The 55,815-nt window shown below is 62.7% G+C and carries 57 protein-coding genes and 1 pseudogene; 32 read left to right on the top strand and 26 right to left on the bottom strand.

All coding sequences use genetic code 11. From position 1 onward, the window contains the following. Positions 1–116 precede the first annotated feature (116 nt). The 3 genes from JQ624_RS24970 to JQ624_RS24960 all read left to right on the top strand — a co-directional run bounded on the left by JQ624_RS24970 (position 117) and on the right by JQ624_RS24960 (position 2,576). On the top strand, positions 117–437 hold the full coding sequence (locus JQ624_RS24970; RefSeq protein WP_212421564.1) for a septal ring lytic transglycosylase RlpA family protein: 321 nt from the start codon (positions 117–119) through the stop codon (positions 435–437). An 857-nt stretch (positions 438–1,294) separates the two neighbouring features. Beyond that, positions 1,295–1,969 (top strand): DUF2270 domain-containing protein, encoded by a 675-nt coding sequence (locus JQ624_RS24965; RefSeq protein WP_212421563.1) that lies wholly within the window; start codon positions 1,295–1,297, stop codon positions 1,967–1,969. A gap of 382 nt (positions 1,970–2,351) precedes the next feature. Further along, positions 2,352–2,576: a hypothetical protein gene (locus JQ624_RS24960; RefSeq protein WP_212421562.1), complete on the top strand. Its 225-nt coding sequence runs from the start codon at positions 2,352–2,354 to the stop codon at positions 2,574–2,576. Positions 2,577–3,250: 674 nt separating this feature from the next. Here JQ624_RS24960 and JQ624_RS24955 read toward each other — a convergent pair. The 5 genes and pseudogenes from JQ624_RS24955 to JQ624_RS24935 form a co-directional block, all read right to left on the bottom strand. Continuing rightward, positions 3,251–3,538: a DUF3303 domain-containing protein gene (locus JQ624_RS24955; protein ID WP_212421561.1), complete on the bottom strand. Its 288-nt coding sequence runs from the start codon at positions 3,536–3,538 to the stop codon at positions 3,251–3,253. A 31-nt stretch (positions 3,539–3,569) separates the two neighbouring features. Continuing rightward, positions 3,570–4,088, bottom strand: a complete 519-nt coding sequence (locus JQ624_RS24950) for a DUF3455 domain-containing protein (RefSeq protein ID WP_409334370.1) — start codon at positions 4,086–4,088, stop codon at positions 3,570–3,572. 92 nt (positions 4,089–4,180) lie between these two features. Continuing rightward, positions 4,181–4,655, bottom strand: a pseudogene (locus tag JQ624_RS24945) (DUF3455 domain-containing protein). Between the two features lie 219 nt (positions 4,656–4,874). Next, on the bottom strand, positions 4,875–6,086 hold the full coding sequence (locus JQ624_RS24940) for an NADP-dependent isocitrate dehydrogenase (RefSeq protein ID WP_212421560.1): 1,212 nt from the start codon (positions 6,084–6,086) through the stop codon (positions 4,875–4,877). 143 nt (positions 6,087–6,229) lie between these two features. Further along, positions 6,230–7,957 carry a S9 family peptidase gene (locus JQ624_RS24935; protein WP_212421559.1) on the bottom strand — a complete coding sequence of 576 codons (1,728 nt, stop codon included), beginning with the start codon at positions 7,955–7,957 and terminating at the stop codon, positions 6,230–6,232. A 314-nt stretch (positions 7,958–8,271) separates the two neighbouring features. On the opposite strand from JQ624_RS24935, the gene JQ624_RS24930 reads away from it, so the two are divergent. From JQ624_RS24930 to JQ624_RS24920, 3 genes are all read left to right on the top strand, one after another. Continuing rightward, positions 8,272–9,477, top strand: a complete 1,206-nt coding sequence (locus JQ624_RS24930) for a TrmJ/YjtD family RNA methyltransferase (RefSeq protein WP_212421558.1) — start codon at positions 8,272–8,274, stop codon at positions 9,475–9,477. A 221-nt stretch (positions 9,478–9,698) separates the two neighbouring features. Next, complete coding sequence (locus JQ624_RS24925; protein ID WP_212421557.1) at positions 9,699–10,331, top strand: DUF1326 domain-containing protein; 633 nt, start codon at positions 9,699–9,701, stop codon at positions 10,329–10,331. 48 nt (positions 10,332–10,379) lie between these two features. Further along, positions 10,380–11,174 carry a DUF2182 domain-containing protein gene (locus tag JQ624_RS24920; protein ID WP_212421556.1) on the top strand — a complete coding sequence of 265 codons (795 nt, stop codon included), beginning with the start codon at positions 10,380–10,382 and terminating at the stop codon, positions 11,172–11,174. A gap of 6 nt (positions 11,175–11,180) precedes the next feature. Here JQ624_RS24920 and JQ624_RS24915 read toward each other — a convergent pair whose 3' ends face one another. Next, positions 11,181–11,840 (bottom strand): TetR/AcrR family transcriptional regulator, encoded by a 660-nt coding sequence (locus tag JQ624_RS24915; RefSeq protein ID WP_212421555.1) that lies wholly within the window; start codon positions 11,838–11,840, stop codon positions 11,181–11,183. Positions 11,841–12,070: 230 nt separating this feature from the next. Between JQ624_RS24915 and JQ624_RS24910 the strand changes: the two genes are divergently transcribed. The 4 genes from JQ624_RS24910 to JQ624_RS24895 all read left to right on the top strand — a co-directional run bounded on the left by JQ624_RS24910 (position 12,071) and on the right by JQ624_RS24895 (position 15,483). Continuing rightward, positions 12,071–12,613, top strand: a complete 543-nt coding sequence (locus tag JQ624_RS24910) for an OsmC family protein (RefSeq protein WP_212421554.1) — start codon at positions 12,071–12,073, stop codon at positions 12,611–12,613. A gap of 32 nt (positions 12,614–12,645) precedes the next feature. Continuing rightward, the gene (locus JQ624_RS24905) at positions 12,646–13,770 is read left to right on the top strand and encodes an acyl-CoA dehydrogenase family protein (RefSeq protein ID WP_212421553.1); all 1,125 of its coding nucleotides are present in this window, start codon (positions 12,646–12,648) and stop codon (positions 13,768–13,770) included. A 52-nt stretch (positions 13,771–13,822) separates the two neighbouring features. Further along, positions 13,823–14,701: a sulfurtransferase gene (locus JQ624_RS24900; protein ID WP_212421552.1), complete on the top strand. Its 879-nt coding sequence runs from the start codon at positions 13,823–13,825 to the stop codon at positions 14,699–14,701. Positions 14,702–14,865: 164 nt separating this feature from the next. Continuing rightward, complete coding sequence (locus tag JQ624_RS24895) at positions 14,866–15,483, top strand: hypothetical protein (RefSeq protein ID WP_212421551.1); 618 nt, start codon at positions 14,866–14,868, stop codon at positions 15,481–15,483. Between the two features lie 340 nt (positions 15,484–15,823). Here JQ624_RS24895 and JQ624_RS24890 read toward each other — a convergent pair whose 3' ends face one another. Together JQ624_RS24890 and JQ624_RS24885 are read right to left on the bottom strand one after the other, a co-directional pair. Next, positions 15,824–16,225 (bottom strand): hypothetical protein, encoded by a 402-nt coding sequence (locus JQ624_RS24890; RefSeq protein ID WP_212421550.1) that lies wholly within the window; start codon positions 16,223–16,225, stop codon positions 15,824–15,826. Between the two features lie 160 nt (positions 16,226–16,385). Next, complete coding sequence (locus JQ624_RS24885) at positions 16,386–18,308, bottom strand: sigma 54-interacting transcriptional regulator (protein WP_212421659.1); 1,923 nt, start codon at positions 18,306–18,308, stop codon at positions 16,386–16,388. 169 nt (positions 18,309–18,477) lie between these two features. On the opposite strand from JQ624_RS24885, the gene JQ624_RS24880 reads away from it, so the two are divergent. From JQ624_RS24880 to cynS, 4 genes are all read left to right on the top strand, one after another. Continuing rightward, a complete protein-coding gene (locus JQ624_RS24880; RefSeq protein ID WP_212421549.1) occupies positions 18,478–19,863 on the top strand; it encodes a CmpA/NrtA family ABC transporter substrate-binding protein in 1,386 nt (461 codons plus the stop codon). A gap of 166 nt (positions 19,864–20,029) precedes the next feature. Continuing rightward, positions 20,030–20,869: a nitrate ABC transporter permease gene (gene ntrB, locus JQ624_RS24875; RefSeq protein ID WP_212421548.1), complete on the top strand. Its 840-nt coding sequence runs from the start codon at positions 20,030–20,032 to the stop codon at positions 20,867–20,869. 5 nt (positions 20,870–20,874) lie between these two features. Continuing rightward, entirely contained in the window at positions 20,875–21,801 is a 927-nt protein-coding gene (locus JQ624_RS24870; protein ID WP_212421547.1) for an ABC transporter ATP-binding protein, read from the top strand. A gap of 62 nt (positions 21,802–21,863) precedes the next feature. Further along, positions 21,864–22,352, top strand: a complete 489-nt coding sequence (gene cynS, locus JQ624_RS24865; protein ID WP_212421546.1) for a cyanase — start codon at positions 21,864–21,866, stop codon at positions 22,350–22,352. Positions 22,353–22,487: 135 nt separating this feature from the next. On the opposite strand, the gene JQ624_RS24860 is transcribed toward cynS, so the two are convergent. Continuing rightward, on the bottom strand, positions 22,488–23,300 hold the full coding sequence (locus JQ624_RS24860) for an oxaloacetate decarboxylase (protein WP_212421545.1): 813 nt from the start codon (positions 23,298–23,300) through the stop codon (positions 22,488–22,490). A 116-nt stretch (positions 23,301–23,416) separates the two neighbouring features. Here JQ624_RS24860 and JQ624_RS24855 point away from each other — a divergent pair, with 116 nt between their 5' ends. Continuing rightward, a complete protein-coding gene (locus JQ624_RS24855) occupies positions 23,417–24,328 on the top strand; it encodes a LysR family transcriptional regulator (protein WP_212421544.1) in 912 nt (303 codons plus the stop codon). Positions 24,329–24,378: 50 nt separating this feature from the next. On the opposite strand, the gene JQ624_RS24850 is transcribed toward JQ624_RS24855, so the two are convergent. Further along, positions 24,379–24,702, bottom strand: coding sequence for a DUF1476 domain-containing protein (locus JQ624_RS24850; RefSeq protein ID WP_212421543.1), 324 nt, complete (start codon positions 24,700–24,702; stop codon positions 24,379–24,381). A 321-nt stretch (positions 24,703–25,023) separates the two neighbouring features. On the opposite strand from JQ624_RS24850, the gene purC reads away from it, so the two are divergent. The 4 genes from purC to JQ624_RS24830 all read left to right on the top strand — a co-directional run bounded on the left by purC (position 25,024) and on the right by JQ624_RS24830 (position 27,797). Continuing rightward, complete coding sequence (purC, locus tag JQ624_RS24845) at positions 25,024–25,791, top strand: phosphoribosylaminoimidazolesuccinocarboxamide synthase (protein ID WP_171708996.1); 768 nt, start codon at positions 25,024–25,026, stop codon at positions 25,789–25,791. A gap of 29 nt (positions 25,792–25,820) precedes the next feature. Further along, complete coding sequence (gene purS / locus JQ624_RS24840; RefSeq protein ID WP_212421542.1) at positions 25,821–26,060, top strand: phosphoribosylformylglycinamidine synthase subunit PurS; 240 nt, start codon at positions 25,821–25,823, stop codon at positions 26,058–26,060. Between the two features lie 11 nt (positions 26,061–26,071). Then, entirely contained in the window at positions 26,072–26,773 is a 702-nt protein-coding gene (purQ, locus tag JQ624_RS24835; RefSeq protein WP_212421541.1) for a phosphoribosylformylglycinamidine synthase subunit PurQ, read from the top strand. Positions 26,774–26,846: 73 nt separating this feature from the next. Then, positions 26,847–27,797, top strand: coding sequence for a tripartite tricarboxylate transporter substrate-binding protein (locus tag JQ624_RS24830; protein WP_409334372.1), 951 nt, complete (start codon positions 26,847–26,849; stop codon positions 27,795–27,797). Between the two features lie 11 nt (positions 27,798–27,808). Here JQ624_RS24830 and JQ624_RS24825 read toward each other — a convergent pair whose 3' ends face one another. The 3 genes from JQ624_RS24825 to JQ624_RS24815 all read right to left on the bottom strand — a co-directional run bounded on the left by JQ624_RS24825 (position 27,809) and on the right by JQ624_RS24815 (position 29,842). Beyond that, positions 27,809–28,348: a VOC family protein gene (locus JQ624_RS24825; RefSeq protein WP_212421539.1), complete on the bottom strand. Its 540-nt coding sequence runs from the start codon at positions 28,346–28,348 to the stop codon at positions 27,809–27,811. An 83-nt stretch (positions 28,349–28,431) separates the two neighbouring features. Further along, complete coding sequence (locus tag JQ624_RS24820) at positions 28,432–29,364, bottom strand: DMT family transporter (protein WP_212421538.1); 933 nt, start codon at positions 29,362–29,364, stop codon at positions 28,432–28,434. Beyond that, complete coding sequence (locus JQ624_RS24815) at positions 29,354–29,842, bottom strand: PaaI family thioesterase (protein WP_212421537.1); 489 nt, start codon at positions 29,840–29,842, stop codon at positions 29,354–29,356. Before JQ624_RS24815 ends, JQ624_RS24820 begins: the two co-directional genes overlap by 11 nt. Before the next feature lie 163 nt (positions 29,843–30,005). Between JQ624_RS24815 and purL the strand changes: the two genes are divergently transcribed. Further along, entirely contained in the window at positions 30,006–32,213 is a 2,208-nt protein-coding gene (purL, locus tag JQ624_RS24810; protein WP_212421536.1) for a phosphoribosylformylglycinamidine synthase subunit PurL, read from the top strand. Between the two features lie 136 nt (positions 32,214–32,349). Here purL and JQ624_RS24805 read toward each other — a convergent pair whose 3' ends face one another. Then, entirely contained in the window at positions 32,350–33,534 is a 1,185-nt protein-coding gene (locus tag JQ624_RS24805) for an acyltransferase (RefSeq protein ID WP_212421535.1), read from the bottom strand. 191 nt (positions 33,535–33,725) lie between these two features. Between JQ624_RS24805 and JQ624_RS24800 the strand changes: the two genes are divergently transcribed. After that, the gene (locus JQ624_RS24800) at positions 33,726–33,899 is read left to right on the top strand and encodes a DUF1328 domain-containing protein (protein WP_212421534.1); all 174 of its coding nucleotides are present in this window, start codon (positions 33,726–33,728) and stop codon (positions 33,897–33,899) included. Between the two features lie 9 nt (positions 33,900–33,908). Here the strand turns inward: JQ624_RS24800 and JQ624_RS24795 are convergent, their stop codons facing one another. Continuing rightward, positions 33,909–34,268: a DUF427 domain-containing protein gene (locus tag JQ624_RS24795; protein ID WP_212421533.1), complete on the bottom strand. Its 360-nt coding sequence runs from the start codon at positions 34,266–34,268 to the stop codon at positions 33,909–33,911. 185 nt (positions 34,269–34,453) lie between these two features. On the opposite strand from JQ624_RS24795, the gene JQ624_RS24790 reads away from it, so the two are divergent. From JQ624_RS24790 to JQ624_RS24780, 3 genes are all read left to right on the top strand, one after another. Next, positions 34,454–34,702 carry a BolA family protein gene (locus JQ624_RS24790; RefSeq protein WP_212421532.1) on the top strand — a complete coding sequence of 83 codons (249 nt, stop codon included), beginning with the start codon at positions 34,454–34,456 and terminating at the stop codon, positions 34,700–34,702. A 37-nt stretch (positions 34,703–34,739) separates the two neighbouring features. Then, complete coding sequence (locus JQ624_RS24785; protein WP_249130055.1) at positions 34,740–35,918, top strand: low temperature requirement protein A; 1,179 nt, start codon at positions 34,740–34,742, stop codon at positions 35,916–35,918. Between the two features lie 570 nt (positions 35,919–36,488). Next, positions 36,489–36,734, top strand: a complete 246-nt coding sequence (locus JQ624_RS24780) for a hypothetical protein (protein WP_212421531.1) — start codon at positions 36,489–36,491, stop codon at positions 36,732–36,734. A 38-nt stretch (positions 36,735–36,772) separates the two neighbouring features. On the opposite strand, the gene egtD is transcribed toward JQ624_RS24780, so the two are convergent. Further along, entirely contained in the window at positions 36,773–37,744 is a 972-nt protein-coding gene (egtD, locus tag JQ624_RS24775; RefSeq protein WP_212421530.1) for an L-histidine N(alpha)-methyltransferase, read from the bottom strand. A gap of 48 nt (positions 37,745–37,792) precedes the next feature. Then, entirely contained in the window at positions 37,793–39,043 is a 1,251-nt protein-coding gene (egtB, locus tag JQ624_RS24770; RefSeq protein WP_212421529.1) for an ergothioneine biosynthesis protein EgtB, read from the bottom strand. Between the two features lie 301 nt (positions 39,044–39,344). Here egtB and grxD point away from each other — a divergent pair, with 301 nt between their 5' ends. The 4 genes from grxD to JQ624_RS24750 are packed head-to-tail and all read left to right on the top strand — an operon-like array spanning position 39,345 to position 42,846. Continuing rightward, positions 39,345–39,683 carry a Grx4 family monothiol glutaredoxin gene (gene grxD, locus JQ624_RS24765; RefSeq protein ID WP_212421528.1) on the top strand — a complete coding sequence of 113 codons (339 nt, stop codon included), beginning with the start codon at positions 39,345–39,347 and terminating at the stop codon, positions 39,681–39,683. Further along, entirely contained in the window at positions 39,680–40,234 is a 555-nt protein-coding gene (locus JQ624_RS24760; protein WP_212421657.1) for an O-acetyl-ADP-ribose deacetylase, read from the top strand. The genes grxD and JQ624_RS24760 overlap by 4 nt, the downstream gene beginning before the upstream one ends. 43 nt (positions 40,235–40,277) lie before the next feature. Then, positions 40,278–41,561, top strand: a complete 1,284-nt coding sequence (locus JQ624_RS24755; protein WP_212421527.1) for a serine hydrolase — start codon at positions 40,278–40,280, stop codon at positions 41,559–41,561. Then, positions 41,542–42,846, top strand: a complete 1,305-nt coding sequence (locus JQ624_RS24750) for a serine hydrolase (protein ID WP_212421526.1) — start codon at positions 41,542–41,544, stop codon at positions 42,844–42,846. Before JQ624_RS24755 ends, JQ624_RS24750 begins: the two co-directional genes overlap by 20 nt. An 11-nt stretch (positions 42,847–42,857) precedes the next feature. Here JQ624_RS24750 and JQ624_RS24745 read toward each other — a convergent pair whose 3' ends face one another. Continuing rightward, positions 42,858–44,339 carry a GH1 family beta-glucosidase gene (locus JQ624_RS24745; protein WP_212421525.1) on the bottom strand — a complete coding sequence of 494 codons (1,482 nt, stop codon included), beginning with the start codon at positions 44,337–44,339 and terminating at the stop codon, positions 42,858–42,860. A gap of 250 nt (positions 44,340–44,589) precedes the next feature. Here JQ624_RS24745 and JQ624_RS24740 point away from each other — a divergent pair, with 250 nt between their 5' ends. Then, positions 44,590–46,146 (top strand): glycosyl hydrolase family 17 protein, encoded by a 1,557-nt coding sequence (locus JQ624_RS24740; RefSeq protein ID WP_312014487.1) that lies wholly within the window; start codon positions 44,590–44,592, stop codon positions 46,144–46,146. 6 nt (positions 46,147–46,152) lie between these two features. On the opposite strand, the gene JQ624_RS24735 is transcribed toward JQ624_RS24740, so the two are convergent. The 6 genes from JQ624_RS24735 to murI all read right to left on the bottom strand — a co-directional run bounded on the left by JQ624_RS24735 (position 46,153) and on the right by murI (position 51,291). After that, positions 46,153–47,220, bottom strand: a complete 1,068-nt coding sequence (locus tag JQ624_RS24735; RefSeq protein WP_212421524.1) for a low specificity L-threonine aldolase — start codon at positions 47,218–47,220, stop codon at positions 46,153–46,155. Positions 47,221–47,273: 53 nt separating this feature from the next. Continuing rightward, on the bottom strand, positions 47,274–47,615 hold the full coding sequence (locus tag JQ624_RS24730) for a type II toxin-antitoxin system RelE/ParE family toxin (protein WP_249130054.1): 342 nt from the start codon (positions 47,613–47,615) through the stop codon (positions 47,274–47,276). Between the two features lie 195 nt (positions 47,616–47,810). Next, positions 47,811–48,428: a 30S ribosomal protein S4 gene (gene rpsD / locus JQ624_RS24725; RefSeq protein ID WP_212421523.1), complete on the bottom strand. Its 618-nt coding sequence runs from the start codon at positions 48,426–48,428 to the stop codon at positions 47,811–47,813. A 217-nt stretch (positions 48,429–48,645) separates the two neighbouring features. Next, positions 48,646–49,425 (bottom strand): acyltransferase, encoded by a 780-nt coding sequence (locus tag JQ624_RS24720; RefSeq protein ID WP_212421522.1) that lies wholly within the window; start codon positions 49,423–49,425, stop codon positions 48,646–48,648. A gap of 202 nt (positions 49,426–49,627) precedes the next feature. Next, on the bottom strand, positions 49,628–50,407 hold the full coding sequence (locus JQ624_RS24715; protein WP_212421521.1) for an HpcH/HpaI aldolase/citrate lyase family protein: 780 nt from the start codon (positions 50,405–50,407) through the stop codon (positions 49,628–49,630). 95 nt (positions 50,408–50,502) lie between these two features. After that, the gene (gene murI / locus JQ624_RS24710) at positions 50,503–51,291 is read right to left on the bottom strand and encodes a glutamate racemase (protein ID WP_212421520.1); all 789 of its coding nucleotides are present in this window, start codon (positions 51,289–51,291) and stop codon (positions 50,503–50,505) included. A gap of 327 nt (positions 51,292–51,618) precedes the next feature. Between murI and JQ624_RS24705 the strand changes: the two genes are divergently transcribed. Continuing rightward, on the top strand, positions 51,619–51,975 hold the full coding sequence (locus tag JQ624_RS24705) for a cupredoxin domain-containing protein (protein ID WP_249130053.1): 357 nt from the start codon (positions 51,619–51,621) through the stop codon (positions 51,973–51,975). Between the two features lie 9 nt (positions 51,976–51,984). After that, entirely contained in the window at positions 51,985–52,818 is an 834-nt protein-coding gene (locus JQ624_RS24700) for an FTR1 family protein (protein WP_212421519.1), read from the top strand. Here the strand turns inward: JQ624_RS24700 and purB are convergent, their stop codons facing one another. Next, positions 52,819–54,126: an adenylosuccinate lyase gene (gene purB / locus JQ624_RS24695; protein WP_212421518.1), complete on the bottom strand. Its 1,308-nt coding sequence runs from the start codon at positions 54,124–54,126 to the stop codon at positions 52,819–52,821. Between the two features lie 444 nt (positions 54,127–54,570). Here purB and JQ624_RS24690 point away from each other — a divergent pair, with 444 nt between their 5' ends. Further along, entirely contained in the window at positions 54,571–55,167 is a 597-nt protein-coding gene (locus tag JQ624_RS24690; protein ID WP_212421517.1) for a TetR family transcriptional regulator, read from the top strand. A gap of 190 nt (positions 55,168–55,357) precedes the next feature. On the opposite strand, the gene JQ624_RS24685 is transcribed toward JQ624_RS24690, so the two are convergent. Then, positions 55,358–55,815 (bottom strand): TCP-1/cpn60 chaperonin family protein (locus tag JQ624_RS24685; protein WP_283816962.1); only part of this gene is annotated, 458 nt, incomplete at its 5' end.

The raw sequence follows: 55,815 nt of genomic DNA, 5'->3' as shown, positions 1-55,815 counted from the left end.
AGACGATCCTGTTGCGCGTAATGCTGTGCCGCATTCGTCATTCTTACGCGCTCTTACTGGAACTTTGAGGCCGCGAAAAAGTTGGCCGATTGAGCCTCGATCTTGGAAGGGTGAGGATGATCCGCCCGATATGCGCCTTGGCGCTTGCCTGTCTATCTGCACCGGCATTCGCCGAAACCTGTATTGCTTCTCGCTATGGCTACAGTGGCGGCCGAACCGCATCGGGCGAGCGGATGAATCCAAATGCGATGACTGCGGCACATCGCGCCAGACCATTCGGCTCTCATGTCACAGTCACCTCACATTCCACCGGGCGAAGCGTCACGGTTCGGATAAATGATCGTGGTCCGTTCGTGAAGGGACGGTGCATAGACCTATCCACTGGGGCCGCTCGTGCGCTTGGCGTGGCGGGGACTGCGATGGTCTCCCTCCGCTGAGGTAGATGAGCACGAGTGGGAAGCTGCGCCGTGAGGGGCTCAAGCCGCGCCGTTCGGCGGCGCTGACGGCAGCGGCCCGCGGCTGGCACATGCCCACGAACAGATCGTGCGCGGATGAACAGCCCGCGCGCTTGAGTGAACAGCTTGCAAAAATGCAGCGCGATGCCGCGCGCCCACCTTCGGCCGTACCTACCGCAGCCAACACTCTTGGCTCGGACCGCACCGCAAGACACCGCGCCGACAGCTACCGCAGCGCTTCCCGATCACACGCAGTTGTTGCAAACGATGGCGCGTGATCTGGCGAATCTGGAGCGAAGCCTCGAACAGCTCAAAGCGACCCAGCAGCAAATAGCCAGCGACAATTCAAGAGCCATGGGGGAGCTCAAGGCGAGCCAGGAAGAGATAAAACGCGTGCTCGCGAGAGTTTCCGAGCAGAACCCGCCCAGACGTCACCGCCTCCGGCGCAGCCGGCTCCGACCTTACGCGAGCCCGAGCGGACGCCGCAGGCAAGAGCGCGGCCGCGATTCCCAAGGGAGTGGATATACGATGACTGGTAGCCGCTGATGCGGTGATCATCGAAGTCTCGTCCTGCAACAACGCCTTGATCCGAGACAGAACGCCGCGCCCTGTCGGGTTGCGCGATGTCGTCGTTTGTAACCACAAGGCGCGACCCAATGCGGATGCCGGGTCGGGATAGTGCGGTGCACCGTTCCATTGCTCGATCTGCTGCTGGCAATTCGGCCTCAGGGCGAGCATAGTTGCGCCGTCACAATTCCGGATAGGTTCATCGGCGTTGATGATGTGGACTCTCCCGGTCAACGCCGGTGATGCGCGGTTCGGACAACCGGAGTCCCGCCATGTCTGTTACGGCTTCCAGCGAAACACACCGCCAACACACCTTCAATTCTGCTGAAATGGGCGCCATCGCTCATCTGTACCGGGGCGAAGTCTACCGTTCGACGATCTGGAGAACGCGGCTCGACAACACGACCAACTGGGCGATCGTCACAATGGGCATCGCCCTGTCGACGACCTTTTCGAGCCCGGAGGCTTCACCCCTGCCACTTCTCCTCGTCGGCCTGCTCATTGCCGTGTTTCTCGGCATGGAGGCGCGACGTTATCGCTACTTCAATGTCTGGCGCGCCCGAGCTCGGTGGATGGAGACGAATTTCTACGCGCCAATATTGACCGGTGAAGACCGCGACGATAGCTGGCAGGTGATACTCGGGCGCGACTACACGGCGCCCCGCCACCACATTTCGTTTATCCGCGCAGCGGGGCGGCGGCTGCGTCGCAACTACGTCTGGATTCTCGCTATCCAGGTGATTGCCTATTACGGCAAGATAGCGATCCATCCGACGCCGGCGTCAACCCTGGCGGAATTTGTCGATCGCGCCGCAGTCGGACCGATTCCCGGCTGGGTCGTTCTGATGGTTGGCTTTGCCTACAATTTCGGCTGGCTGGCGTTCGCGCTCGGCACGATGTGGCTCGACCAACGCGAGCACGGCGGCGACAAGGTCGCGATGGGTTAGCGGTGGCAGCTTTGAGCATGGGTGACTCGGGCGGCACGAGCAACCGCGCATAGGGCTTGGCGCGGAACCGCGGCGCGCAGCAGGCGTTGCTGTCGCAGCCGCACCAAACGAGATGAAGTGTCCTTGTGCACGGCACTATGTGCAGATGCATCGTTTGTTGGGGGGCGACAGCGCCCTCGCGTCAACAACCAAGCGCATTGGGGCGGGCTATCGAAATAAACGATCTCTGAACTGCCCGTTCCGGCCGCGTTCATATCAACCCGTTAAGGTCTCCACCCAGGAACTGAAAGCTCGTGAACCATAGACGTAGTTCCCAGGCGCGCAACCGATTCCACGCCGCTCAGTGATCTACGCAGGGACACATTCAAAGTGGAGGAGACATATGAAGAAGTTTCTTATTTCGGCTGCGGTCGCAGCAATCATGACCGGCGCTGCCTACGCTCAGACGGAGTTTTATGTAGTGCAAGATACTTCCACGAAGAAATGCACCATCGTGGACAAGAAACCGACCACCACCACCACTGTCGTTGTTGGCGACGGCAAGGTGTTCAAGTCACGCACCGCAGCTGAAACCGGGATGAAGACCATGAAGGTCTGCGCGAACTAAGGGGGCGGTGGCGAGAAGCGATGACGCCTGCTTCGTCCGCTCCCATCGAAAAGTGAGGGGTCGCCGAAGCGGCCTCTCTATTAACCGGCAATGGCAACTGGAGGACCAGAGAATGTCGAAAGCAATGAGCAAATATGCGTTCGGCGCCGCAGCGGCAACTGCGCTTTTCATATTTCCGATCTCCGCCTTCTCCCAATCCATTGAGATTGGACCGGGAGGCGTCCGAGTGGAGGGTCGAGGAGGGCAATGCGAGCAATTGCGGCGTGCCTGTGAAAACAAGGACGCGCTAGGGGAGCGGGGCGAAGGAAATTGCCGCAGATACCGCGAGACCTGCCAAAGACCAGTTCGCAGGGATGTGTGCGCCGAACTGAGACAAGCTTGCCTCAACAAGGACCAGTTGGGCGAACGAGGCGAAGGAAACTGCCGCAGGTATCGCGAGACTTGTCGAGGTCGCTTGTAAAGAATCGCTAGTTTGCGTTGCAGAGTGGTGCGGTATCGTCCCGGACCGCCCCGCACAAAAGTGCGAAGCGCGTCTTCGCGCTAGGTGTCCGAGCCATGATGGAGAAAGCATTCATCCTTTGCGCGCCGGAACACGTAATCGGCGGAGTACACGTTGCGATAATGAAGCTGATCGGGTGCGTCACCGAGATCTAGTCAGTGACCGGAACGGGCAGCTATTTCTTGTCCAGGAACGGCGCGACGACTTCGCGGGTTTCCTTGCTCGGCACGACGGGAACGATCTCGAAGGTCATGCCGAGGTCGCGGTTATTGGCCAGCACCCATTGCTGCAGCAGCCGCAGATCGTCGCATTCCATGAGCTGGAAGCAGCGGTCGAAATTGGGCTCGATCCAGCTCCCGACATAGGTCAGGCCATCAGGGAATGTGATGCCGGGATCGCGAACGCGCTTGTAGACCGGAATCGGGTCCTGGTTCTTGAAGCGCTCGATCACCATGAACAGCATCGGCCCCTCCAGATGGCGCTGTCGCGCGATGTCAGCTCTTGCGCAGAAACACGTAATCCGCCGAGTAGGGCGCGTTGCGATAGCTGCCGGGCTTTTCGCACTCGCCCTCGAGTTTTCCGCCCGCCGTATTGATCCGCTGCACCGTCGTGACGCCGGAGAGGATGCCGGTGCCGCGCCCCGACGTCACGGTCAGCTTCAGCCAGGGAATATCGTTCGCCGTAGCACCAGGCGCGTTGCCGACGGCCTTGCCGACGACCGCGCTGGAGTCGATGTGCTCCCAGTTCGGCCCCGCATAGTGCCGGCCGACGGTTTTGCCGTCGAGCAGCAAGGTTGCGATCGGCTCGCGGAATGCCCAGGCCGGTTTTCCGTCGCTGCCGGCCCTGCATTCGTAGACCTGCGCGCCCTCGGCGTGGAGCGTAAGCACGATCGTTTCGCCGGGCGCTGCGATGGCGTCGGGAAGGGGTGTCTGGGCGGAGGCGCTCAAAACTGACGCCGACGACAAAAGCAGAGCGAGTGCGGCATTCCGGACGATCGGCATCATAAAATCCATGGTGTTGGCCCCGAAAAGACCAACACCATTATCAGCCAATTATGCCATCGCCTTGACGAGGTTGTCCGAAACCTCCGGATGGCAGCGTCGTATCAGCCCTTGCGTAGGAACACGTAATCGGCCGAGTAGGGGACGCTTTCATAGGTGCCTGCCTTGTAGCAGGCGCCATTGAGCTTTCCACCCATCGTGTTGATCCGTTGCACGGTCGTCGCCGGACTGAGAACGCCGCTGCCGCGGCGGGAAGTCACTCCGAGCTTCAGCCAGGGAATGTCCATTGCGACCTGCCCTGGGGCCGTGCCGACGACCTGGCCGACCACCGCGCTGCCGTCGCTGTACTCCCAGTTCGGCCCGGCATAATGCCGGCCGACCGTCTTGCCGTCCGAAAAAAGCGTCGCGATCGGCTCGCGAAACGCCCAGGCGAGTGCGCCGTCCGCGTTGGTCTTGCATTCGTAGACCTTGCGCGCCTTCGGCATGCAGCGTGAGCATTGCGGTTTCACCCGGAGCTGCGATGGCCTCGGGAAGTGCTGTCTGGGCGGTTGCGTTGACGAGCGATCCGGTGAGAAAGATGGCAGTGAGTACGGCGTTCTTAGGGAACGACACGGTAGTGCTCCGTCGTTGGTTTTCTATCACTGCGAGCCAACGGGCGGCGCGAATGCGCCGACGACAGGCTCCGAGCAATCCATCGTGCCCCAAGCTGAGACATGGATTGCTCGTCGCGCTGCCCCCTTGCGCAAACGCTTCGCGTTTGTCGCAGGCAATGATGTGGAGGGAGATGTGAAGGGCGGCTTACGCCATCGCCTTGGCGAGGTTGTCCGAGACCTTGTCGAGGAAGCCGGTGGTGGACAGCCAACGCTGGTCGGCGCCGACCAAAAGCGCGAGGTCCTTGGTCATGTAGCCGTCCTCGACGGTCTGCACACAGACCTTTTCCAGCGTGTCGGCGAACTTCGCCAGTTCCGGGTTGTTGTCGAGCTTGGCGCGGTGGGCGAGGCCCCGGGTCCAGGCGAAGATCGACGCGATCGAATTGGTCGAGGTCTCCTTGCCCTTCTGGTGCTCGCGGTAGTGCCGGGTCACCGTGCCGTGGGCGGCTTCGGCTTCGACGGTCTTGCCGTCGGGCGTCAGCAGCACCGAGGTCATCAGGCCGAGCGAGCCGTAACCCTGCGCAACCGTATCCGACTGCACGTCGCCGTCGTAGTTCTTGCAGGCCCAGACGTAGCCGCCGGACCATTTCAGCGCGGAAGCGACCATGTCGTCGATCAGGCGGTGTTCGTAGGTCAGCCGCTTGGCCTCGAATTCCTTCTTGAATTCGCGGTCGTAGATGTCCTGGAAGATGTCCTTGAAGCGGCCGTCATAGACTTTCAGGATGGTGTTCTTGGTCGAGAGATAGACCGGATAGCCGCGCAGCAGGCCGTAGTTCAGCGAGGCGCGGGCGAAGTCGATGATGGAATCGTCGAGATTGTACATTCCCATCGCGACGCCGGCGGTCGGCGCCTTGAACACTTCCCGCTCGATCACGGTGCCGTCCTCGCCGACGAATTTCATCGTCAGCGTGCCCTTGCCGGGGAACTTGAAATCGGTGGCGCGGTACTGGTCGCCATAGGCGTGGCGGCCGATGATGATCGGCTTGGTCCAGCCGGGGACGAGGCGCGGCACGTTCTTGCAGATGATCGGCTCGCGGAAGATCACGCCGCCGAGGATGTTGCGGATGGTGCCGTTCGGCGACTTCCACATCTCCTTCAGGCCGAATTCCTTCACCCGGGCCTCGTCGGGGGTGATGGTGGCGCATTTGACGCCGACGCCGACCTTCTTGATGGCGTTGGCGGCGTCGATCGTGACCTGGTCGTTGGTCTGGTCGCGGTATTCCATTCCGAGGTCAAAATACAAAAGCTCGACATCCAGGAACGGGGTGATCAGCTTGTCCTTGATGTACTGCCAGATGATCCGGGTCATCTCGTCGCCATCGAGTTCGACGACGGGGTTGGTCACCTTGATTTTTGCCATGACGGAGGGGGCCTTTTCTCGGAAAACCGCGCGTTCGGGCGGGGTGGAGTGATTATACGGGGCCTATAGCACCGCAAACCGGCCGGCGAAAGCCAAGCCGTTATGCACTTTCAGCCCATCCTTTGGGTAAGAACGCCTTAAGGTTAGAACGCCGCCTGGGTCGCCGTCCCCGCCACCACGTACCAGGTCACGAACAGGCCGCAGATCAGGGCGCCCGGCAGGCTGGAGCCGGTCCGCCGCCAGGTGAAGGTCGCGATCACGGCGCAGATGGCCAGGAGTGGCACGAACTGGATGGCGACGATGGTCGAGAGCGGCACGAAGCCCGGATCGGGCAACGGGTTGAACAGTTTTCCAGTCAACCAGAGCGTGCCGTATTGTCCAGCCACGAGCACGATGAAGCCCAGCGTCAGCGCGAAGATGTTGGTCAGGTAGAGCGCCCCGCGGGGCGCGGCCATGGTCGAGAAATTGCGGTGCAGGACATGCAGCGCGATCACGAAAAACGCCGTGAACGGCACGAGATAGATCAGGAAGATCAAAAACTGCTTCGCGCTCATCAGCTTCAGCGCGACGATCCAGAAGCGGAAGTCGATCTTGAAGGCGAGGTCGGCGAGCCATAGCGCGGCATAGCCGATCGCGATGGCGGCGACGGCGATCACCACCGACTGCAGGACAATGCCCGACCTGCTGGCCCGTTTGGGCGCGAACCGCATCAAAGCGAGTGTGATCAGGCCGTTGATGACGGCCCAGACCAGGATCTGGTTGGTGATGCCCTGCGGCAGGAAGGCGGACGGCTTTACGAACGTACCGCCCAGCGCGAACGCCGGATAATAGGTCAGCGCCGGGATGAAGGCGGACAGGATGAACGCCATGGTCCAGCGCCGGCCGCTGGCGGCGGTGTGCTCCGGCATGGTGCCGTCGGCGATTTCGGGCAGCCGCAGCCGGGAATACATCGGCGCTTCCAGCAGCGCATCGAAGGCACCGATCAGCAGCGCCACGAAGCCGATCAGCGCGATCAATGTGCCGATCTCCTTGCGGAACCAGATCTGGTCGTCAACCGGGCGGGGCGTGCCGCCCTGCAGGGTTTTGGCGAACCAGTCGAGGCTGTAGCCGATCGCCTCGTGGGAGATGTGCTCGGCCGGATGGGTGATGGCGGGGGTGTAGAGCACCCGTGCCGTGCCTTGCGCGATGTCGCCATAGACCTTGCCCGGTTCCACCGGGCCTTGCGTGCCGAACACTGCCCACAGTTTCGGGCTCTGGGTGACGTCGCGGGCCTTGTCGACGCCCCACATCAGGGTCGAGAACTCTTCGTATTGGGCAAACACCAGCGCTACGTTGCGCGGCCAGCTTGGGGTACCCTCAGCGGCGAACGGCTTGCCGGTCGAGGAGCCCTCCAGCACCATCGACTTGTAGTCGTTGGGGCTAGCGGTGGCCGCCGCCAGCACGGTCCAGCCGCCCATCGAGTGCCCCTCCAGCCCGATATTGTTCTTGTCGACGAATTCGAGGCTGCGCAGGTAGGCGAGCCCATCGGGGCCGCCGAATCCGCCTGCGAAGGCGGGCGGGTCGCTATAGCCGTGGCCGGTCTGGTCGAGGGCGAGCACGACATAGCCGCGGCGGGCGAATTCGATGGCAAAGCCGTCCTGGGTCTCGCGCGAATTGATATAGCCGTGGACCGCGAGGATGCCGGGGGCCGGGATCTGCGGGGTGGCATTCGCAGGGATATAGAGCAGGGCGCTCATGGTGTTGCCCTGGGCGCCCTTGAACCTGACATCCTCGATCCGGATGCCGCCCCCGGTCTGGGTGAAATGGGCGAGCAGGCCGCCCGCCAGGATCAGAACCACGCCCGCAATAGCCAACGACCACCTGCCGCGCATGGACGCCTCCCCCTTGATTCCCTCGCCGCTGAACCGGCTTTCGGGCTGGTTTGCAGCTTCGCTTTGTTTGTGATTGTTAGCCTATCCGAAAGTCTAACGCGCGCAAGCGGCGGTGCGGGATCAAGCTTCTTTGAGGCTTTGAGCGAGCGTTCGGAGAGGTTACTAAGCCGCGCAGCAGGCTTGCGAATTCCACCCGCCATCCGAAAACGGGCGATGCTTGCGATCTTGAATCATCCGCGCGCCTGGCGCGGCCTGTTCAAAATCTTCAGAGGTCGAATCAACTTCAGAAGTTGAATCAGAAAGTGAACTTACGAATGTCCGGTTCGGGCACCGATAAAACCAAGTCTGGTTTGGACTTAGCCGGACCCGTTGTGATCCTCGTCGAGCCGCAGCTCGGCGAGAATATCGGCATGGCCGCGCGCGCGATGGGTAATTTCGCGCTGTCGCGTCTGCGGATCGTCAATCCGCGGGACGGCTGGCCCAACATCGCGGCGCAGCGGGCGGCGGCCGGCGCCGACCAGATTCTGGAGCAGGCCCAGTTGTTCGACACCGTCGAACAGGCGGTCGCCGACTTGACCTTGCTGTTTGCCACCACGGCCCGCGCCCATGACCAGGCCAAGCCGGTGGTCGCTCCGATGGAAGCGGCGGCCGAGATCGTGGCCCATGTAGGAATCGGCGGCGGGGCCGGCATCCTCTTTGGCCGCGAGCGCTATGGCCTCCAGAACGAAGAGGTCGCGCTCGCCAACCGGATCATCACCTTTCCGGTCAATCCGGGTTTTGCCTCGCTGAACCTGGCGCAGGCGGTGCTGTTGATCGGCTATGAATGGTTCAAGCTGTCGACCGGCGGCGCCTTGCCGTTCGCGATGCCCGAGCGTTCCGAGCCGGCTTCGCAGCACCAGATGCAGGCCTTCTTCGACAACCTGGTCCGGGAGCTCGACAAGGTCGAATTCCTCCGCCCGCGCGAGAAGCGCGAGACCATGCTGGTGAACCTGCGCAACATTTTTACGCGGATGGACCCGACCAAGCAGGACATGCACACCCTGCACGGCGTGGTGATGGCGATCGCCGAAGGCCGCAAGGGGCCGGCCAAGGGCGGCGTGCTGGACGGTGAGCAGGCGACGCGGCTGCGGGCGCTATTGGCCGAGCACGGGCAGGGCCCGGCGGTGCCCGGCGACAGTTCTACCGTGCGCGGGCTGGCCCGGCTGCTGCGGCGGAACCCGACCGACGCCGAGCGGATCCTGTGGCAGGCGCTGACCCGCGACCGCCGCTTCGCCGGGCAGTTCAAGCGCCAGACCCCGGTGGGGCGCCATATTCCGGATTTCGTTTCGTTCGTGCACCGGCTGGCGATCGAACTGGTCAATGCGAACGAATCCGAGGCCATCGTCGCCGACCGCGCCGGGCGGACGGCGTGGCTGGAGGCACGCGATTACCGCGTGATCGAGATGCGGGTTGGCGATATCGAGCGCGATCTGGCGATGGAACTGGGACGGCTCGAGGCGCGCCTGAGCGAGCGCGGCTAGCATCGAGCAGGCGGGCATATTGTCGCGAGGTGGGCCGTTGGCGATCACTGTCCCCGCGCGCACAAACGGCGTAAGCTTGGCCCCGCTAGGACAGCACGTCGCAAGACGCCAATTGCCATGGTGCTTTGACCGCGACCCGTCCGCATCGACCGCGCAGTTGACGCCGGCAAGCGGTGCCAAGCGGCTGCAGTCCAACCGACAACGCAACGCGGAGGTCTGTCATGGCTAGATCCGACTGGCGTCTCGAAGGCGAATGGATCAAGAACTGCACCTGCGCATTTGGCTGTCCGTGCGATTTCAATGCCCTGCCGACCCAAGGCTATTGCAAGGGCACGGTCGGCATGCGGATCACCAAGGGACATTTCGAGAAGACCAAACTCGATGGCCTGGTTTTCGCGGCGACCGTTCATTTCCCCGGGGCCCTGCACGAGGGCAACGGTCAGCTGCAGCCGATCATCGACGAGCGCGCCACGCCGGAACAACGCGAAGCGCTGTTCAACATCATGTCGGGCAAGTTCTCCGCCGAAGGCACGCTATTCCAGATCCTCAGCCTGATCGTGACCAAGATGCACGAACCGTTGTTTGTGCCTATCGAGTTCTCGTTCGACAAGAATGGGCGCGTTGCGCGGATGGTGGCCAAGGGCGTGCTCGAGACCGAGGTCGAGCCGATCAAGAATCCGGTGACAGGCGCGCCGCACCGCATCCAGGTCGTGATGCCCGAAGGATTCGAGCACCGGGCTGCCGAGGTTGCCTCGGCCAACATCCGCTCCACCGGCGCCATTAAATTCGAAACCAAAGGCACGCACAGCTCGCTGGCGAACGTCGTCCAGACGCCGGAGGGTGTCGCGGCCTAGCGCTGGAGATCCAACTCTCGACGTGCCGTTTCGGTAGCGGGTGAGTGCATGATGAGGACCTCGGCGCTCGAGCAGACCCTGCGGCACGATCGCCTGATCGTGGCCATCGGAATAGCCACAGTGGTTGCGTTCTCCTGGGGCTATCTGCTTGCCGGCGCCGGCATCGACATGAGCATGGCCGACATGCCGATGGATCCCGAGCCGTGGTCGCCGGCCCAGGCATTGCTGATGTTCGCGATGTGGTGGGTGATGATGATCGCGATGATGGTGCCCAGCGCAGCCCCCATGATCCTGCTGTTTGCTGCGATCAAGCGCAAGCAGACGGCAGACAGCCCCATCCTCGCAAGCTGGGTTTTTCTCGCCGGCTATCTCGTAATCTGGGCAGGTTTCAGCCTGGTCGCGGTCTCGGTGCAGTGGGCACTTGAACAGTCCGGGCTGCTGTCCGGCATGATGGCGAGCACCAGCAATTTGCTCGCCGGGATCATCCTGCTTGCCGCCGGGCTCTATCAGCTCACGCCGATCAAGCGCGCCTGCCTGCGGTACTGCCAGAGCCCGGTGTTGTTTCTCTCGCAATACTGGCAGCCGGACGCCATGGGCGCGCTGCGCATGGGTTTTCGGCACGGCGCTTACTGTGTCGGCTGCTGCTGGTTCCTGATGGCGCTTCTGTTCGTTGCCGGCGTCATGAACCTCGCCTGGGTCGCGGCGGTCGCGATCTATGTCGCCTTCGAGAAGCTGCTGGCCCGCAGCCTGTGGCTCAGCCGCGCCGCAGGCGTTGGCTTGATCGTATCCGGCGGGCTTGTCCTCGCGCGCGGCCTCATCGCCACGGCTTCCGCGTCTTTGTAGCTCGCCTCAGACGGCGGCAAGCTCTGCAGGATTGCCGGTCCGCTTCGGCTTCTTTGCTCTCGAAGGCCCGAACAGATTGCCGGCGGCGAGGCCAGCGGTATCGGCAACGCCGGGATCGCGCGACACCATGGCGGCGACGATGGCGCCGTCGATCAACAGCGCGAGTTGATGCGCCAGCACTTGCGGCTCGGCAGCGCCCATTTCACCGGCGAGCTTTTCGATATGCGCCAGCACCACTTTCTTGTGGCGCAGCGCGATGTTGCGGAACTGCTTGGCGTCCTTGTCGTGCTCGGCGACCGCGTTGATGAACGGGCAGCCGTAGAAACGTTCCTCGGCGAACCAGCGCTTCAGCGCCGGGAAGATGCGCTTGAGTTTTGCCTGGGCGTCGCCGCCGCCATGTTCCATCGCGCCGATGAACCATTCGCGCCACGCCTTGCCTTCGCTCTCCAGCACGGCGTTGACGAGGTTGGTCTTGGAGCCGAACAATTTGTAGAGCGTGGTCTTTGCGGTACCGGCCTCGTCGATGATGGCGTCGATGCCGGTGGCGTTGATGCCATTCTTGCAAAACAGATGCGTCGCCGCGCTGAGCAGGCGCCCGCGCGCGGATTCTTCATCGCCTGCGGCGAACGCCGCGACAGCTTTCCTCTTGGAAACTGATTTGCCCATGCGCCTCAGTAAATCGGAGCGCGGCGCAATCATCAAGTCGCATCTTTGTCTGCCCAAATTAATCGCGTCGAGGCGGCAACTGCATCGGCTTTGTGCAAAGCGCCGCTGATCAATCCGCGGGCAGGCGCCGCTAAGCAGCTAGAGAAGTTCGGCTTTTGATTTTGGCCTGATCTGGCACGCTTCATGCAGGAAACAGAACGTTCGGTATCCTACCCCTAGGGAGAGAAATGATGACCGCGGTCGCTCAAAAAACAGTGCTTACAGGCTGCCTGGCCCCAATCGACAAAAATGGGCTCGAGCAGCTCATCGCCAATGGCAAGGCCAATCCGAAGGTCATCAAGACCTTGAAGTGCAAGACGGTGGCGGAAGGCAAGTTCCGCCACGCCAACTACATCCGCAACCTCGCGCCCTACATCGTCGACGAACCGCCGGGCCTGCTCGGCGACGACACTGCGCCCAATCCGTCGGAAGCTTCATTGGCCGCGCTCGGCTCGTGCCTTGCGGTCGGCCTGCACGCCAACGCCGTTCACCGCGGCTGGATCGTCAACAAGCTCGAGCTCGAACTCGAGGGCGATCTCAACATCACGGCGGTGTGGGGCACCGGCGACGTCAGCGAAAAGCCGGTCGGCTTCACCGATGTGCGCGTCAAGGTCGACATGGAATGCGAGGGTGTTCCGAAGAGCGAGATCGATGCGCTGGTGACCCACGTCAAGAAATGGTCGCCGGTCGCCAACACGTTTACCCGCCCGGTCAATCTCGAAGTCAGCGCTTAAGCGGTCGCAACAGCACTGGGGTGGAGGGTTTGATGGGTTCACTGGCGGTATCCCGGCTCGCAATTGACGAAGCTCTGCCATCGGCGTCAATCGCCGATCAGGTGGCAGTGATTGCGCGCAAAGAACTTGCACCTCAGGCGCTGGCGATTGACGAAGGCACGCTCTACCCCGATGCGCTGCTCCGGCGTCTTGGCGAAGCCGGCGCCTGGGGCAGCCACCAGCCGGTGGATGGCGCAGCCGATCTGCGCTGCGCCATTCAGTCGATCGCATCCCTCGGCGAGGTCTGCGGCGCCACCGCCTTCATGGCGTGGTGCCAGAACACGCTGGTCTGGTACGCCGCCAATTCGGGCAATCCAGAACTCGTCGCCAAATTCGCCGACAAGTTCGCCAGCGGTGAGATTCTCGGCGGCACCGGGCTGTCCAACCCGATGAAGAGTTTTTTCGGCATCGAGAAGCTGAAACTGAAAGGGCGCAAGGTCGAGGGCGGCTATGTCGTGCGCGGCGCGCTGCCCTGGGTGTCGAACCTCGGCCCCGATCATTTCTTCGGCACCATCTTCGAGCGCGAGGACGCGCCCGGCGGCATCGTGATGTTCCTCGCCGATTGCGCCAACCCCGCGATCACGCTGCAGCCGTGCAAGCCGTTCCTCGCGATGGACGGCACCGGCACCTACGGCGTGCAGTTCCGCGATGTCTTCGTGCCGGATGAATTGATCCTGGCCGAGCCCGCCGGACCGTTCGTCAAGAAAATCCGCGCCGGCTTCATCCTGTTGCAGGCCGGCATGGCGCTGGGCCTGATCAAGGATTGCATCCAGATCATGGACGAGGTCGAGGCGCCGCTCGGCCACGTCAACCGCTATCTGCCGCAGCAGCCGCTGCAGTTTCGCGAGCTCCATGCCGAATTCGAGAAGGAGACGATGGCGCTCGCGCGCGATCCCTACAACGCCGAAGACGGCTACTGGCGGCGCGTGATTGCGCTTCGGCTGCGTGCCGGCGACGCCAGCGTCGCGGCTGCGCATGCCGCGATGCTCCATTGCGGCGCGCGCGGTTATCTCAAAAGCCATCGCGCGCAGCGCAGGCTTCGCGAAGCCTATTTCGTCGCCATCGTCACCCCCGCCACCAAGCAGCTTCGCAAGATGCTGGCCGGCGACGAGCACTAAGGGATTTCCGTTTCGACCCCAACCCGCAACCACACAACAGGAGAGGCCTGCCATGACGGACGTTCTGATTACTGCCGGCGAACTCGCGGAATTCCTCAAGAAAGAGCCGTGTGTCATCATCGACACCCGCAATCCCGAAGCCTACGGCGCGGGGCATCTCCCCGGCGCCGTCAATGTCCACGAAATCTTCACTTACCTCGCGACCTCGACGCCGGAAGGCATGCAGGAGCTGAAGACAAAATTCGCCGATGCGTTTGGCGCTGCCGGGCTTTCGGGCAAAGAGACCGCGGTCATCTACGAACAGTCGATGAATTCCGGCTTCGGCCAATCCTGCCGCGGCTACTACCTGCTCACCATGCTGGGCTATCCCAAGGTCAAGGTGCTGCATGGCGGTTACGATGCCTGGGCGGCGGCTGGCCTGCCGGTGACCACGGACGTGCCGTCGCCGGTCAAGGCGTCCTTCACGGTTGTGCCGGAAGCCGGCGACATCCTGATCGACGCCAAGACCATGCTCGCCGCCGTCGGCAAGCCTGGTATCGCGCTGCTCGACGTGCGCGACATCGACGAGTGGATCGGCGAAAGCTCTTCGCCTTACGGCAAGGATTTCTGCCCGCGCAAGGGACGGATCCCCGGCGCCGTCTGGCTGGAATGGTACCGCATGATGAAGCCGACCGCGGAGGGACCGCGCTTCAAGTCCAAGAACGAGATCCTGGCGGAATGCGCGACCGTCGGCATCACAGAGAATACGCCGGTCTATCTCTACTGCTTCAAGGGCGCGCGCGCCTCGAACACGTTCCTGGCGCTGAAGAACGCCGGCGTGAAGGATGTCCGGATGTATTTCGGTTCCTGGAACGAATGGTCGCGCGATCCGTCGCTGCCGATCGAAGAGGGGCTGCCGACGGAGACCAAGCTCACCACCAAGGCGGCGTAACGACGAACCCGATGGTGCAGTCTGATTCCATAGGATCGGACTGCACCAAGGCGGCTGTGATCCTTGAAGCGATGGCGCGAACTGATGGAACCGCGCCATCGCGCCGCTCTGGCGTTCCCGATCTCCGCTGCGTATAATCGCGGCGCAGTCGGGTGGTCGCGCGGATGTCGGTGTTCTCACGCAGATTTGGTCTTGCAATGGTCGCGGCGACGCTGTGCCTGGGCGCGCCAGCGGCCCATGCGCAGGCCTCGCCGGTAAACTACTGGATCCCGGGCTGGCCGATGGGATTCAGCGGCGCTGCGGGCGAGAGCGCGGACAGCTACGGCAGCTTTCCGAGCTTCGACTTCCGCGACACCGGAAACGGGTCTTCCTACGCGCGCTACAATTTTTCGAACGGCTTTTTTGTCGGCAGCCAGCGCAACAGCATGGGCTTCAGCAGCCTCAGCCAGAGTGCGTTCGGCAGTTTGGGTTCGATTTATAGCGAAGGCGTGCAGTTCGGCTACAGCCTGAAGAATGGCGGCGGGCCGCCCGTCACGTTCTATGCCGGCTTCGATACGCTGAAATACAATACCGGCATCGGCGGCAGCCCGTTCGCGCCGTTCGACTCCAAGTCCGGCACGCTGCCGGTTTCCAGCGCGTATGCCGGCGTCGAATTCCAGCCGACGTCCAATCTCAGCCTGTCGCTCGGCGTCGGCGTCATCCAGCAAACTGGGCGGATCGACAGCGAGATCAATTCACTGCCCGGCGCCTCATCGTTCTCGGTGGGCGGCCGCCGCTACTAGGGCATGTACTCATAATCAAGTCAGGTCCGCTTTATCTTGGAAGGCGATTATCCAGCCAACATTGATGCATGTCGCCTCTGGCACAAATAGCAGATAATCCCCTTGGTCGTTCAAGAAGCGAAGAAGAATCTATTTTGAAAGCTTGCTACCATCCCGGAGATCATTGGCGCGTCTCATCTCTCGCGCAATGTCATCAAAAACCTGCGCCAGGGAGCGACCGTCGCTGGTTGTCATTGACTTTCGAACCTGTCGTCCGTGCCTTGCGATAGCGCCGCAAGCAAGTACGAGCGGAAGGAAAGAAACGATCAAACTTACATACCAAGGCACTCGTTAGTCATGCTCAAAACCCTCGACTATCTGGGCGCAAAGTCTCAGGATACTCACCTATCGAAACTTCCACGCTAATATCGCTGCCGCGAGTCTCCAAGTATTGATGCCCCGATACCGACGACGCGAGTACATCAACCATTTCAGCGAAATCCTCTGCCAAATCCGGCTGTAGCCTCCATTCCAGACCGTCACGCGCGAGGCGCATGCCTGTGTCACGTTGATCAGAGACGGCTCTGACGGCGATCATCCTGCCATCTACCGCCTCGCAGAACCTGTCGAGTGTCGGCGCATTCGGGGCCGCCCATGTGAGGCGCAGAAAATCCCGTAAGTCACGCATGCCCGTTGCATCTCCCCAAAGGAGAACAATGGCACCGCCTTTCCAGTCTGCAAAGTAAGCGGATCGCAGCGTCATAACCCAACCTATAAGCGAGGCGACGCTAAGACACAATTAACAGCTCAACTCAAATCGCTTCGACTGGCGCTGTCTCCCTGAGTCGCGCGTCTGCTATGGGTCAACAAGCCGCCGATGACGGTCAATCCGGGAAGCCGACGTCTATGAGTATACGTGCTGATTAACCAGCCAAGCTCCGCGTGTTCGTGATTCCCAGCGCCTTGATGCGCGAGGCCAGCGTGGTCGGCTTGATGTCGAGCATCTCGGCGGCGCCGCCGGGGCCGAACACCTTGCCGGAGCACGCCTCGAGCGCAGCTATAATGTTGGCGCGTTCGTGCGCGCGCATTTCAGATGCTGTCATGACTGCAGGGCGGCTATCTGCTTTCACGCGCGCCGAGCCGGGCGCGGGCTGCACGCCTGATACATCGGGCAGGTCGATGCGCAGCCGGCCGTTCTGCGCCAGGATCGCCGCGCGCTCGATCACGTTCTGCAGTTCGCGGACATTGCCGGGCCACTCGTAGCGCGAAAGTTTTCGCGCATCGCCCTCCGACAATCGCAACTCGGACTTCAGCGCCTTGCTCTCGCGCGTCAAAAAATGCTGCGCCAGCAGCGGAATGTCCTCGCGCCGCTCGCGCAGCGGTACCGACTCCACCGGAAACACGTTGAGCCGGAAATAGAGGTCTTCGCGAAAGCGGCCGCGCTGCACCTCCTGCTTGAGGTCGCGGTTGGTGGCAGCGATCAGGCGCACGTCGACGGCGCGGGTGCGCTCTTCGCCGACCCGTTCGAAATTGCCTTCCTGCAGCACGCGCAACAGCTTGCCTTGCAGCTCCAGCGGAATTTCGCCGACCTCGTCGAGAAACAGCGTGCCGCCGTCGGCAAGCTCGAACCGCCCGATGCGGTCGCGCATCGCGCCGGTGAAGGCGCCGCGGACGTGGCCGAAGAATTCGCTTTCAAAGAGTTCGCGCGGGATCGCGGCGCAATTGACGCGGATCAGTGGCCGGTCGCGGCGGCTGCTCGCCTCGTGAATGGCGCGTGCGATCAGTTCCTTGCCGGTGCCGGATTCGCCCGTGATCATGACGGCGGCCGACGTCGGCGCCACCAGCTTGACCTGGCGCAGCGTCTTCTGGATCGCCTCGCTCTGGCCGATGATGCCGCGCGGGTTGGTCTCGATCCGGATTTCTTCCTGAAGATAGGCGTTTTCCAGCTCCAGCCGCTCGCGCAGGCGGTCGACCTCGGCGAGCGCTGCGTGCAGCTTTTCGTCGGCCTCGCGGCGCTGGCTGACGTCGCGGAACACGATGACCGCGCCGACCACCACGCCGCGATCGCGGATGGGAGTGGAGGTATATTCGACCCAGACCGGCGTGCCATCCTTGCGCCAGAACACCTCGCCCTCGACCTGATGCACGGCGCCGTCGCGGAACGCCGCGTAGATCGGGCAGTCGTGGTCGGGATAGTGCCGCCCGTCATGATGGGTGTGATGAACGATCGGGTGGATTTCCTTGCCGACCAGTTCTTCCGCGCCCCAGCCCAGCATGCGCTCGGCGGCCGGATTGACGAAGGTGGTCTTGCCCTCGGCATTGACGCCGTAAATACCTTCGCCGGCGGCGCGCAGGATCAACTGGTTTTCGCGCTCGATATCCTGGAACACGCGCTCGACCCGCTGCCAGGTCGCGATCCCGCCGCGCATGTGGTCTTCGGCCGCCGCGTCGACATAGCGCCGGCGGCGCGCATCGAGGTCGCTCATGGTGAGCAGCACCAGCGAGCGGCCGTCACCCGGCACGAGGGAGCCGGCATATTCGAGCCTGAGGGTTTGTCCCGTAGCGTGACGCGGCGTCAGTGCATTGGTCCAGAACGCGCCCTTGTCGAGGACGGCCTGGGTGAACACGATCAGCGCCGGGAGTTGGCCGGCATGCAGCGCACTGACCTTGACTTGCCGCAGCAGCGCGCGGTCGTAGCCGAGCAGGGTGCAGGCTGCGGGATTGGCGTCGAGGATCAGATCGGCATGGGGGTCGAGCAGCAGTGTCGGCTCGATGGAGGACTCGAATGCGGCGGCACGGAGATCGATATCCTGTGGTCCAGCCGCAGCGCCGTGAGCAAGATCCATCACATCCGGACTCCGAGATTTCGTAATCGCACTACGAATTTTCGTTTATCACGAATTTTCGTAATCGCCAACGGAGTCACAAATCCCTGCGACATCAATGCAATCGCCGAAGAAGTGGGCTGGCATGTGCCTTGCTTAATTAGGGGGCAACGCCCGTGCAGGAGGTTTCATGTCTACCTTCGACAACCCATTCGATCCCGACCGCCGTCTTCGTGCCGGAGGCTGCAGTTGCGGCCAGCATGTCAGCGAAGCCGAACACGAACATGCCGCGCTGGCGCTGCGCTGCGAGCCTCAGCCTAGCGAGGACAAGCGCTACGAGGGTGTGGTCGCCTCCGCCGTGATGCGGGCGATGTTTCCGAAAGACGCGGCACGACGCGCGTTCCTGAAATCGGTCGGCGCTTCGACCGCGCTGGCCGCGATCTCGCAATTCTTTCCGCTTCAGACTGCGACCGAGGTTTTCGCGCAAGGTGGCGTGCCCGAGAAGAAGGACCTCAAGGTCGGCTTCATTCCGATCACCTGCGCCACCCCGATCATCATGGCCGCTCCGCTCGGCTTCTATTCCAAGCACGGCCTCAACGTCGAAGTGGTGAAGACCGCCGGCTGGGCTGTCATCCGCGACAAGACCATCAACAAGGAATACGACGCAGCCCACATGCTGGCGCCGATGCCGATCGCGATCTCGCTGGGGCTGGGCGCCAATGCGATTCCGTTTACGGTGCCGGCGATCGAGAACATCAACGGGCAGGGCATTACGCTCGCCATGAAGCACAAGGACAAGCGCAACCCGAAGGACTGGAAGGGCATGAAGTTCGCCATTCCGTTCGACTATTCGATGCACAATTATCTGCTGCGCTATTATCTGGCCGAACACGGCCTCGATTCCGATACCGACGTGCAGCTCCGCTCGGTGCCGCCGCCGGAGATGGTCGCCAATTTGCGCGCCGACAACATCGATGGCTTCCTCGCGCCCGACAATATCTGCCAGCGTGCGATCTATGACGGCGTCGGCTTCATGCACATCCTGTCCAAGGAGATCTGGGACGGTCATCCCTGCTGCAGCTTTGCCGCCAGCCGCGAATTCATCACCAACTCGCCGAACAGCTTTGCGGCGCTGACGCGGGCGATTGTGGACGCGACCGCCTATGCGTCGAAAGCCGAGAACCGCAAGCAGATCGCGGAGGCGATCGCGCCGGCCAATTACATCAACGCGCCGGTCACGGTGCTGGAGCAGGTGCTGACCGGCACCTATGCGGACGGCCTGGGCGGCGTGAAGACGGACGCCAGGCGCGTCGACTTCGATCCGTTCCCCTGGCAGTCCTTTGCGGTGTGGATGCTGACCCAGATGAAGCGCTGGGGCCAGATCAAGGGCGATGTCGACTACAAGGCGGTGGCGGAACAGGTTTATCTCGCGACCGATACGGCCAAGGTCATGAAGGAGATGGGGCTGACACCGCCAACGACGTCGTACAAGTCGTTCGCCGTGATGGGCAAGACGTTCGATCCCGCAAAGCCGGACGACTATCTCGCCAGCTTCAAGATCAGGAAGGCGTCGTGAGGGCAGGGGCGCAACGACATTTGCCGCTGTCGTCCCGGCGAACGCCGGGACCCATACTCCGCGGCGTTAGTAATGAAGTAAGGTCTCTGACGTCATGCCCAAAAGAGGAGACACGGCGTATGGGTCCCCGCGTTCGCGGGGACGACATGTTGAGAGACTGTCTCCAATGACCTTCTCCCTTCGCTTCCGCGCGGCTGTGGTCTCGATCGCGCTGTTCGCGGCGTTCCTCGGCATCTGGCATCTCGCCACGCGCTCGACGGCCGCGACCACCACCATGACCCCGGAATACGCCAAGCTGATGGGGCTGACGGCTACCCAGGGCAAATCGGCGATGCCCGGGCCGCTCGATGTCGGCGCGAAATTGTGGGAGCACCTCAAGCAGCCGTTCTACGACAAGGGGCCGAACGACAAGGGCCTCGGCATCCAGCTCGGCTATTCCATCGGCCGCGTCGGCCTCGGCTATCTGCTTGCGGTTATCGTCGCGATCCCGCTCGGCTTCCTGATCGGCATGTCGCCCTTGATCAGCAAGGCGATCGACCCGTTCATCCAAATCCTTAAGCCGATCTCGCCGCTCGCCTGGATGCCGCTCGCGCTCTACACCATCAAGGATTCTTCGATCTCGGCGATCTTCGTGATCTTCATCTGCTCGGTGTGGCCGATGCTGCTCAACACGGCGTTTGGCGTGGCTGCCGTGCGCAAGGAGTGGATCAACGTCGCGCGGACGCTCGAAGTCGGCACCATCAGGCGCGCCTTCACCGTGATCCTGCCGGCGGCGGCGCCTACGATTCTCACCGGCATGCGGATCTCGATCGGCATCGCCTGGCTCGTGATCGTCGCGGCTGAAATGCTGGTCGGCGGCACCGGCATCGGCTATTTCGTCTGGAACGAGTGGAACAACCTCTCGATCACCAACGTCATCATCGCGATCCTCCTGATCGGCATCGTCGGCATGCTGCTCGACCAGATCCTTGCGCGCTTCACGCGCATGGTCACGTTTCCGGAATAGCTGGGATGACCGACAAATTCATTTCCATCGAGGGCATCGCGCGGCGTTATCCCGGCGCGGATGGGGCGGCGACCACCATCTTCGAGAATCTCTGGCTGTCGATGGGCCGTGGTGAGTTCGGCTGTGTGATCGGCCATTCCGGCTGCGGCAAGACCACCGTGCTGAACATCCTGGCCGGGCTCGACGAGCCCAGCGAGGGTGCCGTCATCGTCGATGGGCAGGCGATCGAGGGCACCAGCCTCGACCGCGCGGTGATCTTTCAGAGCCATGCGCTGTTGCCGTGGCGCACCGTGCTCGGCAACGTCGCCTATGCCGTGACCTCGAAATGGCGCAACTGGGACCGTGCCAAGGTGAAGGCGCATGCGCAGACCTTCATCGATCTGGTCGGCTTGACCGGATCCGAGCACAAGCGCCCCTCGGAACTGTCCGGCGGCATGAAGCAGCGCGTCGGCATCGCGCGTGCGCTCTCGATCACGCCGAAGATCATGCTGATGGACGAGCCGTTCTCGGCGCTGGATGCGCTGACGCGCGGCACGCTGCAGGACGAGGTCCGCCGGATTTGCCTCGAGACCGGGCAGACCGCCTTCATGATCACCCATGACGTCGATGAAGCGATCTATCTCGCCGACAAGATCTTCCTGATGACCAACGGCCCGGGCGCCGTGCTGGCCGAGATCGTGGAAAATCCGTTGCCGAAGGACCGCGGCCGCATCGATCTGCACCGCCATCCGCTCTACTACGCGCTGCGCAACCACATCGTCGATTTCCTGGTCAGCCGCAGCAAGACGTTTGCAGCTGATGTGACCGACCACGATCCGCGCAATGTGCCGACGGTACGGATCGGGAAGCCGGAACTGGTGGTTGCTGCCGGATCCGAGGATTCAACACAGGCGTCATGGCCGGGCCTGTCCCGGCCATCCACGTCTTTCTGACAGCAAGCAAGACGTGGATGCCCGGCACAAGGCCGGGCATGACGGGTTAGAAGGAGAGCCACATGAAACGCGAAGACCTCACCGAAAAGCTGCTCGACATCAAGCGCGAGAAGGGCTGGAGCTGGAAACACATCTGCGAAAAGATCGGCGGCTATTCGGAAGTGCTGATAACAGGCGCCATTCTCGGCCAGATGAAATTGACAAAACCGCAGGCCGCCAATGCCGGCGAGCTGTTCGGGCTGTCGAAATCCGAAATCGCCATGCTCAACGAAGTGCCGATGCGCGGCACCGGCACGCCGATGCCGCCGACCGATCCCTTGATCTACCGCTTCTACGAACTGGTGATGGTCAACGGCCCGGCATGGAAGGCGCTGATCGAGGAGGAATATGGCGACGGCATCATGTCGGCGATCGACTTCGACATGGTGATGGAGCGCCTGCCCAATCCCAAGGGGGACCGCGTCAAGATCACGATGTCCGGAAAATTCCTGCCGTACAAATATTACGGCGCCAGCGGCAACGTGCCGGAGTACGGCTTCAAGGAGGGGTAAGTCTCCCTCCGCCGTCATTGCCTGCGACAAACGCGAAGCGTTTGCGCAAGGGAGCGTAGCGACGAAGCAATCCATGCCTCCGCGTGCTGAAAGATGGATTGCTTCGCTGCGCTCGCAATGACTGGGAGAGACCTTTCATCTGAACGCCGCCCTGATCTCCCCGATCGGCGCCATCTCGCGCACAAAGGTGAACGCGCCCTGATCCTTCATCTCGCGGGCGCTCTTTAGGAACGCCGCAAGCGCGTAGCGCTCCATCGCGCCGCCGACGCTGATGCGCTTGACGCCGGCTTTCGAGAGTTGATCGACCGTCAGCGTCGGGTCGGCAAAGCCCATCACTAGGTTGAACGGCTTTCCGACCGACGACACCACGGTACGGATCGTGCCGATGTCATACAGGCCGGGGGAATACAATACGTCCGCTCCAACGGCCTCGAACGCCTGCAGCCGCTTGATGGTGTCGTCGAGATCCTTGCGGCCGTGCAGGAAGTTTTCCGCGCGCGCCGTCAGCGTGAACGGGAAGGGAAGTGCGCGCGCCGCTTCGACCGCCGCCTGCACGCGCTCGACCGCGAGCGAGAAATCATAGATCGGGTTGCCCGGATCGCCGGTCGAATCCTCGATCGAGCCGCCGACGGCGCCGGCTTCGGCCGCGCGCGCGATCGCCTTCGCCGCGGTCTTCGGATCATCCGCGCCGCAATTCTCCAGATCGGCGTTGACGGGCAGGTCGGTAGCTTCTGCAATCATCCGGCAGTTCTCGATGATGGCGTCGAGGCTGACGGTTAAGCTGCCGAGCGTATTGGCAAGGCCGAGGCTCGTGGTCGCCAGCGCCTCGAACCCCATCGCGGCGAGCAGTTTTGCCGTGCCCGCGTCCCAGGGATTGGGAATGATGAAGGCGCCGGGGCGCGCATGCAGCGCGCGGAACGCTTCGGCTTTTTCCATCTGGGTCCGCATCGGCAATCTCCGCTTTGTTGGCCGGTTCTGGCTGGCGGCGAAACTAGCGGCCCTATCTCCCATCAGCCAAATTTGTTATTTCTCTGTGCGTCATCAGCTTTTTGCATGGGAAAAACATGGACAGCGATGCGCTTCTCACGTTCCTGACCGTTCACCGCCACGGCGGCATTTCGAATGCTGCGAAGGCGCTGCACCGCTCGCAGCCGGCGATCTCGCGGCGCATCGCGCTGCTGGAGCAGGAACTCGGCGTGCCGCTGTTCGAGCGGATCGCGGGGCGCACCATGCTGAGCGATGCCGGGAGGGTGATGGTGCCGTATGCCGAGCGCGCGGTTGCCGCCGCCCAGGATGCGGAGAATGCGGTCCGCGCGCTGGCGCGGCCGAATTCAGGACCCGTTTCGCTCGCGGTGGTCGGCACGCTGGCCGGCGGGCGGCTGTCGGCGATCTTGAAACGCTTCGCGGCCGAACACCCCGAGGTCGAATTGAGCCTGCGCACCGCGACCAGCGCGGAGGTCAGCGACGTGATCCGGCGTGGCGAGGCAACCATCGGGCTGCGCTATGACCGCGACCGCTCGCGTGATCTCGATTGCGAGTTGCTGTTTGCCGAACGGTTGCAGGTGGTGTGTGCGCCGGACCATCCGCGCGCTGGCCGCCGTGTGACCAAACTCGCCGATCTCAGCGGCGAGCGCTGGATCGCATTTCCCGTGGTGCCGGGGAGGCGCGAGATCACGGCGTCGCATGTCTTCGCGCTGTTTCAGACCCACGGGCTCGGTAAAATCGACTGGACGCCGGTCGACAGCCTGACCGCGCAGAAGCGCCTGGTCGAAGCCGGCCTCGGCATCGCGCTGTTGTCGGAGAGCAATGCCGCGGAGGAGCTCCGCTACGGGACCATCGCCACCATCAGCGTACGCGATCTCAAGGCGAGCCACGACGTCGTCACGGTAACGCGCCGCGGCGGATTCTTGAGCGCGGCGGCGCGGCGGTTGCTGGAGATCGTTCGCAAGGAATTCAAAGAGGCGAATAGCGAATAGCGAATGGAAATTGCTCTATTCGCTATTCGCCACTCCCCATTCGCTACAGCTTACGTCCCCGCCTTCACCTGGGCGACGGCAGCCGCCATCAGCTCGTCCATCTTGGCGCGCACCTCGGCAGCGGTGACGGCGACGCCCTTGGCGGCAAAATCCTTCACGACCTTGTTCTGGACGTCCTGGTCGCCGGCTTCCTCGAAATCGGCCGCGACCACTTCCTTGGCGTAGGCATTGGCGTCGTCGCCGGTCAGGCCGAGTTTTTCGGCTGCCCAAAGACCGAGCAGCCTGTTGCGGCGAGCCATGGCCTTGAACTTCTGCTCCTCGTCGAGGGCGAATTTCTTCTCAAAACCTTCCTCGCGCTTGTCGAAAGTGGTCATTTCTTCGGTTCCAATCCCGGCCAAAAGGTATACGGGGCCGCGTTGTCGCGGCCCGATCGCCTACCTAGATAGAGGGGGCGAATCGGTAAAACAACAGGCCGTTCGGCCGCAGGGCAATCGGGATAAGTTGGGCCCAATCGGGCCGGGTCGATTGTGCTGGATGGGCCAATCGGATAGGTTGCCATCAGGCGAGGTTCTTGTTCTGTTTCCGGTCGCTTCTGTCCTGGACCTGGCCTTCACGGCAGCTCCGTCGTGGTCGCAAACCCTTGTCATCCGGAGCACACCAATTTCATGGATTTCAACAAAACACGGTACATCCCAATGAGCCGTCGACGCCGTATTTATGAAGGCAAGGCAAAGGTCCTGTATGAAGGCCCGGAGCCGGGAACCCTGATCCAGCACTTCAAGGACGATGCGACCGCGTTCAATGCCAAGAAACACCAGGTGATCGAGGGCAAGGGCGTCCTCAACAACCGGATTTCGGAGTACCTGTTTCAGCACCTCAACGACATCGGGGTGCCGACCCATTTCATCCGCCGCCTCAACATGCGCGAGCAGCTGATTCGCGAGGTCGAGATCGTGCCGCTGGAAGTGGTGGTGCGGAACGTCGCAGCCGGCTCGCTGTCGCAGCGCCTCGGCATCGAGGAGGGCACCCAGCTGCCGCGCTCGATCATCGAGTTCTATTACAAGAACGACCAGCTCAACGACCCCATGGTATCGGAAGAGCACATCACCGCGTTCGGCTGGGCGACGCCGCAGGAAATCGACGACATCATGGCGCTCGCCATCCGCGTCAACGACTTCCTCACCGGGCTCTTCCTCGGCATCGGCATCCGTCTGGTCGATTTCAAGATGGAGTGCGGGCGGCTGTTCGAGAACGAGATGATGCGGATCATCGTCGCCGACGAAATCTCGCCGGACTCGTGCCGGCTGTGGGACATCAAGTCGAACGAGAAGCTCGACAAGGACCGTTTCCGCCGCGACCTCGGTGGCTTGCTGGAAGCCTACACCGAAGTGGCAAAGCGGCTGGGCATCCTGATGGAGAACGAGCGTCCGGCCGGTACCGGCCCGGTGCTGGTGAAGAGCTGAGGCAAATTAAAACTACTGGGGCAAGTCTCGTGAAGGCACGCGTTACCGTTACGTTGAAATCGGGCATTCTCGATCCGCAGGGCAAGGCCATCGAAGGCGCGCTGAAATCGCTCGGCGTCGATGGCGTCGCCAGCGTCCGCCAGGGCAAGGTGTTCGACATCGAACTCGCAGGCGCCGACAGGGCCAAGGCCGAGGCGGCCTTGAAGGATGCCGCCGACAAGCTGCTGGCGAACACCGTGATCGAAAACTATCGGGTCGAACTGCTCTAGGCGCGCCTTTCATGAAATCAGCCGTTCTCGTCTTTCCCGGAATCAATCGCGAGCGCGACATGGCGCGTGCGTTGAAACTCGTCTCCGGCCAGGAGGCGGCGATGGTGTGGCATGCCGACACCGCGCTGCCGAACGGGACCGACCTCGTGGTCGTGCCCGGCGGCTTTTCCTATGGCGATTATCTGCGCTGCGGCGCGATTGCCGCGCGCGCGCCCGTGATGGACGCGGTGCGTAAATATGCGGCGGACGGCGGCCTCGTGTTGGGCGTCTGCAATGGTTTCCAGATCCTGTGCGAAGCCGGCCTGCTGCCCGGCGTCCTGATGCGCAACGCGAAGCTGAAATTCATCTGCAAGGATGTGCATCTGCGGGTCGAGCGCTCGGACACGCCATTCACGCGAGGCTACAATGCCGGCCAGGTCATTCGCGTGCCGGTCGCGCATGGCGAGGGTAATTACGAAGCCGACGAAGAGACGGTGAAGCGGCTGGAAGGCGAGGGGCGGGTGCTCTACCGCTACTGCTCGGCGGAGGGCGTCGTCGACGAGGAGTCCAACATCAACGGCGCTGCGGATTCGATCGCCGGCATCGTCAACGAGCGCGGCAATGTGCTCGGCATGATGCCGCATCCGGAAAACCACGTCGAAGACATCATGGGCTGCACGGACGGCCGCGGCCTGTTTGCGGGCCTCGCCGCACATTTGGAAAAAGTGGCGTGAAGTTGGATAGCGTTTTCGAGCGAAGTGGGAACCGGTTTGCGTGAAGAAAACGCGTCAAAAAAAGAATCTCGCAGTGAAACTGGCGGCCGCGCTCGCGGCATTGCTGGTGGCGTCAGCCGCCCATGCGCAGGACTATCCCAAGCGCCCCATCACCATGATCGTGCCGTTCGCGGCTGGCGGCACCTCCGACGTGATCGCGCGCGTGGTCGCCGAGGAGATGACCAAGTCGCTCGGGCAGCCGATCGTGATCGAGAATGTCGCGGGCGCCGGCGGTTCGACCGCGCTGACGCGTGCCGCGCGCGCGGAAGCCGACGGCTACACCATCGCCATCGGCAATGCCGGCACGAGTGCGGCGGCCTATACGATCTATCCGAAATTGCCGTTCACGCCGGAATCCTTTGCGCCGATCGCGGTCGTTGCCAAGACCTTCGGCATCGTCGCGCTGCGCAAGGATTTTCCGGCCAAGAACCTGCAGGATTTCATCGCCTATGCGAAGAAAAATCCCGGCAAGGTCAATCTCGGCCATGCCGGCGTCGGCTCCTCGAATTTCCTGATCTGCAAGAGCTTTGCGCAGGCCGCCGTCGTCGACGTGACGCTGGTCGGCTATCGCGGCGCGGCGCCGGCGCTGACGGATGCGATCGGCGGCCAGATCGACGGCGTCTGCGATTCGGCCGCCTCGGTGTCGCAGGCCATCGACGACAAGCTGGTGAAAGGCCTTGTCGTCGGCTCGACGGTGCGGCTTGCGACCTTGCCCGATCTGCCGACATCTTCGGAAGCCGGCCTTCCCGATTTCGAAGCGCAGGGCTGGAACGGCCTGTTCGCGCCGAAGGGCACGCCGCCTGCGATCATCGCGAAACTGAACGCCGCGGCCAAGGCCGCCGTCGAGAGCGAGGCGGTGAAGAAGCGCTTTCACGATCTCTCCACCGTCGCGCCCGACGCCAACGAGCACGCGAGCGAAGTGCTCGGCCAATTGGTGACGCGTGACGTCGAGAAATACAAAAAGCTGCTGGAAGAGAAGAAGTAGCCGGGCGCCGGTTACGTCGTCGCAAGCTCCTTCTCGTGAAGCCACGCCGTGTGCCGGGGAGGGCTCTTGGTTCTGGACCATTCCTCGACCATGTCGCGCGCGACTACCTGCATCCGCGCCAGCTGTTCGGGCGTCGCGGTCCACGTCGCGACTTCGAGGCGATGGCCGCTCGGATCCCAGAAATAGATCGACTGGAAGATCGTGTGATCGGTCGGCCCGATGACATCGAGACCAGCCGCCTCGGCGCGCGTCTTGGCTTCCAGAAGCTCGTCCATGTCCTTGACCTGCAGCGCAATATGCTGGGTCCAGTCGGGCGTATTGGGGTCTTTTCCCATCGGGGGTGAATTGGGAAGCTCGAAGAAAGCCAGAATATTGCCCGCGCCCGCATCGAGAAAGATATGCATGTAAGGATCGGGCGCCTTGGTCGAGGGCACCCGGTCTTCGGCAATGGCGCCCAACAGGTCCATATTCAGAACCTGCTTGTAGAAATCCACCGTCTGCTTGGCGTCTTTGCAGCGATAGGCGACGTGGTGGATTTGCTGGATCTTCATGGCAACCTCCCAATGTGCTGTCGCGGCAAATACTGGAGCGCACCGGGACCATGGCGCCTTGATGCGGATCAAACGAAGCCGGCCTACTTGCCGCGCAAGCGGTCGACCCACTTCACGAACCGGTTCCCCGGAATGGTCATCGCGGCGACGCCGGCCATGACAAGGACGAGGCCGAGCGCGAGATTTGCGGGCACGGCTTCGCCGAGCAGGACCACCGACAGGCCGACGCCGATCGGGATGCGCAGATAACCTTGCGCGTTGGTGGTGAGCGTGCCGAGCCGCGTCAGGCACATGTAGAACAGCATCAACCCGAAGGCGCTGGAGAATATTCCCATCGCGACCGTGGCCACCAGCGCCTCGGCCGTCGGCCGCAAGGTCCAGGGATGATCGACGATCAGCGCGAATGGCAACAGCACCATGCCGCCGAACAAGAGCGAGCCCGCGGCGACCACCATCGGGTCGTAGTCGGTCAGCCGCAGCCCGAAGATCGTCGCGCAGGCAAACGAGATGGTGGCGATCAGGATGACGATCTCGGCAAATATATTGGCATCGAATGTAGAGAGCGCATCGAGGCCGATGATCACGGCCGTTCCGGCAAGCCCCAGAATGGCGCCGAAAAGCTTGAGCAGCGTCGCTGGCTCGTGCCGCGTAATGGCCCAGGTGATGAGAAAGGCGAAGATCGGCGTCGTCGAGGCCAGCACCACCGTATTTGCCGCCGGCACATATTGCTGCGCCCAGGTGATCAGCAAGAACGGAAACGTCGAGTTGATGGTCTGCTGCTGGGCGAACAGCTTCCAGGCCCTGGCTTCCACAGGCATCGGGATCCCGCGCACGCGCAGGATCACCAGCAGAAAGGCTGCGGCGATCAGCGAACGCACCGAGATGAAGGTGATCGGCGGGAATGATCCGAGGCCGATCTTGGTCAGCGGATAGGTCGAACTCCAGCAGCACGCCAGTGCGAGCAGCAACGCATAGTCGCGCCAGCCGCGATGGGCCTGTGGCGCGTCAGGTGGCAACGGCGCCTGTGCCTGCCGGCTTCTTCCACTTCACCCGCTTGATGGTGCCTGAAAACGTGAACAGCGACCGGTCGGCGGATTTCAGCACGCCGCGCAGGAAGATCAGCGAGCCGCCGGCGCGGGTGATTTCGCCCTCGCATTCGACCAGCTCGCCCTCGCGCGCGGCGTCAAGGAATTCGCAGGAAAACGATACCGTGACGCCGGGTCCCTCCAGCACGGAAGAGCCGATCGCAAACAGGCAGTAGTCGGCGAACGACATGAAGCAGCCGCCATGGACGTTGCGCATGCCGTTAAGGTGCTTCTTTTCGACCCGGAACGCGCATTGCACGCGGCCGTTTTCGTCCATCCGGTGCCAGAACGGGCCGTTATGGGTCTCAAAACTGTCGCGGGTCCAGGTCCGCCAGCCCGCAAATTCGCCCTCGGTTTCGACATGCAGGTCGGGGCGGTGGTGGAATGCATTTTTGGGTAGTTCGTTCACTAAAAATGGCCCTTCAATTCAAGTGTTTCCGCCCTTAAATCCGATCCGGGAACGATGTGCAAACGCCGATCCTGCAGGGCTCTCCCCGCAAAGCTCTGGACAGGGCGGAAATGCGCCATAAAAGGCCTTTTCGCACCCCCGCGATCTACCTAATAAGAGACCCATGAACGAGCCCCAGATCACCCCCGAACTCGTCGCCAGCCATGGCCTGAAGCCCGACGAGTATGAGCGCATCCTCAAGCTGATCGGGCGGGTGCCGAGTTTCACTGAACTGGGGATTTTCTCGGCGATGTGGAACGAGCACTGCTCGTACAAGTCCTCGCGCATCCATCTGCGCGGCCTGCCGACCAAGGCGCCGTGGGTGATCCAGGGTCCGGGCGAGAACGCCGGCGTCATCGACATCGGCGACGGCCAGGCAGTCGTGTTCAAGATGGAGAGCCACAACCACCCGAGCTATATCGAGCCCTATCAGGGCGCAACCACCGGCGTTGGCGGCATTCTGCGCGACGTCTTCACCATGGGCGCGCGGCCGATTGCCTGCCTCAATGCGCTCTCTTTCGGCGCACCGGAACATCCCAAGACGCGCCATCTGGTTTCGGGCGTGGTTGCCGGTGTCGGCGGCTATGGCAATTCGTTCGGCGTGCCGACGGTTGGCGGGCAGGTGCGTTTCCACACCCGCTATGACGGCAACATCCTGGTCAACGCGATGGCGGTTGGGCTGGCCGACACCGACAAGATCTTCTATGCGGCGGCGTCAGGCGTGAACATGCCGATCGTCTATCTCGGCTCCAAGACCGGGCGTGACGGCATTCACGGTGCCTCGATGGCATCCGCCGAATTCGACGACGATTCCGCCGAGAAGCGGCCGACGGTGCAGGTCGGCGATCCCTTCGCGGAAAAGCTGTTGCTGGAAGCCTGTCTCGAAATCATGGAAAAAGGTTGCGTGATCGCGATCCAGGACATGGGCGCGGCCGGCCTGACCTGCTCGGCGGTCGAGATGGGCGCCAAGGGCGATCTCGGCGTCGATCTCGATCTCGATGCGGTGCCGACACGCGAAACCGGCATGAGCGCCTACGAGATGATGCTCTCGGAAAGCCAGGAGCGCATGCTCATGGTGCTCAAGCCCGAGAAGGAAAAAGAGGCCGAGGCGATCTTCAGGAAGTGGGGGCTCGACTTTGCCGTCGTCGGCTACACCACGCCGAGCAAGCGCTTCGTGGTGAAACATGGCGGGGACGTCATGGCCGACCTGCCGATCAAGGAACTGGGCGACGAGGCGCCGCTGTATGACCGCCCGCATGTCGCATCCGCGGCGTTGCCGGTGGTGCACGCGCGTGAAGTGGAGCCGCCGCTCGGTATCTCGGCGGCGCTGCAAAAACTGATCGCAACGCCCGAACTGTGTTCGAAGCGCTGGGTGTGGGAGCAATATGACCACGTCATTCTCGGCAATACCGTGCAGCGCCCCGGCGGCGACGCCGCGGTGGTACGCGTCGAGGATGGGCCGAAGGGGCTGGCGCTCACGGTCGACGTGACGCCGCGCTATTGCGAGGCCGATCCGTTCGAGGGCGGCAAGCAGGCCGTCGCCGAAGCCTGGCGCAACATCACCGCGGTCGGCGGCCGTCCGCTGGCGATCACCGACAATCTGAATTTCGGCAATCCGGAACGCCCCGAAATCATGGGCCAGTTCGTCGGCTGTCTGAAGGGCATTTCCGAAGCCTGCCGCGTGCTGGATTTCCCGGTCGTGTCGGGCAACGTCTCGCTCTACAACGAAACCAATGGCCGCGGCATTTTGCCGACGCCTTCGATCGGCGGCGTCGGCCTGCTCGACGATTTCACGAAATCCGCCACGCTGGCGTTCAAGGCTTCCGGTGAAGCGATCCTGTTGATCGGCGACACCCAGGGCTGGCTCGGCCAATCCGTGTACCTGCGCGATGTCTGCGGCCGCGAAGAGGGCGCGCCGCCGCCAGTCGATCTCGCGGCCGAAAAGCGCAATGGCGACGTGGTGCGCGGCATGATCCACGCCGGCACCGCAACCGCGGTGCACGACGTTTCCGACGGCGGGCTCTTGATTGCGCTGGCGGAGATGGCGATTGCGAGCGGGATCGGCGCGCAGCTGTTGGCGGCATCGAGCTCGATCGTGCCGCACGCCTTCTGGTTTGGCGAGGATCAGGCGCGCTATATCGTGACGGTGCCCGCGGCGGATGCCGGCCTGGTGCTGGCCAAGATGAAGGGCGCGGGCGTGCCGTGCGCGCGGATCGGCACCACGGGTGGCGATGCGATTGCGGTTGCGGGTGAAACGGCGGTGTCGGTGGATGCGCTCAAGTCGGCATTCGAGCACTGGCTGCCGGCCTATATGAGCGGCAAGGCGGTCTAGGCACGCTCTCTCCACGTCATTGCGAGCGAAGCGAAGCAATCCATTTTCGCCGTTTGCGGAGAGATGGATTGCTTCGTCGCTGCGCTCCCTTGCACAAACGCTTCGCGTTTGTCGCAGGCATTGACGGCCAGAACGTTCACAGCACCCTCGTTGCGCCCGGGATCTGCCGCAACGCTCGCGTCAGCGCCCAGCTCAGCGCGACGGTCAGTACGAATCCGATCGCGGCCTTGACGATCGCCGGCAGGTCGTAGTCGAACAGCCAGTATTGCAGCCACAGTGCGATCGGGTAGTGCACCAGGAAGATGCCGTAGGCGTCCGCCTGCATCGGATCGAGCAGCTTGGCCGAGCCTGATTGCCTGAACCTCTGGAAAAAGGCCAGGATCAGAAACATGATGGCCACGCTGAAGACTGTAAAGCAGATGGCATAGAGCGCTTCATACCAGTTCGGCAACGGCGACGGGTTGCCCAGTATTTCGCGCTTGATGAAGATCAGCACCCACAAGAGGCAATACGGAACGATCGCCAGCACCATCCAGTCCCAGCTGACCCTCGCCATCCGGCCGTCTGCAGCGAGCAGCCCGCGATCCATTTGCGCAACGCCGATGCCGGCACCGAAAAAGAAGTAACTCGCATAGAGCATCACGCGCCCGTGCTGGACCGAGAACGGCCCGAACTCGAACCAGCTGGCTGGTCCGTAAATCATCAGCCCGGGAACATAGAACGCTCCGGTGACGGCAAGCATGACCGCGAAGAACACCGCGGGCCGGCGGCGGCCGTGCAGCGAGAGGCGATTGATCGGATCGAGCAGATGGGGCGACAGCCGGTACAGCAGGCAGGCAACCAGGTCGAAGGCGAACAAGACCCAGAGAAACCAGATCGGCCCGCTCGGCCACGGACCCTTCGTGACCATATTCCACCAGTAATCCGAAAAGCCGATTTCGGGATGGTGCCGCAGGGATATCGCATAATAGGCGAGCGGAATGACTGTGAAGGCGCAGATCACGAACGGCAGGCCAAGCCGGAGCAGGCGATCGGACAGATAGTTCAGCGGGCCCTTCCGGGCGATGCCAGGCCAGACGAACAGGCCCGACAGAAAAAAGAACATCGCCATGAAGAAACTGTCGGTGGCGAGCACGATCATGTCGAAGCCGAAGAACGACTTCGGATCGGTGTGACCGAAATAGGTATAGGGGATGACGGCGTGGTGCAGCAGCACCACCAACGTCAGGAAGGTGCGGGCGCGGTCGAGCGAAGGGTTTCGCGATTTGGCCTTGGGCACTGCGGCCAATTCGGCATGCCCCACGGCTGAAATCGATGTCATGCGCACCTCCCGGCCAGGCTTTTCAGGTCAAATGTTGCAGCCGGGAACCCGATTCAGCAAGGCCGAATCGGACCTGTCGAGCCGCGCTTCCGCTACCAGGCTGCTTCGGAACCGGCGGCGCAACCCGCCGTTTTAGGTCGGGTGAATTGACGGGCCACCATGGGCGTGGCCCAGAGGTCCCGGAGCACGCAATGACAATTCTCAAATGGGCGCTGATCTTCTTTCTGGTGTCGATCGTCGCCGCCCTTCTCGGCTTCACCGGCATTTCGGCGGCCTCCGCCGACATCGCCCGCTTCCTGTTCTATGTCTTCGTCGTGATCTTCCTGGTGCTGCTGATTCTCGGGCTCACGATATTCAGGGCGTAGGTACCGGGTCTACGCCACTTCCTCGATCGTCACCTTGTCCGGATAGAACGCCAGATGGCCGGCGATCTCGGCCATGGCCGGGAAGGGCGTCTCATAGGTCCAGATCGAATTTTCGATGCTCTTGCCGTTGGCATTGATGCTGAAGTAGTTCGCATCCCCCTTGTAGGGGCAGTGCGTGGTCCGCTCGGTGCGGGCCAACAGCGCCATATTGGCATCCTCGCGCGGCACATATTGCACCGCCGGATAGCTGGCCTCCTTCAGGGTCAGCGCATGGGTGGTATCGGCGATTACCATGCCGCCCACCGAGACCCGGACGCGCCTGGGGTTTGCCGTAATCGTGATCGGATGGTCGGGACCGGGCAATTTCATGATTTTGAGCCTCTTTTTCAGTCAGCCCGAAATCATCGGGCGCGACCGGATCTCACGGTGTCAAACGGTTGGAGGCGGAATATAGTGCCGCCAGGCGTGACCTAGAAGAGCCTACGCGCTAGGTTCGGCCGTCACGGTCGCGCGAGCCGGCCGTGATTCGAAACACCTGACGGAGACATGCTGGAATGCCGATGGACGCCCACGATATCGAATCGATGATCAAGGCAGCTATTCCCGATGCCGAGGTGACGATCCGCGATCTCGCAGGCGACGGCGACCACTACGCCGCGACCGTGATCTCGGAGTCCTTCCGCGGCAAGTCGCGCGTTCAGCAGCACCAGATCGTATACCAGTCGCTCAAGGGGCAGATGGGCGGCTTGCTGCATGCGCTGGCGCTGCAGACCGGGGTACCTGGCGGACCCCGGGGTACCTGAGGGCTGGCCCCCGGCAAGCTGCAGCGGGGTCGCATCGATGACGGACAATCCGCACGGCGCGATGTTTCGCCCGATCGTGCCGCACCAGCACAGCCGCGTCACCTATGTCGAGCTGTTCTTCGACCTCGTCTTCGTCTTTGCGGTTACCCAGATATCGCACACGCTGCTGGCTCACTTTACGCCGCTGGGCGCGCTGCAGGTCACGCTGCTGTTTCTCGCGGTGTGGTGGGTGTGGGTCTTCACCTCCTGGGTCACCAACTGGCTCAATCCGGAAAAGACTCCGGTCCGGCTCTTGCTGTTTGCGATGATGCTGGGCGGGCTGGTGTTGTCGACCTCGATCCCGGCCGCGTTTGAAGCGCGGGGATTGTGGTTCGCCATCGCCTATGCGGCGATGCAGGTCGGCAAGACGATATTTCTGTGGCTGTCCACGCCGCCGTCGCGCCCGCGGGCACGCATGAACGCCATCCGGATCGCGGCCTGGCTTTCGATGTCGGCGGTCTTCTGGATCGCCGGCGGCGTGATGGAAGGCCAGTCGCGGCTGACGCTGTGGGCCATTGCGCTCGTCATCGAATATATTTCGCCGGCGGTGCGGTTCTGGATTCCCCGCTATGGCGCGTCCTCCGTCGCGGACTGGATGATCGAGGGCGGCCACATGGCCGAGCGCTGCGCGCTGTTCATCATCATCGCGCTCGGCGAATCCATCGTCGTCATCGGCGCGACCTTTGCCGAACTCACCTGGACGACCGAAAACGTTCTGGCGTTCGTCTCCGCCTTTGTCGGCAGTCTCGCAATGTGGTGGATCTATTTCCACATCGGCGCCGAAGCCGGCTCCGAGCAGCTCTCAAAATCGAGCGAGCCGGGAAGGCTGGCGCGTCTGGCCTATACCTATCTGCACATGCCGATCGTGGCCGGCATCATCGTCTCAGCGGTGGCCGACGAACTGGTGCTGAAACACCCGGGCGGTCATTCCGATCTCAAGACGGTGATCAGCGCGATCGGAGGCCCCTTGCTGTTTCTGTTCGGGACCGTCCTGTTCAAGCACAGCTTTCGCGGCTTCCTTCAACTCTCGCACGGGGTCGGCATCGTCGCACTCGGCGTGCTTGCCTGGTTCGCAAGCGAGCTTTCGCCGCTGGTGCTGTCCATCCTCACCACCGCGATCATGATCGTGGTCGCGGTCTGGGAGTCGATCTCGCTGCAATCCGATCCGGCAGGGTAGCACCTTTAATCAGGCAGCGATTGCCTGACCGGCAGCAATGACGGCGTGCTGTGCTGATCGACGACGTTTCGAAGAACGAGAGTTGACAATTGCACGACGAGCGCCCGCAGTCTGGCGTTCTCCTCGATCAGGGACGCCCGGTCGGTGTCCGTCTCTTGATCCCAAGCCGGGTCCGCGTGAACGGACGACGAGCTGGAAAATTCCCTCCGATTGCCGGACGTTGGATACGCATTTCCCATGACTGACATCCCCTGGCACGAACTCACCCCTAGCCGAGCCTGCCGCAGAAACTCGGCTGAGTCCGCGTCAAAAGTTGGACGTTTCGAAGGGCAAACGGGAGCGCAGATGTAGCCATTTGCGGGCGGGCCGATAAAGATGAAGATTTGTTAAGAAGTTTGTCTATAGTGGGCGCGGCAAAGGTGCGGGGACGCGCGGCGGCGTAGCACCTTTCCATCAGACCTTGACCAGCGCGATCACTCAGAGTCCACGGACTGCCGTGGCTGGGAATACGCGCCTATGAAACAAAGTGAAGCAAGAGTACGCATCATTCAGGAGTGGGATCGCTGGATCTTGACGCAAGCGATCGAGCAGGACCGGCCCACTGGAAAAGACTCGTTGAAGTTCTTCCACGAACTGCAGGACACCGGATCGCCGCTATTGGATTTCCAGTCTCGCGGGCAGGACAAGTGGCGGATCATCCACGCGTGGCTGCTGGGGGCAGACCGGTTGTTCGACGACTGGATATCTGCCGCGCCCCGGATCGCTCCGTCACGACGGATGCGACCGCACCGTACGAGATCGGTCTGCAAGACCTGAACTGCAACGACCCGAGCTGCAAAGCTCGGGTCCACTCCTCAGGCTGATGCCGCCAGCGCGTGAACCGAAAACATCCGGTCGCGGTCGGTCCAGGATTCCCGCACCGACCAGCCGGAGTCGCGCGCCAGTGCGGTAAAGCGGTCGAGGCTGTATTTGTAGCTCGACTCGGTGTGGATGCTTTCGCCGGGACGGAATGAAAAATTCCGCCCGAGGATGCGCACGGTCTGCGCCTTCTTGGCGATCAGGTGCATCTCGATGCGATGCCGCTCGCGGTTATAGACCGAGCGGTGCATGAAGGCGGAAACGTCGAAATTGCCGCCGAGCTCGCGGTTGATGCGGACCAGAACGTTGAGATTGAATCGCGCGGTGACGCCGGCGGCGTCGTTATAGGCGTCATAAAGCACCCGCTCGTTCTTTTCGAGGTCGACGCCGATGATCATCTGCGCGCCTTCGCCCAGAATGTCGCGCGCGCTGCGCAGGAAGGCCCGCGCTTCGTGCGGCTCGAAATTGCCGAGCGTTGATCCCGGAAAGAACCCGACCTTGGGCATCCCTTCGATCTCGGCCGGCAGGGCAAACGGCGCGGTGAAATCGGCGGCAACCGGATAGACGCCAAGCTCGGGAAAGTCCTTGCGCAAGGCGCCCGCCTGCGCGTTCAGGAAGTCGCCGGAAATGTCGACCGGGACATAGGCACCGAAATCGCAGCGCTCCAGCAGCAGGCGGACCTTGGTGGTGGCGCCGGCGCCGAACTCCACCAGCGCGGCGCCGCTCGGAATGATGGAAACGATCTCGTCGCCGCGGCTGCGCAGGATGCCGAGCTCGGTGCGGGTCGGATAATATTCCGGCAGGACCGTGATCTGCTCGAACAGTTCGGAGCCCGCGGCGTCGTAGAAATATTTCGGCGACAGGCGCTTGGGAAATTGCGACAGGTTGCCGATCACGTCGCCGGCAAAGGCGGAGGTCTGCTCATCGAACGGGTAGCTCTGGGCCAAAGCGGCGGCATGCACATTCATGATACTCTCCCGAGCGCGCTTTCCGGCGCGCTATGATGATCGGAAACATCAGGCGTAATCGGCGAGGCGTAACCCCGTGAATTGCCAGCGGTGGTGCGGGTAGAAGAAGTTACGATAGGTGATACGGCTGTGGCCGGGTGGAGTTGCAAGCGAGGAGCCGCGCAGCACCAGCTGGTTGACCATGAACTTGCCGTTGTATTCGCCCAGCGCACCCTCGATGGCGCGGTAGCCGGGGTAGGGGGAGTAGGCGCTGCGGGTCCACTGCCAGACGATGCCGAAGGCGTCGTTGAGCTGGCCGGCGCGGGCGGCGACCTCCCATTCCATTTCGGTCGGCAGATGGCGGCCGGCCCAGCGCGCGAACGCATCCGCCTCGTAATAGCTGACATGGCTGACCGGGGCTGAAGGGTCGATCGGCTGCAATCCGCCGAGCGTCATGATCCGCCATTCGCCGTCGACCTGGCGCCAGTGGCCGGGGGCCTGCCAGCCTTCATTGGTGACCGTGGCAAAGCCGTCCATCAGCCACAGCGTGGCCGTGCCGTAGCCGCCGTCCTTCATGAAGGCCAGCCATTCGGCAGTGGTGACGAGGTTGCGGGCGAGCCTGACCGGGCCAACGAGAGCGCGGTGCGCCGGCTTCTCATTGTCGAAATGGAAGCTGTCGTCGGTGTGTCCGACGGTGTGGATGCCCTCGTTGAGGGTGACCCATTCCTCAGTCTCGCGATGCGACGCCGGGAAGCGCCAGGACGGATCATAGGCCGGCGGAATCGGGTTCTGCGCAAAGGCGTGCAGGATGTCGGTCAGCATCAATTCCTGATGCTGCTGCTCGTGGTTGAGGCCGACCTCGACCAGGGGCACGAGCTTGGCAAGGCGCTCCTTGTCGATGCTCTGGAAGAACTTCACCACGGCGGCATCGACATGCCGGCGATAGGCGGTGACTTCGTCGGCGCTCGGACGGGTGAGGTGGCCGCGCTGATGGCGGGCGTGCCGGGGACCCGCGCTGACGTAATAGGAATTGAATAAAAACGCGTAGTCGGGGTGGAAGGGCTGGTAGCCCTCGCAGTGCTCGCCGAGCAGGAATTGCTCGAAGAACCAGGTGGTATGGGCGCGATGCCATTTGGCCGGGCTGGCGTCCGGCATCGACTGGATCAGCTGATCCTCGGGGCTTAAGGGAGCGGCACGGCGCTCGGTCTCGCCGCGGACGGCCAGATAGGCTTCCACCAAATTCTGGGCGAGGGTCCCTGAATCGGAGAAAAGTGACGGGGTAGGGCTGGCAAGCGACGCGGCGGATACTGATTTCGTCACAGGTGTCTCCGGTGAGCGGGGAGAACGTTAGTCCGGCAAACTGGTTCCCGACGGGCGGTCCGTCCTAGATAGGGGTTCCCGTCCGGGAAAAAAGCCTTCCCCCGCTATGATATTGATGTCGTCAGACTATGGGCCGCGGCCGCCCCGGAGCCCGCGCCGGGCCTGCGCATGCCAGCTCCTCGCCATTTTACTTTGGATGCACAACGGTTTGGGCTACATATATGGTCAATACCGGGTTAGACGGGACGAGCCGGGCCGTCAGGCGAAGCCGCAGGGGGCTGTGCCCCAAAAGGAAGCGAATATGAGCATCGAACAATTCATCGACAATGAAGTGAAGGCGAACGACGTCGTGCTGTTCATGAAGGGCACGCCGCAGTTTCCGCAGTGCGGGTTCTCCGGCCAGGTGGTGCAGATCCTCGACCACGTCGGTGTCGGCTACAAGGGCCTGAACGTCCTGGAATCCGCCGAACTTCGCAACGGCATCAAGGAATATTCGAACTGGCCGACCATCCCGCAGCTCTACGTCAAGGGTGAGTTCGTCGGCGGCTGCGACATCATTCGCGAGATGTTCCAGGCCGGTGAATTGCAGCAGCTGTTCGCCGACAAGGGCGTCACCGTCAACGCGGCGGCTTCGGCCTGAGCGCTCCCGCGCGCCAGATCGGCAAGGCGCGGCTGGAAGTCATTGTTGCCGACATCACCACGCTGCGCGTTGACGCCATCGTCAACGCCGCGAATTCGTCGCTCCTCGGCGGGGGCGGCGTCGACGGCGCGATCCATGATGCAGCCGGGCCCGAGCTGTTGGCCGAATGCCGCAAGCTGGGCGGCTGCGAAACCGGCGACGCCAAGATCACCAAGGGATATCTGCTTCCAGCGCGGCATGTGATCCATGCCGTCGGGCCGATCTGGTACGGTGGTAACCGTGGGGAGGATGAGCAACTCGCCTCGTGCTATCGCCGTGCGATCGAGCTTTGCCGTGACAACAATCTTAAATCCGTGGCGTTTCCCGCGATTTCAACCGGTGTCTTCCGATTCCCGGCAGAACGTGCCGCGAAAATTGCGGTCACCACGACGGCAAAAGCGCTGCCGTCGGCGCCGTTGCTGACCCGCGTCATATTTTGCTGCTTTTCCAGGGGCAGCGGCGTGCTGCATGAGGAGGCTCTGGAAGCGTTTGGCGGCCCTTGTGCCGACTGACGCGTCGACGCTACACTCCCTGCCGTAGCTCGGAGGGGGCCAAATGAATTTACGTCGATGGCGGCGCGCGCTCATTTGCGGCGCGCTGATGCTGGTAGCAGCGCCACAAGTCCGCGCCGAAGGCACTTTCGATGTTCCCGCAGGGGCGCGTTTCAATCAGGACAAGCTTGCGAAGATCACCGAGTTCTTCAAGAACGAGGTGTCGACCGGCAAGATCGCCGGCGCCAACGTCCTGATCCAGCAGCACGGCAAGCCGGTCTATCACGAAACCTTCGGCGTTCAGGACGTCGTGTCCAAGACGCCGATCACTGACAAGACCATCTTCCGTCTGTCTTCGCTGACCAAGGCGATCACCTCCGTCGTGGCGATGCAGTTGATCCAGGACGGAAAGATCAAGCTCGACGATCCCGTCTCGAAGTACATTCCCTCCTTCGCCAATATGAAGGTCGGGGAGGAGAAAAAGGCCGAGGACGGCACCAAGACGCTCGAACTGGTACCGCTGACCCGGCCCATTACCATTCTCGACCTGATGCGTCATACCTCCGGCATCACCTATGGCTTCTATGGCGACAGTCTGGTGCGCAAGGCCTACAAGGAGGCAAATCTCTATGCGGGCGAATTCGACCTCGCCGAATTCGCCGAGCGGATCGCCAAGCTGCCGCTGCACAACCAGCCGGGAGCGCTCTGGCAATACGGCCATTCCACCGACATCCTGGCGCGGATCATGGAGATCGTGTCAGGAAAATCATTGTTCGAGGTCGAGCGGGAAAAGCTGCTCGATCCGCTCGGCATGACCGACACCGGCTTCTTCGTTACCGAACCGGAGAGGCTCAAGCGGCTCGCCCAGCCGTTGCCGAACGACAGTGATTTCCGGGTCGGCCGCCTATACAGGACCGAGGTTCGACAGAAGTGGGAATCCGCCAGCGGCGGCATGGTTTCGACCATGTCGGACTTCTCGAAATTTGCGCAGATGCTGCTCAATGGCGGTACGTTCGACGGCAAGACCTATCTCAGCCCGAAGACATTCGAACTGATGGCATCGGATCACACCGGCAAGGACTCCGGCGTTGCGCGGGATCATTACTATTTTCCCGGTGACGGCTTCGGCATGGGGCTTGGGCTTGCCGTGCGCACCGATCCCGGTAACGCCAAGCCGCCGCCGCCGGGATCGCTGGGCGAACTGAAATGGGACGGCGCCGCCGGCTGCTACATGGTGGTCGACCGCAAGCAGGACATGTTCTTCGTGGTGCTGGAGCAGACGCCGACGGAACGCCAGCGCGTCCAGCGGACGCTGAAGCAGTTGGTCTATGAAGCGCTGGAAAACTGACGGCGCCGTCGGGCGCTGCCTCGTCGCGGCGGCGCTCGCGGTGCTTTTTCTTGGCGGCTCGCCGCATGAGTTGCGGGGCGAGCCGAAGGCGCCGCACGCGCCAACTTTTTCACGCGCGGCGCTTGACCAGTTTGGCGACTACGTTCGAAGCGAGATCGCGTCCGGCACCATTCCCGGCGCAGTCATGCTGATCCAGCAGCATGGCAAGCCAGTCGAACTCGAATGTTTCGGCGTGCGGGACCCCGCCACCAAGCAGCCGATGACGCCGGACTCCATTTTCCAGATCTATTCGATGTCGAAGGCCATCACCTCGGTCGCCGCGATGATGCTGGTCGACGACGGCAAACTGTCCCTCGATGATCCCGTGTCGAAATACATTCATTCCTTTGCGGATGCGAAAGTCGGCGTCGATCTTTCCGATGAAGCAGGAAAGTATCCGCTCAAGCTCGAGCCGTTGAAGCGTCCGATCACGATCAGGGATCTGCTGCGGCACACGTCGGGGATCTCTTACGGCTTCTTCGGCGAAACCCAGGTGCAAAAACTCTATGCCGATCCCAAACTGTACGCTGGCGATTTCGACAATGCCGAATTCGCCGACCGGATTGCGGTTCTGCCGCTCGCTGATCAGCCGGCGACGCGTTGGAACTACAGCCATTCGACCGATGTGCTCGGCCGTGTGGTCGAAGTGGCCTCGGGACAGACGCTGTTTCAGTTCGAGAAGCAGAGACTGTTCGATCCGCTCGGCATGTCCGAGACTGAATACCATGTCGCAGATAAAGCGAAGTGGCCGCGCATCGCGCAGCCATTTCCTGTCGATCGTTTTCGGGTTGCCGGAATCAAGGATCCGACAGAGGCGCGGCGCTGGGAATCCGGCGGCGCGGGCCTGGTCTCGACGGCCGGGGACTACGCGCGCTTCCTGCAAATGCTGCTGAACGGCGGCGAACTGGACGGCAAGCGGTATCTCAAGCCTGAGACGGTTGCACTGATGACGTCGGATCAGATCGGACCGGAAACCAAGATCATCCACGATCCCTTCTACTTCCCGGGCCCGACCTCCGGCTTCGGCCTCGGCTTTGCCGTGCGCACCTCACCGCCGCCGGGTACGACATGGCCGCTCGGCGAATACCGCTGGGACGGGGCGGGCGGCAGCTTCTATTTCGTCGATCCCCAGGACGACCTGCTCGTTGTCTTCATGGTGCAGGCCCCGACGCAGGGCGGGCGGATTCAACTGGCGCTGAAGACGATGATGTTCGAGGCGCTGGGCAAGGGCCTGCGCAAGGATTGACGATCGCCTGGCTACGCCACCGCGTTTCGCGCGATCGTCTCGCGATAGAATGACGCGCTCAGCTTGGGCGTCCGACGCTTGGTCTCGAAGTCGACGTGGTAGATGCCGAAGCGCTGTTCATATCCGTCCGACCATTCGAAATTGTCCATCAGGCTCCACAGGAAATAGCCGTGCACGGGCACGCCTTCGGAGGTCGCGCGCTGCAACTGCGTCAGATAGTTGCGTAAGTACATGATGCGGTCGACGTCATAGATGGTTCCGTCCGCAGCCGGCAGATCGCTCCCCGACGTTCCGTTCTCGGTGATGTAGATCGACTTCACGTTCCACAGCTTGGCCACATGGCGCGGCACCCAGTACATCGCCTCGGGGCCGGGCCTGAGCCAACCTGCTTTCATGTGCGGAAACGATGCCGGAAACGGCGCCAGCGTGAAGCCGCGGTCGTTGTCGGCGGCCACGACATAATGGTCGGGCGTGTACACATTCAGTCCGACAAAATCGATCGGCGACGAAATGATGCGCAAATCCTCAGGCGTGAATTTCGGCGCGTCATGGCCGGCCCGCGCCAGGTATGCATCGGTATATTTTCCCTCCATCATGACGGTCAGATAGCCGGCGTTGAGCTCGCGAGTCGCCATCTCGGCGGCGCGGATGTTGGCGGCTGTTTCGACGGCGGGGATGCAGCTCACGGCATTTTCCGCCGGACCGACCCTGGTCCTAGTGCGCCCATGGGCCCTGATCGCCTGAACCGAAAGGCCGTGGCCGAGCGCGACGTGGTGACGGACCTGGTTCAATTCCGATTGGGATAGTTTGAGGCCCGGCGCATCGGCGCCCATGCCGTGGCCGAGATGAACGAGACGGGAGCATTCGTTGATCGTGAAGAAATGCGTCACGCGGTCGCTCAGACGCGCCGCGACATAAGCCGCGTAATCCGCAAATGCCTTTGACGTGTCGCGCGAGGTCCAGCCGCCGAAGCGGTCCTGCAACGCCTGCGGCAGGTCCCAATGATACAGCGTCGCAAACGGCGCGATGCCGTTGGCCAGCAACTCGTCGACAAGGCGGTTGTAGAAATCGAGGCCCTTTGGATTTGGCGCGCCGGCGCCTTCCGGGAAGACGCGCGGCCATGCGATCGAGAATCGATAGGCCTTTGCACCCAGCGCCTTCATCAACTGGATGTCTTCCTTGTACAGACGATAATGGTCGGTCGCGGTATCCCCATTGCTGTGATCGGAGATCGTCCCGCGCGCGTGAGCGAAGCGGTCCCAGATCGACGGACCGCGGCCATCCTCGTTCACGGCCCCCTCGACCTGATAGGCCGAGGTCGCCGTACCCCACAGGAAACCATTCGGAAAACCGGAAGAGGTGGTTCGATTTCGCGTTCCGCTGTCCGCGTCCCATTGGGCCGGTGCGGATCCGGCCGACAGCGCCGACATGCCAAGCGCCGACCAGCCTGCAATCTTGCCAAACTGGCGCCTTGAAAATCTCTCGAATGGCATCATTTCACTCGCCGCACCGGGATCAATTTTGAGCAAAACAAGGCTCACTCTTGATGCTTCTTGTTTGAAGCTGGCCTAATATCACCGCTTCCGTGTCTCGGTGCAATTGTGCAACAGGCTGCATCGGCAGGTCGACAGGGCTGCCGCTCGCCGCTAAATAAGCGGACATAATCACCGATTTGGGAGCAGGACGATCGGCTTTCGCACGCCGCTGGCGCTTTTACTCGTATCGCTGGGCATCGTTGCCGCGGTGTGGTGGTGGCTGGCCACGCCGGTGGCGCTGACGCGCGCGCCGATCGATGACGCGGCGAAGCTGGAGTGCGTTTCCTACGCGCCGTTCAGGGGCGATCAAACGCCGCATGATCCAACGCTGATCGTCAGTCCGGAGCAGATCGCGCGGGATCTGGCCGAACTTGCCAAGGTCTCCAAATGCATCCGTACCTATTCCATCGACAACGGGCTCGACAAGGTGCCCGAGCTTGCGTCCAGGGTCGGATTGAAGGTTCTGCTCGGCGTCTGGATCGGGCGTGATCGCGCGAAGAACGCGATCCTGATCAACACCGCAGTCTCGCTGGTCCGGGATCATCCCGGCGTGGTGTCAGCGATTATTGTCGGCAGCGAAGTGCTGCTACGCGGCGATATGACCGTGGGCGATCTTCGGGACACCATCCGTTCGGTGAAGCCGCGCGTGGATATTCCGGTGACCTATGCCGATGTCTGGGAATTCTGGCTGCGCTACCGCGAAGTCGGCGAGGATGTCGATTTCGTCACCGCCCATTTCCTGCCCTATTGGGAGGACGTTCCGCCGCGCGCCGAAGATGCGGCCGCGCATGTCGACGGCATTCGCAAGCAGGTGGCGGCAGTCTTTCCCGGCAAGGAGATCCTGGTCGGCGAAACCGGCTGGCCAAGCCATGGGCGGATGCGCGACGGCGCGCTGGCTTCCCGCGTCAATCAGGCGCGTTTCATTTCCGAGATTCTCGAGCGGGCGCGACGGGACAATTTTCGCGTCAATCTGTTCGAGGCCTATGACGAGCCGTGGAAGCGCCGCTGGGAAGGAACGGTGGGCGGTTATTGGGGGCTGTTCGACGGAGCCGAACGCAAGCTGAAATATCCGGCGGGGGTGGCCATCGGCAACTATCCGTTCTGGAAGCTGCAGATGGCGGGCGGGCTGTTTCTTTGCATCGGCGTATTCGCAACAGCCTTGGTCACGCTGAAGCGCCGGCCGGCGCCGCCGCCATTGGCATCGTGGCTAGCGGTCGCCGTGTCTGCGACTGCCGGCGGCATCCTGCTCGGCGTCAGCGCCGACAAGATGCTCTACGAAAGCTACGGGCTCGGCGGTTGGCTGGTTCAGGGCTTTTTGCTGGCGGCGGCAGTGACGGCGCCGCTGCTGTCCGCCTACGCGCTGATGTCGGGGCGCGGGCTTCCGTCGTTTCTTGAAGTGTTGGGTCCAACCAAGGGCCTGACGCCATTTTTCATGACCAACTTGCTGGGCGTCACGCTGATCGTGACGACGCTCATTGCCGCGCAAACCGCGCTCAGCCTGATATTCGACGCGCGCTGGCGCGATTTCCCGTTCGCCGCCCTGACCATGGCCGTGGTGCCGTTCTGGACATTGGCATTCCTCAACGGTTCGAAATCTGGCGAGCGGCCGCTCTCGGAAGCGGTGTTCGCCGGGCTGTTCGCCATGGCCGCGGTCTACGTCGTCTTCAACGAAGGGTTCGAGAACTGGCAGGCGCTGTGGACCGGCGCGGTCTATTTGCTGCTCGGCAGTGCGCTGTGGCGGGCGCGCACTGCTGCTATTGCCTGAGTTCGCTCACGCCCCGCGTACGATCTCGCGCACGATACCGACCGTCTCCTCGATCATCGCAGCGCTGACGTCGAGATGCGTGCAGGCGCGAATGCGGCCGTCCATCATCGCAAGCAGAACGCCGCGCTTGCGCAAGGCCTCGACCATCTTGTCGCCGCTGATGCCCGCGCCGTCAGGCTTGAAGAACACCAGATTGGTCTCGGGCTCTTGCACCTCGATGCCGTTGATCTGCGACAGCCCGCGCGCCAGCGCCCGCGCATTGGCGTGATCGTCGGCGAGACGATCGACGTGATGGTCGAGCGCGTAGACGCAAGCGGCTGCGCAAATGCCGGCCTGCCGCATCGAGCCGCCGAGGCGCTGCTTCCAGCGCCAGACGTCGTCGATGAAGGCGCGAGAGCCCGCAATCACGCCGCCGATCGGCGCGCCGAGGCCTTTTGAGAAATCGATCCAGGCCGAATCCCAGCCCGCGGCCATGTCGCGCGCCGATATTCCTGTCGCGACGCAGGCGTTCAGCAACCGAGCGCCGTCCATGTGGGTAATGAGCCCGTTCGCCTTGGCGATCGCTACCACTTCATCCAGCGCCTTTTTCTTCCAGATCGTGCCGCCGCCGATATTGGCGGTCTGCTCGACGCTGACGACGGTCTGCGGCGGCTGGTAACGCGAGCGCGGATGCAGCGCGGCGCGGAATGTTTCGGGCGCGAATTGCCCGTCCTCGCCCGGCAGCGGCGTGATCTGGAATCCGCCAAGGGCGGCATGCGCGCCGCCTTCGCGGGCGATGATATGCGCGCTGACATGGGCCAGAATTTCATCGCCCGGCCGGCAATGGGCCAGCGTCGCCGCGACATTGCACATGGTGCCCGACGGCATGAACACGGCGGCTTCCTTGCCAAGCAGGTCAGCCACGCGCTCGCACAGCAGGTTCACCGTCGGGTCGTCGCCGATCTGCTCGTCGCCAACCTCTGCCCGCGCCATCGCCTCGCGCATCGCTGGTGTGGGGCGCGTCTGCGTGTCCGACAGCAGGTTGATGCGGATGGGGTCGGCCTTGGGATCGCGCGGGGCAGGGGTGTAGTGCATGGATAGTCCTCGTTACTCCGCGCGTGATTGCTAATCGAATCACGACATCGATTTCAGCGTCTACTCGAAAAGTTGCCGCCTGATGTCTTGGGCACTGTGAACCACGGCACGAATTTCGACGTAGTCGGGCCGCACAGTGTATGCGATTGAAAGCGGAATCGTCGATAGCCGGCCGCAAGTTCGTCAAACGTCTGTCCGATGAGCGGGAAATCGGCAAGAAGCCCGAAAGAGCGGACCAGACCCGCATGGTAGGCTTCGGCCTGATAGGCGCCAAATTTGCCTTCGGTGAAATCGTAGATGTCGATCAGGTCGGCCCGTGCCCGCTGCGTAAGCCTGCACTCTTCCGGGCGGTGGCCAGGACGTCGTCGGGCGTGTCCGTGGTGAAGGTGTTGCAATCGGGGTGCTGGAACAACTCTTGATAGCGGCGCACCTGCTCGTCCCGGGGAAGGTCAGCCCAGGCGGCAAGCTCGGCTTCGGTCGGTGTGGCCGAAGGCATGACGCGGGTCGGTTTGTCGGTCGTCTGCGAGTGGATGCAAACAAAAAGGCCCCGGCAAGACCGGGGCCTTTGATGTCTCGGAACCGAAGACCGATCAGCGCGAATAGAATTCGACGATCAGATGCGGCTCCATCTGCACCGCGAACGGCACGTCCGACAGCGCGGGGATCCGGGTGAACTTCGCGGTCATCTTGCCGTGATCGGCTTCGATGAAGTCGGGCACGTCGCGCTCGCCGAGCTGGCTTGCTTCCAGCACCGGGGTGAGCTGCTTGGAGGATTCCTTGATCTCGACGACGTCGCCGGGCTTGAGCTTGTAGCTCGAAATGTTGACGCGGCGGCCGTTCACCTTGATGTGGCCGTGGTTGATGAACTGGCGCGCGGCGAACATCGTGGCGACGAACTTGGCGCGATAGACCACGGTGTCGAGACGGCGTTCCAGGAGGCCGATCAGGTTTTCACCGGTATCGCCCTTCATCCGGCCGGCCTCGACGTAAATGCCGTGGAACTGGCGCTCGGAAATGTTGGCGTAGTAGCCCTTGAGCTTCTGCTTGGCGCGGAGCTGCACGCCGAAGTCGGACAGCTTGCCCTTGCGGCGCTGGCCATGCTGGCCGGGGCCGTATTCACGGCGGTTCACGGGGCTCTTGGGGCGGCCCCAGATATTCTGGCCCATACGGCGATCGATCTTGTATTTCGCCTCACTGCGCTTTGTCATCGCGTCCTCTGCATAAGAGTTTGAGTGTTGAGGAAACGCGCCCTCCTGTGCACCGGCACTTGCCGGGGCCGACAGGTCCGCCTCGAAAGCTCGGGGAAGACCACGGGTCGCGAAACGCCACGCGGGCCGAAACCGGCCCGCGAGCAAGCGGGTTCTTAGGGAGAAAAGGCCGTTCTGTCAACGAAAACGGCCCAGTTTCCGGGCCAAATCGGCCCGCTCAGGTCGCGACCGCCCGGACCGGTTTGGGTTCGCTTTGCTGCCGGTTTGCCCGCAATTCGGCGGCAATTTCACCGTTCAGCACCTGTTCCAGCCGGTTCAGCGCCTTGGCCATCGGGGCGGCGTCGGTAATCCGGTGATCCCAGCGCAGCACGACATCGATGGTCTGGTCGGGCTTTTCCACCCCATAGCTCAGGACAAACGGCCCGGGGCTGATGGCGTGGAGCTGGCCGGCGCCATAGGCGGCCACCGAGGTCACGCCAAAACTGCCGAAATAATTGGCCCGCTGGCGGCCGAAATTGAGCCCGACCGCCCAGAACAGGCGGCGCAGCGGCAAGGGCAGCCGGGTGGTTCGCAAAATCTTCCGGAATGCCGGCACCTCGTCGATCGGCGCCTCCTTGGCGTGCCGGATCAGGGCATCGACCTCGGCAAGCGGCATTTCATCCGGCGCAGCAACCTTTTGCGGCAGCACGCAATCCTGGCCGTCCTCGACCCGGGCGATCGCCACCATCGCGACGCTGCGCGGCAGTTCGTAGAAGGCGGACAGCGGCCATTTGACGTAGAGGGTACGCAGGATCGGCTCTTCCTTCGCCACTAGCGCGAATGCCTTGACGAAGATCGCAGCCCAGCCCGGCCGCTGGGCGGCCTGCGCGCGGGCTTCCTGGAGGGCGCGGATATGAAGCGGACGCGCGAGCGAAACAAAGGGCACGCGGATCGACGCGTGCATGAGGTCGGCGACCAGGCGGCGCGGTAGTGTGATTTTTCGAACCGTTCCGCGCATCGCTCCACTCAGGGTTTCCGCAACAAGCACATCAGAAAGGCCGGCAGGCCGCCCAGGCTGCCTGCCAGCACCTCATCTAGCACGAACAAGGCGTTTTGACGCCAGTAGGTTCGCGCCCCTATCGCCCGGCCGGGCGGTGGCACATGCCCCGGGGGCGACGTAAACGCTAAGGACTTTGAAGGGTTTGCCGCCGTCTCGGCACCTATCGCTTGATCCCCTCGAAACTTGCCGCGATGCCACGCTGGAATAGCGACCAGTCGAAGCCGAGCGCCAGCGCCACATAGCCACGTTCGATCATCCGGTTGGCCTGCTCGGCGGTACGGGCGACGCCGCCGATCGGCACCCCGCTCTTGAGGATGCCGGCCTCGGCGCGCGCCATCAGCGCCACCACCTCGGGATCGTCGGGCAGGCCGCGCTTGTCGATGGAGGTCGCGAGGTCGCCGGGGCCGATCACCGCGAGGTCGATGCCCGGGGTTGCCATGATCTCGTCGATGCGGTTGACCGCCTCGACATGCTCGATGGTGATCATGCAGATCATGTCGTCGTCCGCGCTCGCCATGTAGTCCGGCATCGACACCCCCCAGCGGAACGGCGCATGAAACGGACCCCACAGCCGGTCGCCCTTCGGCGGGTAGCGGACGCTGCGCACGGCTTTCTCGGCATCCGCGCGGCTGCAGATCATCGGAAAGTTGATGCCGAGCGCGCCGAGGTCCATCGGCGCTTTCGCAAGCCAGGGCTCGTTGGCGGCAATCCGCACCATCGGCACGCAGGGCGTGCCAGAGGTGGCCGTGATCATCGCGTGCGCCGAGCCGAGATCGATCGGCCCATGCTCGAGGTCGACGATGATCCAGTCGATCCCGGAGCGGGCCATGATCTGCACGGTCTGGATCGAGGGAATGGTCGCGATCGCGCCGAAGGTCGGGCGCCCCTCCCGCCATAGCTGGCGCAGACGGTTGAGCGGCGCAGGTCTTGCGGAGGTCAAGGCGGAAGCTCCTCAATCGAACGGCCGATTTCATAAACTCGGCGCTCGGTATCATAAGGATAAATTCGGCGGGGCGGCGGGTGAGCTGAGGCGGCTTACGCCAGCACGCGCCCGCCGAAAAACGGCATCAGGGTCCGGCTCAACGTGTGCGGCCGCCGCGACGTGAAGATGATCTCGGCGCCGGCCGTATCGCTTTCGCGGCCCGGAGACCCGAGCAGGTCGGACACGCGCCGGGCGATGGCGGGCGCCGGATCGATCCAGTCGACCGGCCACGGCGCGAGCCGCGTCAGGCGGTCGAGCAGCAGCGGATAGTGGGTGCAGGCCAGAACGACGGTGTCGGTACGATCATCGCCATTTCCGACAAAACAGGGGGCGAGCTCCGCCACAATATCCTGGTCGCTCACGTCGTTGCCGCTGAGGGCGGATTCGGCGAGCGAGGCGAGTTCGGCCGATCCCACCAGCGTCACTTCGCAGCCTTGCGCGAAATCATCGATCAGACGCCTGGTGTATTCGCGCTTGACGGTGCCCTTGGTGCCGAGCACCGACACGCGTTTGGTCCTCGAACTGGCGCAGGCCGGCTTGATCGCAGGCACGGTGCCGACGAACGGCACGCTATAGGCGCTGCGCAGATACGACATCACAAGCGTGGAAGCGGTGTTGCAGGCAATCACCACCAAAGCGGGGGCGTGGCGCGCGATCAGCTCGCCGACCAGCGGCACCACGCGGGCGACGATCTCTTCCTCGCTGTGGTGGCCATAGGGAAAGAACGCATCGTCGGCGACATAGACGTAGTGCGCATCGGGCCGGGCGCCGACGATCTCGCGCAAGACCGTGAGGCCGCCAAGGCCGGAGTCGAAGACAAGGATCGTGGGCGGGGCTGACACGCTGCGACCTTAGCCGATCTGCGGTTACCGTTGGGTTGCTTTGAGGGGTGCCGGCGGGGTCTCGGAGGTCGTCGACGGCGGTCGTGACAATTTGGAACGATTTAAATCGGCTTGGCAAGGCCGGAAAACTGCTGGGGCGGTCGGGCAAGATACCACCCAGGACAGCCCCGGGACAGGGGGCGGCCGAACCCCGAAATGGAAATCCCGCCAAGCGGTTGCACCGTTTAGAACGTCTCCAGTTTGGAACGCCGTTTTGCCCCTTCACGGCAGGGCTTCAGGCAGCGTATGCCAACGGCGGACCATTTCAGCCATATTGGAAAAGCCAGCATGTCTTTCTCGCGTACGCTCCCCAGGCTCACCGTGTTCGCCGCCATGGCGCTTGTTTCGATCGCCGCTGCAGGCGCAGCCCGCGCGCAGAGCGCGACCGAGATTCAGCTGAGCTACAAGGACAAGAAGTTCGACCCGGCCGAAATCAGCGCGCCCGCCAACACGCCGATCGTGATCAAGCTGAAGAACCTCGATTCCAAGGCGATGGAATTCGAAAGCAAGACGTTGAAGGTAGAGAAGGTGGTCGCCGGCTCCAGCGACGCCACCATCAATGTCCGCGCGCAGAAGGCGGGCCGCTACGAGTTCTTCGACGAATATAACGAGAAGGTCGCCCGCGGCGCGCTGGTCGTGAAATAAGAAGAAATCGTGATCGCTGCACTGATCATCGTATTCCGTGAAGTCTTCGAGGCCGGTTTGATCATCGGCATCGTGCTCGCGGTTACGCGCACGGTTAAGCACCGCAACCAGTGGATCGCCGGCGGCGTGCTCGCAGGCGTTCTCGCAGCCTGCGTGGTCGCGGCCTTTGCCGGGGTTTTGTCGAACCTGTTCGCCGGCATGGGGCAGGAGGTCTTCAACGCGGCGATCCTTAGCCTCGCCGTTGTGATGCTGACCTGGCACAATGTCTGGATGGCGCGCCACGGCAAGGAGCTTGCCGGTGAATTGTGGGCGGCCGGGAAGGCGGTAGTGGAGGGATCCAAATCGCTGCTGGCGCTCGCAATCGTGGTCGGCGTCGCGGTGCTGCGCGAGGGCAGCGAGGTTGTGCTGTTTCTCTACGGCGTTCTGGCCGGCGGCAGCGACAGCGGATTGAGCGTGGCGCTAGGCGGCCTTGCCGGGCTCATCCTTGGCGCGCTCGTCTGCATGCTGACCTATTTCGGCCTGGTGAAGATTCCAACGCGGGCGCTGTTCACGACCACGACGGTGCTGATCGCGCTGCTCGCGGCCGGCATGGCGGCGCAGGCGGCCGCGTTTCTCGAAAAAGCCAACTGGCTGACGGCGCTCGACAACGTCGTCTGGGATTCAGGCTGGCTGCTTTCCGATTCAAGCCTGCTCGGCAAGGCGCTGCATACCCTGATCGGCTACACCGATCAGCCGACCGCGATGCAGCTCGTCGTCTATCTGGCGATCCTGGCCGTGACCTTCGTGCTGATGCGGCTTTATGGGGCGCCGGCGAAGACGGTTACATCAGCGCCGGCGGAATAATCAGCTCTCGCCGAACACGCGCCTGAAGATCGTATCGACGTGCTTGAAGTGATAGCCGAGGTCGAACTGCTCCTCGATCTCGGCATCGCTCAGATGCTTTTTCACGTCAGGATCTTTCTTGAGCAGTGTCTGGAAGTCGCCTTCGCCGCGCCATACCGGCATGGCGTTGCGCTGGACGTATTTGTAGGCGTCCTCGCGGCTGGCGCCCTTTTGCGTCAGCGCGATCAGCAGCCGCTGCGAATGCACGAGCCCGCCGAGACGGTCGAGGTTCTTCTGCATGTTGGCGGGATAGATCAGAAGCTTTTCGATCAGGCCCGCAAGCCGCATCAGCGCAAAATCGAGCGTCACGGTGGCGTCCGGCCCAATCATGCGTTCGGCCGAGGAGTGCGAGATGTCGCGCTCGTGCCAGAGCGCTACGTTTTCCATCGCCGGCATCGCATAGGCGCGCACCATGCGCGACAGGCCGGTGAGGTTTTCCGACAGCACCGGGTTGCGCTTGTGCGGCATCGCCGACGAGCCCTTCTGGCCCTCGGAGAAAAACTCCTCGGCCTCCAGCACCTCGGTGCGCTGCAGATGGCGGATTTCGATCGACAGCCGCTCGACCGAGGAGGCGATCACGCCAAGCGTTGCAAAATACATCGCGTGGCGGTCGCGCGGGATGACTTGCGTCGAGATCGGTTCGGGGACGAGTCCCATCGCTTTCGCAACATGTTCCTCCACGCGCGGATCGATCTGCGCGAACGTGCCGACGGCGCCCGAAATCGCGCAGGTCGCGACCTCCTTGCGGGCGGCGACCAGGCGCTCGCGGGCGCGGCTGAATTCGGCATAGGCGTAGGCGAGCTTCAGCCCGAACGTCACCGGCTCGGCATGGATGCCGTGGGAGCGGCCGATGGTCGGCGTCATCTTGTGCTCAAAGGCGCGCTTCTTCAGCGCCGCCAGCACCTTGTCGACGTCAGCAATCAGGAGGTCGGCTGCGCGGGTGAGCTGGACGTTGAGGCAGGTATCGAGCACGTCGGAGGAGGTCATGCCCTGGTGGACGAAGCGCGCCTCGGGGCCGACGATTTCGGCCAGATGGGTCAGGAAGGCGATGACGTCGTGCTTGGTCTCGCGCTCGATCTCGTCGATCCGCGCCACGTCGAAGGTGGCATTCCTGGCCTTGGCCCAGATCGTCTTCGCCGCCTCCTTCGGGATCACGCCGAGTTCCGCCAGCGCATCAGCCGCATGCGCCTCGATCTCGAACCAGATCTTGAAGCGGGTCTGCGGCTCCCAGATGGAGGCCATTTCCGGGCGGGTGTAGCGGGGGATCATCGACGACTCCGGCGAATTGTTTTTTACGCTGCGCTTTAGCAGAGCCGCCCAAGCGAGACAAACGGCGCCGGACGGGCTGACCGGGCAGGGCAGGGAGGTCAGGCAGGGAGGTCGGCCAGCGGATGTCAGCAGGCGCACTCACGGATTATTGACTGACAGATATTGAAATCTGTCAGCGAGACATGCTATATCCATCGCCGACGCCGGGATCAGGCGTCACCCGGCTCGATGGTTTTGAGCCCGGGTACTCGCAAAGGACTACGCTATGACGACCCATCTCATTCATCTGACCGCCCAAATCCAGCGCTGGCTCAACCAGAGCGTTGCCCGTCATCTGGCCGCTCAGGCCGAGCGGCTGGAACCGGCGACGAAACATTAACCCGCCAAGGTAATTACCTAAGGGGATAAGATGACCACCCGTCCCATCGCATCAAAGGTGCGCGCATGAACGAAGTCGTGGTTCTGACCCCCGAACGGATTCTGGAGGTTACCGAGGACGTTTTGCGCCGCTACGGGCTGGCCAAGGCAACCGTGGTGGACGTTGCCCGTGCGCTCGATGTCAGCCACGGCAGCGTCTACCGCCATTTCCCCAGCAAGGCGTCGCTGCGCGAGGCGGTGGCCAAGCGCTGGCTCGACCGTCTCAGCGCGCCGCTCCTGAAGATCGCGGAAGCTTCCGGCCCGGCGCCCGCCCGGCTGGAGAAGTGGCTGCGCACGATGTTTTCGATCAAGCACAAGCGGCTTGGCGACGACCCTGAGATGTTTGCCACTTACCTGACGCTGGCCCGCGAGGCCTGCAAGTCGGTGAACTGTCACAAGGATTGCCTGGTCGACCAGATTGCCCGGATCCTGTCCGACGGCGTGAAGCAGGGCGCGTTCGAGGTCGCCGACGTCAAGGTTTCGGCCCGCGCCATTTTCGATGCCACCAGCCGCTTCCATCATCCCGGCCATGCCGAGGAATGGAGTGATCCGGGCACTCCCGCGCGGATCGACGCGCTGCTGGCGCTGCTGCTTAGGGGTCTGGAAGCGCCGCGCAAGCGCTGACGATCCTTTTGTTATGAGCTGTAAGGCCAAGCCTTTTTTCCCGCGAGCCGCGATGTCTGATTTTGGGGGTAGAAGCGCCCACGCCGTTGATGGCGCGTTTCGGACGTCGTCGAGATGGACGTATAGCTAATGCAGAAAGGCCCAGCATGCTGCCGGGCCTTTCTTATTGTTGTGCTCTGAACGGTTGGAATTAGAAGTCCATACCTCCCATGCCACCCATGCCGCCGCCCGGAGGCATGCCGCCACCGCCGGCGTTCTTCTTCGGCACTTCGGCCACCATGGCTTCCGTGGTGATCAGGAGAGCGGCGACGGACGCTGCGTTCTGGATTGCCACACGAACCACCTTGGTCGGGTCGATGATGCCCTTGGAGATCAGGTTGACGTATTCGCCGGTCTGCGAGTCGAAGCCGTAGGAATATTGATCCTTCTCGAGGATCTTGCCGACGATGACCGAACCGTCTTCGCCAGCATTGATGGCGATTTGGCGGGCTGGATACGACAACGCCTTGCGGACGATTTCGACGCCGGTCTTCTGGTCGTCGTTCTTGGTGCGAAGTCCCTTGAGATGCTGGGAGGCGCGCAGCAGGGCGACGCCGCCGCCCGGCACGATGCCTTCTTCAACCGCCGCACGGGTCGCATGCATCGCGT

Origin of the sequence: Bradyrhizobium sp. AUGA SZCCT0283 (assembly GCF_018130385.1) — a bacterium.
In the GTDB taxonomy this organism is placed as follows: domain Bacteria; phylum Pseudomonadota; class Alphaproteobacteria; order Rhizobiales; family Xanthobacteraceae; genus Bradyrhizobium.
This window is presented reverse-complemented; position numbering and strand designations above follow the sequence as displayed.

Excerpts from the sequence above, each read along its gene's own strand:
- JQ624_RS24970 (WP_212421564.1), top strand. The coding sequence starts at position 117 with ATGATCCGCCCGATATGCGCCTTGGCGCTTGCCTGTCTATCTGCACCG.
- JQ624_RS24965 (WP_212421563.1), top strand. The coding sequence starts at position 1,295 with ATGTCTGTTACGGCTTCCAGCGAAACACACCGCCAACACACCTTCAAT.
- JQ624_RS24960 (WP_212421562.1), top strand. The coding sequence starts at position 2,352 with ATGAAGAAGTTTCTTATTTCGGCTGCGGTCGCAGCAATCATGACCGGC.
- JQ624_RS24955 (WP_212421561.1), bottom strand. The coding sequence starts at position 3,538 with ATGCTGTTCATGGTGATCGAGCGCTTCAAGAACCAGGACCCGATTCCG.
- JQ624_RS24950 (WP_409334370.1), bottom strand. The coding sequence starts at position 4,088 with ATGGATTTTATGATGCCGATCGTCCGGAATGCCGCACTCGCTCTGCTT.
- JQ624_RS24940 (WP_212421560.1), bottom strand. The coding sequence starts at position 6,086 with ATGGCAAAAATCAAGGTGACCAACCCCGTCGTCGAACTCGATGGCGAC.
- JQ624_RS24935 (WP_212421559.1), bottom strand. The coding sequence starts at position 7,957 with ATGCGCGGCAGGTGGTCGTTGGCTATTGCGGGCGTGGTTCTGATCCTG.
- JQ624_RS24930 (WP_212421558.1), top strand. The coding sequence starts at position 8,272 with ATGTCCGGTTCGGGCACCGATAAAACCAAGTCTGGTTTGGACTTAGCC.
- JQ624_RS24925 (WP_212421557.1), top strand. The coding sequence starts at position 9,699 with ATGGCTAGATCCGACTGGCGTCTCGAAGGCGAATGGATCAAGAACTGC.
- JQ624_RS24920 (WP_212421556.1), top strand. The coding sequence starts at position 10,380 with ATGATGAGGACCTCGGCGCTCGAGCAGACCCTGCGGCACGATCGCCTG.
- JQ624_RS24915 (WP_212421555.1), bottom strand. The coding sequence starts at position 11,840 with ATGGGCAAATCAGTTTCCAAGAGGAAAGCTGTCGCGGCGTTCGCCGCA.
- JQ624_RS24910 (WP_212421554.1), top strand. The coding sequence starts at position 12,071 with ATGACCGCGGTCGCTCAAAAAACAGTGCTTACAGGCTGCCTGGCCCCA.
- JQ624_RS24905 (WP_212421553.1), top strand. The coding sequence starts at position 12,646 with ATGGGTTCACTGGCGGTATCCCGGCTCGCAATTGACGAAGCTCTGCCA.
- JQ624_RS24900 (WP_212421552.1), top strand. The coding sequence starts at position 13,823 with ATGACGGACGTTCTGATTACTGCCGGCGAACTCGCGGAATTCCTCAAG.
- JQ624_RS24895 (WP_212421551.1), top strand. The coding sequence starts at position 14,866 with ATGTCGGTGTTCTCACGCAGATTTGGTCTTGCAATGGTCGCGGCGACG.
- JQ624_RS24890 (WP_212421550.1), bottom strand. The coding sequence starts at position 16,225 with ATGACGCTGCGATCCGCTTACTTTGCAGACTGGAAAGGCGGTGCCATT.
- JQ624_RS24885 (WP_212421659.1), bottom strand. The coding sequence starts at position 18,308 with ATGGATCTTGCTCACGGCGCTGCGGCTGGACCACAGGATATCGATCTC.
- JQ624_RS24880 (WP_212421549.1), top strand. The coding sequence starts at position 18,478 with ATGTCTACCTTCGACAACCCATTCGATCCCGACCGCCGTCTTCGTGCC.
- ntrB (WP_212421548.1), top strand. The coding sequence starts at position 20,030 with ATGACCTTCTCCCTTCGCTTCCGCGCGGCTGTGGTCTCGATCGCGCTG.
- JQ624_RS24870 (WP_212421547.1), top strand. The coding sequence starts at position 20,875 with ATGACCGACAAATTCATTTCCATCGAGGGCATCGCGCGGCGTTATCCC.
- cynS (WP_212421546.1), top strand. The coding sequence starts at position 21,864 with ATGAAACGCGAAGACCTCACCGAAAAGCTGCTCGACATCAAGCGCGAG.
- JQ624_RS24860 (WP_212421545.1), bottom strand. The coding sequence starts at position 23,300 with ATGCGGACCCAGATGGAAAAAGCCGAAGCGTTCCGCGCGCTGCATGCG.
- JQ624_RS24855 (WP_212421544.1), top strand. The coding sequence starts at position 23,417 with ATGGACAGCGATGCGCTTCTCACGTTCCTGACCGTTCACCGCCACGGC.
- JQ624_RS24850 (WP_212421543.1), bottom strand. The coding sequence starts at position 24,702 with ATGACCACTTTCGACAAGCGCGAGGAAGGTTTTGAGAAGAAATTCGCC.
- purC (WP_171708996.1), top strand. The coding sequence starts at position 25,024 with ATGAGCCGTCGACGCCGTATTTATGAAGGCAAGGCAAAGGTCCTGTAT.
- purQ (WP_212421541.1), top strand. The coding sequence starts at position 26,072 with ATGAAATCAGCCGTTCTCGTCTTTCCCGGAATCAATCGCGAGCGCGAC.
- JQ624_RS24825 (WP_212421539.1), bottom strand. The coding sequence starts at position 28,348 with ATGAAGATCCAGCAAATCCACCACGTCGCCTATCGCTGCAAAGACGCC.
- purL (WP_212421536.1), top strand. The coding sequence starts at position 30,006 with ATGAACGAGCCCCAGATCACCCCCGAACTCGTCGCCAGCCATGGCCTG.
- JQ624_RS24805 (WP_212421535.1), bottom strand. The coding sequence starts at position 33,534 with ATGACATCGATTTCAGCCGTGGGGCATGCCGAATTGGCCGCAGTGCCC.
- JQ624_RS24800 (WP_212421534.1), top strand. The coding sequence starts at position 33,726 with ATGACAATTCTCAAATGGGCGCTGATCTTCTTTCTGGTGTCGATCGTC.
- JQ624_RS24795 (WP_212421533.1), bottom strand. The coding sequence starts at position 34,268 with ATGAAATTGCCCGGTCCCGACCATCCGATCACGATTACGGCAAACCCC.
- JQ624_RS24790 (WP_212421532.1), top strand. The coding sequence starts at position 34,454 with ATGCCGATGGACGCCCACGATATCGAATCGATGATCAAGGCAGCTATT.
- JQ624_RS24785 (WP_249130055.1), top strand. The coding sequence starts at position 34,740 with ATGACGGACAATCCGCACGGCGCGATGTTTCGCCCGATCGTGCCGCAC.
- egtD (WP_212421530.1), bottom strand. The coding sequence starts at position 37,744 with ATGAATGTGCATGCCGCCGCTTTGGCCCAGAGCTACCCGTTCGATGAG.
- grxD (WP_212421528.1), top strand. The coding sequence starts at position 39,345 with ATGAGCATCGAACAATTCATCGACAATGAAGTGAAGGCGAACGACGTC.
- JQ624_RS24755 (WP_212421527.1), top strand. The coding sequence starts at position 40,278 with ATGAATTTACGTCGATGGCGGCGCGCGCTCATTTGCGGCGCGCTGATG.
- JQ624_RS24750 (WP_212421526.1), top strand. The coding sequence starts at position 41,542 with ATGAAGCGCTGGAAAACTGACGGCGCCGTCGGGCGCTGCCTCGTCGCG.
- JQ624_RS24745 (WP_212421525.1), bottom strand. The coding sequence starts at position 44,339 with ATGCCATTCGAGAGATTTTCAAGGCGCCAGTTTGGCAAGATTGCAGGC.
- JQ624_RS24735 (WP_212421524.1), bottom strand. The coding sequence starts at position 47,220 with ATGCACTACACCCCTGCCCCGCGCGATCCCAAGGCCGACCCCATCCGC.
- rpsD (WP_212421523.1), bottom strand. The coding sequence starts at position 48,428 with ATGACAAAGCGCAGTGAGGCGAAATACAAGATCGATCGCCGTATGGGC.
- JQ624_RS24720 (WP_212421522.1), bottom strand. The coding sequence starts at position 49,425 with ATGCGCGGAACGGTTCGAAAAATCACACTACCGCGCCGCCTGGTCGCC.
- JQ624_RS24705 (WP_249130053.1), top strand. The coding sequence starts at position 51,619 with ATGTCTTTCTCGCGTACGCTCCCCAGGCTCACCGTGTTCGCCGCCATG.
- purB (WP_212421518.1), bottom strand. The coding sequence starts at position 54,126 with ATGATCCCCCGCTACACCCGCCCGGAAATGGCCTCCATCTGGGAGCCG.
- JQ624_RS24690 (WP_212421517.1), top strand. The coding sequence starts at position 54,571 with ATGAACGAAGTCGTGGTTCTGACCCCCGAACGGATTCTGGAGGTTACC.